Annotated in this window: 52 protein-coding genes and 5 pseudogenes (1 of these 57 running past the window's edge); 11 read left to right on the top strand and 46 right to left on the bottom strand. The window is 48.6% G+C overall.

The window, feature by feature from the left end:
- The 35 genes and pseudogenes from U5R06_02805 to U5R06_02635 all read right to left on the bottom strand — a co-directional run.
- On the bottom strand, window positions 1-489 hold the beginning of the coding sequence (locus tag U5R06_02805) for a sulfatase (GenBank protein MDZ7721766.1). 843 nt of this gene lie to the left of the window's left edge; only the first 489 of its 1,332 coding nucleotides appear in the window; it begins with the start codon at window positions 487-489; its stop codon lies off the left edge, out of view.
- 100 nt (window positions 490-589) lie between these two features.
- Window positions 590-3,307: a TonB-dependent receptor gene (locus U5R06_02800; protein ID MDZ7721765.1), complete on the bottom strand. Its 2,718-nt coding sequence runs from the start codon at window positions 3,305-3,307 to the stop codon at window positions 590-592.
- A gap of 215 nt (window positions 3,308-3,522) precedes the next feature.
- Window positions 3,523-5,325: a T9SS type A sorting domain-containing protein gene (locus U5R06_02795; GenBank protein MDZ7721764.1), complete on the bottom strand. Its 1,803-nt coding sequence runs from the start codon at window positions 5,323-5,325 to the stop codon at window positions 3,523-3,525.
- A 35-nt stretch (window positions 5,326-5,360) separates the two neighbouring features.
- Window positions 5,361-6,368, bottom strand: a complete 1,008-nt coding sequence (locus tag U5R06_02790) for a LacI family DNA-binding transcriptional regulator (GenBank protein MDZ7721763.1) — start codon at window positions 6,366-6,368, stop codon at window positions 5,361-5,363.
- A 253-nt stretch (window positions 6,369-6,621) separates the two neighbouring features.
- Window positions 6,622-8,361 (bottom strand): NADH-dependent [FeFe] hydrogenase, group A6, encoded by a 1,740-nt coding sequence (locus U5R06_02785; protein MDZ7721762.1) that lies wholly within the window; start codon window positions 8,359-8,361, stop codon window positions 6,622-6,624.
- A gap of 59 nt (window positions 8,362-8,420) precedes the next feature.
- Window positions 8,421-8,546 (bottom strand): NADH-ubiquinone oxidoreductase-F iron-sulfur binding region domain-containing protein, encoded by a 126-nt coding sequence (locus tag U5R06_02780; protein MDZ7721761.1) that lies wholly within the window; start codon window positions 8,544-8,546, stop codon window positions 8,421-8,423.
- A 67-nt stretch (window positions 8,547-8,613) separates the two neighbouring features.
- Window positions 8,614-9,585: pseudogene (locus U5R06_02775) on the bottom strand (NADH-ubiquinone oxidoreductase-F iron-sulfur binding region domain-containing protein).
- 430 nt (window positions 9,586-10,015) lie between these two features.
- Window positions 10,016-10,492: an NADH-quinone oxidoreductase subunit NuoE gene (nuoE, locus tag U5R06_02770; GenBank protein MDZ7721760.1), complete on the bottom strand. Its 477-nt coding sequence runs from the start codon at window positions 10,490-10,492 to the stop codon at window positions 10,016-10,018.
- 47 nt (window positions 10,493-10,539) lie between these two features.
- The gene (locus U5R06_02765; GenBank protein ID MDZ7721759.1) at window positions 10,540-10,902 is read right to left on the bottom strand and encodes a (2Fe-2S) ferredoxin domain-containing protein; all 363 of its coding nucleotides are present in this window, start codon (window positions 10,900-10,902) and stop codon (window positions 10,540-10,542) included.
- 72 nt (window positions 10,903-10,974) lie between these two features.
- The gene (locus U5R06_02760; protein ID MDZ7721758.1) at window positions 10,975-11,523 is read right to left on the bottom strand and encodes an ATP-binding protein; all 549 of its coding nucleotides are present in this window, start codon (window positions 11,521-11,523) and stop codon (window positions 10,975-10,977) included.
- Window positions 11,523-12,275 (bottom strand): PHP domain-containing protein, encoded by a 753-nt coding sequence (locus tag U5R06_02755; protein MDZ7721757.1) that lies wholly within the window; start codon window positions 12,273-12,275, stop codon window positions 11,523-11,525. Before U5R06_02755 ends, U5R06_02760 begins: the two co-directional genes overlap by 1 nt.
- Window positions 12,275-12,616 carry a DRTGG domain-containing protein gene (locus U5R06_02750; GenBank protein MDZ7721756.1) on the bottom strand — a complete coding sequence of 114 codons (342 nt, stop codon included), beginning with the start codon at window positions 12,614-12,616 and terminating at the stop codon, window positions 12,275-12,277. Before U5R06_02750 ends, U5R06_02755 begins: the two co-directional genes overlap by 1 nt.
- A 49-nt stretch (window positions 12,617-12,665) precedes the next feature.
- The gene (locus U5R06_02745; GenBank protein MDZ7721755.1) at window positions 12,666-14,147 is read right to left on the bottom strand and encodes a response regulator; all 1,482 of its coding nucleotides are present in this window, start codon (window positions 14,145-14,147) and stop codon (window positions 12,666-12,668) included.
- On the bottom strand, window positions 14,144-14,536 hold the full coding sequence (locus U5R06_02740) for a response regulator (protein MDZ7721754.1): 393 nt from the start codon (window positions 14,534-14,536) through the stop codon (window positions 14,144-14,146). The genes U5R06_02745 and U5R06_02740 overlap by 4 nt, the downstream gene beginning before the upstream one ends.
- Window positions 14,537-14,554: 18 nt before the next feature.
- Window positions 14,555-14,941, bottom strand: a complete 387-nt coding sequence (locus U5R06_02735; protein ID MDZ7721753.1) for a response regulator — start codon at window positions 14,939-14,941, stop codon at window positions 14,555-14,557.
- Window positions 14,934-16,964 (bottom strand): [Fe-Fe] hydrogenase large subunit C-terminal domain-containing protein, encoded by a 2,031-nt coding sequence (locus U5R06_02730; protein MDZ7721752.1) that lies wholly within the window; start codon window positions 16,962-16,964, stop codon window positions 14,934-14,936. Before U5R06_02730 ends, U5R06_02735 begins: the two co-directional genes overlap by 8 nt.
- A 9-nt stretch (window positions 16,965-16,973) precedes the next feature.
- Window positions 16,974-18,685 (bottom strand): annotated as a pseudogene (locus U5R06_02725) (NADH-dependent [FeFe] hydrogenase, group A6).
- A 14-nt stretch (window positions 18,686-18,699) separates the two neighbouring features.
- Entirely contained in the window at window positions 18,700-20,700 is a 2,001-nt protein-coding gene (locus U5R06_02720) for an NADH-quinone oxidoreductase subunit NuoF (protein ID MDZ7721751.1), read from the bottom strand.
- A gap of 9 nt (window positions 20,701-20,709) precedes the next feature.
- A complete protein-coding gene (gene nuoE / locus U5R06_02715) occupies window positions 20,710-21,165 on the bottom strand; it encodes an NADH-quinone oxidoreductase subunit NuoE (GenBank protein MDZ7721750.1) in 456 nt (151 codons plus the stop codon).
- 260 nt (window positions 21,166-21,425) lie between these two features.
- Window positions 21,426-23,345 carry an ABC-F family ATP-binding cassette domain-containing protein gene (locus U5R06_02710; protein ID MDZ7721749.1) on the bottom strand — a complete coding sequence of 640 codons (1,920 nt, stop codon included), beginning with the start codon at window positions 23,343-23,345 and terminating at the stop codon, window positions 21,426-21,428.
- A 38-nt stretch (window positions 23,346-23,383) separates the two neighbouring features.
- Entirely contained in the window at window positions 23,384-24,037 is a 654-nt protein-coding gene (locus tag U5R06_02705; GenBank protein MDZ7721748.1) for an NUDIX hydrolase, read from the bottom strand.
- On the bottom strand, window positions 24,018-24,896 hold the full coding sequence (sucD, locus tag U5R06_02700; protein ID MDZ7721747.1) for a succinate--CoA ligase subunit alpha: 879 nt from the start codon (window positions 24,894-24,896) through the stop codon (window positions 24,018-24,020). The genes U5R06_02705 and sucD overlap by 20 nt, the downstream gene beginning before the upstream one ends.
- Window positions 24,893-25,183: a hypothetical protein gene (locus U5R06_02695; GenBank protein MDZ7721746.1), complete on the bottom strand. Its 291-nt coding sequence runs from the start codon at window positions 25,181-25,183 to the stop codon at window positions 24,893-24,895. Before U5R06_02695 ends, sucD begins: the two co-directional genes overlap by 4 nt.
- Window positions 25,131-26,069, bottom strand: a complete 939-nt coding sequence (locus U5R06_02690; GenBank protein ID MDZ7721745.1) for an ATP-grasp domain-containing protein — start codon at window positions 26,067-26,069, stop codon at window positions 25,131-25,133. The genes U5R06_02695 and U5R06_02690 overlap by 53 nt, the downstream gene beginning before the upstream one ends.
- 37 nt (window positions 26,070-26,106) lie before the next feature.
- Window positions 26,107-26,241, bottom strand: coding sequence for a helix-turn-helix domain-containing protein (locus U5R06_02685; protein MDZ7721744.1), 135 nt, complete (start codon window positions 26,239-26,241; stop codon window positions 26,107-26,109).
- Between the two features lie 7 nt (window positions 26,242-26,248).
- Window positions 26,249-27,468, bottom strand: a pseudogene (locus tag U5R06_02680) (sigma-54 dependent transcriptional regulator).
- A 23-nt stretch (window positions 27,469-27,491) separates the two neighbouring features.
- A complete protein-coding gene (locus U5R06_02675; GenBank protein ID MDZ7721743.1) occupies window positions 27,492-28,262 on the bottom strand; it encodes a TIGR00266 family protein in 771 nt (256 codons plus the stop codon).
- 758 nt (window positions 28,263-29,020) lie between these two features.
- On the bottom strand, window positions 29,021-29,461 hold the full coding sequence (locus U5R06_02670) for a hypothetical protein (protein MDZ7721742.1): 441 nt from the start codon (window positions 29,459-29,461) through the stop codon (window positions 29,021-29,023).
- A 593-nt stretch (window positions 29,462-30,054) separates the two neighbouring features.
- A complete protein-coding gene (locus U5R06_02665; GenBank protein MDZ7721741.1) occupies window positions 30,055-30,831 on the bottom strand; it encodes a hypothetical protein in 777 nt (258 codons plus the stop codon).
- Window positions 30,819-31,808: a T9SS type A sorting domain-containing protein gene (locus U5R06_02660; GenBank protein ID MDZ7721740.1), complete on the bottom strand. Its 990-nt coding sequence runs from the start codon at window positions 31,806-31,808 to the stop codon at window positions 30,819-30,821. Before U5R06_02660 ends, U5R06_02665 begins: the two co-directional genes overlap by 13 nt.
- Before the next feature lie 724 nt (window positions 31,809-32,532).
- Entirely contained in the window at window positions 32,533-33,330 is a 798-nt protein-coding gene (locus tag U5R06_02655; GenBank protein MDZ7721739.1) for a hypothetical protein, read from the bottom strand.
- Between the two features lie 23 nt (window positions 33,331-33,353).
- The gene (locus U5R06_02650; protein ID MDZ7721738.1) at window positions 33,354-34,049 is read right to left on the bottom strand and encodes a hypothetical protein; all 696 of its coding nucleotides are present in this window, start codon (window positions 34,047-34,049) and stop codon (window positions 33,354-33,356) included.
- A gap of 11 nt (window positions 34,050-34,060) precedes the next feature.
- Complete coding sequence (locus U5R06_02645) at window positions 34,061-35,647, bottom strand: hypothetical protein (protein MDZ7721737.1); 1,587 nt, start codon at window positions 35,645-35,647, stop codon at window positions 34,061-34,063.
- Window positions 35,648-35,651: 4 nt separating this feature from the next.
- A complete protein-coding gene (locus U5R06_02640) occupies window positions 35,652-36,335 on the bottom strand; it encodes a hypothetical protein (protein MDZ7721736.1) in 684 nt (227 codons plus the stop codon).
- A 173-nt stretch (window positions 36,336-36,508) separates the two neighbouring features.
- Window positions 36,509-39,037 carry a sigma 54-interacting transcriptional regulator gene (locus tag U5R06_02635; GenBank protein MDZ7721735.1) on the bottom strand — a complete coding sequence of 843 codons (2,529 nt, stop codon included), beginning with the start codon at window positions 39,035-39,037 and terminating at the stop codon, window positions 36,509-36,511.
- A gap of 217 nt (window positions 39,038-39,254) precedes the next feature.
- On the opposite strand from U5R06_02635, the gene U5R06_02630 reads away from it, so the two are divergent.
- From U5R06_02630 to U5R06_02615, 4 genes are all read left to right on the top strand, one after another.
- Window positions 39,255-39,596 carry a hypothetical protein gene (locus U5R06_02630; protein ID MDZ7721734.1) on the top strand — a complete coding sequence of 114 codons (342 nt, stop codon included), beginning with the start codon at window positions 39,255-39,257 and terminating at the stop codon, window positions 39,594-39,596.
- A 181-nt stretch (window positions 39,597-39,777) separates the two neighbouring features.
- Entirely contained in the window at window positions 39,778-40,245 is a 468-nt protein-coding gene (locus U5R06_02625) for a hypothetical protein (GenBank protein MDZ7721733.1), read from the top strand.
- Window positions 40,242-42,386, top strand: a complete 2,145-nt coding sequence (locus tag U5R06_02620; protein MDZ7721732.1) for a TonB-dependent receptor — start codon at window positions 40,242-40,244, stop codon at window positions 42,384-42,386. The genes U5R06_02625 and U5R06_02620 overlap by 4 nt, the downstream gene beginning before the upstream one ends.
- Before the next feature lie 13 nt (window positions 42,387-42,399).
- A complete protein-coding gene (locus U5R06_02615; protein MDZ7721731.1) occupies window positions 42,400-44,040 on the top strand; it encodes a T9SS type A sorting domain-containing protein in 1,641 nt (546 codons plus the stop codon).
- 48 nt (window positions 44,041-44,088) lie between these two features.
- Here U5R06_02615 and U5R06_02610 read toward each other — a convergent pair whose 3' ends face one another.
- Genes U5R06_02610 through U5R06_02580 form a run of 7 tightly spaced genes read right to left on the bottom strand, consistent with a single transcriptional unit; the run spans window position 44,089 to window position 50,707 of the window.
- Window positions 44,089-45,294 carry an MFS transporter gene (locus U5R06_02610; GenBank protein ID MDZ7721730.1) on the bottom strand — a complete coding sequence of 402 codons (1,206 nt, stop codon included), beginning with the start codon at window positions 45,292-45,294 and terminating at the stop codon, window positions 44,089-44,091.
- A gap of 8 nt (window positions 45,295-45,302) precedes the next feature.
- The gene (locus U5R06_02605) at window positions 45,303-46,130 is read right to left on the bottom strand and encodes a phosphatidate cytidylyltransferase (GenBank protein ID MDZ7721729.1); all 828 of its coding nucleotides are present in this window, start codon (window positions 46,128-46,130) and stop codon (window positions 45,303-45,305) included.
- A 14-nt stretch (window positions 46,131-46,144) separates the two neighbouring features.
- Window positions 46,145-46,558, bottom strand: coding sequence for a septal ring lytic transglycosylase RlpA family protein (locus tag U5R06_02600; GenBank protein MDZ7721728.1), 414 nt, complete (start codon window positions 46,556-46,558; stop codon window positions 46,145-46,147).
- A 14-nt stretch (window positions 46,559-46,572) separates the two neighbouring features.
- Window positions 46,573-47,163 (bottom strand): nitronate monooxygenase, encoded by a 591-nt coding sequence (locus U5R06_02595; protein MDZ7721727.1) that lies wholly within the window; start codon window positions 47,161-47,163, stop codon window positions 46,573-46,575.
- Window positions 47,135-47,485, bottom strand: coding sequence for a hypothetical protein (locus U5R06_02590; protein MDZ7721726.1), 351 nt, complete (start codon window positions 47,483-47,485; stop codon window positions 47,135-47,137). The genes U5R06_02595 and U5R06_02590 overlap by 29 nt, the downstream gene beginning before the upstream one ends.
- Window positions 47,478-48,260, bottom strand: coding sequence for a dihydroorotate dehydrogenase electron transfer subunit (locus tag U5R06_02585; GenBank protein ID MDZ7721725.1), 783 nt, complete (start codon window positions 48,258-48,260; stop codon window positions 47,478-47,480). The genes U5R06_02590 and U5R06_02585 overlap by 8 nt, the downstream gene beginning before the upstream one ends.
- A gap of 5 nt (window positions 48,261-48,265) precedes the next feature.
- Entirely contained in the window at window positions 48,266-50,707 is a 2,442-nt protein-coding gene (locus U5R06_02580) for a tetratricopeptide repeat protein (protein MDZ7721724.1), read from the bottom strand.
- A gap of 759 nt (window positions 50,708-51,466) precedes the next feature.
- On the opposite strand from U5R06_02580, the gene U5R06_02575 reads away from it, so the two are divergent.
- The 7 genes and pseudogenes from U5R06_02575 to U5R06_02545 all read left to right on the top strand — a co-directional run bounded on the left by U5R06_02575 (window position 51,467) and on the right by U5R06_02545 (window position 54,729).
- Window positions 51,467-51,619 carry a hypothetical protein gene (locus U5R06_02575; GenBank protein ID MDZ7721723.1) on the top strand — a complete coding sequence of 51 codons (153 nt, stop codon included), beginning with the start codon at window positions 51,467-51,469 and terminating at the stop codon, window positions 51,617-51,619.
- A gap of 109 nt (window positions 51,620-51,728) precedes the next feature.
- Complete coding sequence (locus U5R06_02570) at window positions 51,729-52,178, top strand: response regulator (GenBank protein MDZ7721722.1); 450 nt, start codon at window positions 51,729-51,731, stop codon at window positions 52,176-52,178.
- A 156-nt stretch (window positions 52,179-52,334) separates the two neighbouring features.
- Window positions 52,335-52,779 (top strand): annotated as a pseudogene (locus tag U5R06_02565) (response regulator).
- Window positions 52,766-53,170 carry a response regulator gene (locus U5R06_02560; GenBank protein MDZ7721721.1) on the top strand — a complete coding sequence of 135 codons (405 nt, stop codon included), beginning with the start codon at window positions 52,766-52,768 and terminating at the stop codon, window positions 53,168-53,170. The pseudogene U5R06_02565 and the gene U5R06_02560 overlap by 14 nt, the downstream one beginning before the upstream one ends.
- A 24-nt stretch (window positions 53,171-53,194) precedes the next feature.
- Complete coding sequence (locus U5R06_02555) at window positions 53,195-53,431, top strand: hypothetical protein (protein ID MDZ7721720.1); 237 nt, start codon at window positions 53,195-53,197, stop codon at window positions 53,429-53,431.
- 142 nt (window positions 53,432-53,573) lie between these two features.
- Window positions 53,574-54,020: a histidine kinase dimerization/phospho-acceptor domain-containing protein gene (locus U5R06_02550; protein MDZ7721719.1), complete on the top strand. Its 447-nt coding sequence runs from the start codon at window positions 53,574-53,576 to the stop codon at window positions 54,018-54,020.
- Window positions 53,980-54,729, top strand: a complete 750-nt coding sequence (locus U5R06_02545; GenBank protein ID MDZ7721718.1) for an ATP-binding protein — start codon at window positions 53,980-53,982, stop codon at window positions 54,727-54,729. The genes U5R06_02550 and U5R06_02545 overlap by 41 nt, the downstream gene beginning before the upstream one ends.
- A 44-nt stretch (window positions 54,730-54,773) precedes the next feature.
- On the opposite strand, the gene U5R06_02540 is transcribed toward U5R06_02545, so the two are convergent.
- From U5R06_02540 to U5R06_02525, 4 genes and pseudogenes are all read right to left on the bottom strand, one after another.
- Window positions 54,774-54,947 carry a hypothetical protein gene (locus U5R06_02540; protein MDZ7721717.1) on the bottom strand — a complete coding sequence of 58 codons (174 nt, stop codon included), beginning with the start codon at window positions 54,945-54,947 and terminating at the stop codon, window positions 54,774-54,776.
- The gene (locus U5R06_02535; protein MDZ7721716.1) at window positions 54,919-55,419 is read right to left on the bottom strand and encodes a hypothetical protein; all 501 of its coding nucleotides are present in this window, start codon (window positions 55,417-55,419) and stop codon (window positions 54,919-54,921) included. Before U5R06_02535 ends, U5R06_02540 begins: the two co-directional genes overlap by 29 nt.
- 27 nt (window positions 55,420-55,446) lie before the next feature.
- A pseudogene (selD, locus tag U5R06_02530) lies at window positions 55,447-56,525 on the bottom strand (selenide, water dikinase SelD).
- On the bottom strand, window positions 56,491-57,552 hold the full coding sequence (locus U5R06_02525) for a cysteine desulfurase family protein (protein MDZ7721715.1): 1,062 nt from the start codon (window positions 57,550-57,552) through the stop codon (window positions 56,491-56,493). Before U5R06_02525 ends, selD begins: the two are co-directional and overlap by 35 nt.
- Window positions 57,553-57,671: the final 119 nt, after the last annotated feature.

Below are 57,671 nucleotides of genomic sequence, written 5' to 3'. Positions count from 1 at the left end.
CTGGTACTCTTTATCTTTGCTGAGATGCCATTTACCGAAATGGCCGGTATGGTATCCATGTTCTTTAAACAGTTCTGCGACAGTCTTTTCTTCAAGCGGCAATCCGACAGTCAACAGATACTCGGGCACTTTGGGCCTGGACAAGCGCGCATACGGATAAGGACTTCCGGGTATGTAATCGGTCATATGTAATCGCGCGGGATTTTTCCCGGTCATCAGGCTAACCCGGGTCGGCGAACAGACCGGCCCCGCAGAGTAAGCATCTGTAAACCACATCCCGGCCGCGGCAATTTTATCGATGTTGGGTGTTTCATAAAACCCGAATCCGTGATAATTCACCTGATTCCAGGCCAAATCATCAGCCACGACAAGTACAACATTCCATTTTTTTTCAGATTTATGCGTACAACTCAAAGAGCCGGTCAGGGACAAACCCGTAACACACAATCCTGTTTTTCCAATATTTTTGATAAATTCTCTTCGTTGCATATAAAGTCCTGTTTTTTAGATATAAAATAAATCCTCCCAAGAACCGGGGCGTAATGAGCCTTTGCCCGTAATTGGGAGGATTTATATGGGAACTATAGAGTCATTTTAATACCAGAGCGTACGGAGATGCCATAATACGCATTTTCTCTGGACGAGAAGGTATATGGTAATACACACGCTTAACTGCATTTGTCAAATTGACGGCATCGATATAGAATTCAAAGCCGGGTATAAACTCATAGGATCCTGAAAAATCAACCTGGAGCCGTTCGTCGTTCCAGCGGTCGAATTCTTTATCCGTTTCAACCTCAACCAGCACTTCCGAAGTATAATTAAAACTCAAACGGGCGGTCAAGTCGCCTCTTTCGAAACTTAATCCTACATTACCGACATCACCCGCCTGGCCGGGAAGCACATCACGGTCTGCATAGGTGAGATCAACATCAGCCTGGGTATAGGTATAGTTGGCATAGACGCCGAATCCATTCCAAAAGCCCGGCAAAAAGGTTAATTGCTGCATCCATCCGATTTCAACACCATACAAGTCCGCTGTTCCGCCGTTAACCTGCATTATTTCGTCATAACCGTCATAGTTGCCGCCTTCAATTCGAGTCGCCGCTGGATAAATGACCTTGTCCAGACTTTTATAGAACAACCCTACATTGATAGCGCCGACACTTTGAAAATAATGACCCAGCATTAAATCCATGTTTTTTGATTCAGTCGGCTCAAGCTCCGGATTCCCGGCAACGATCTCATTATCATCCGGAATAATCCATCGGTACGGAGCCAAATCAAAATAATTGGGTCTGGCAATACCCTGAGTATAGGCAAGTCTGACATTTGTCATAGGAGATATATTGTACCGAAAGTGCACAGCGGGGAAAAAGTTGACATAATCATTTTCCTGGGAAACGGGTTTGTCATTCACAATCGCTCCGTCATCATCCAGTTGAAGCTCGATTCCATCATACGTCGTTTGCGTTAATTCGCTTCTCACACCGGCCAAAACCATCAATTCATTAAAGTGAATCGTGGTCATTAAATAACCGGCATAGATGCTTTCGGAACCCTCATATTGACCGCCAAAACCATCCTCGCTATCATTCACCGGTTCCTTGCGGAAGCCATTGTCGGGATCGAGATTGTTCTGTAAAAACTCGCTCGCTTTATCACCATCCATTATGGGACCCAATGTGTAATTGTCAAGTAATAAATCATCTATCGTTTCTCCGGTCGTCCCAAACATGCCGAGATCATAATCACCGCGCCATCTATAATTATAACGACGACTGTTTCGATCTTTTTGGTCAATCGTTAATTTACCACCGGCTTTAAACTCTGCCGGAAAAGCACCCAGATAATAGGGATATTTTACGTTAACAGCGCTGTTAAAATTATCATTCGAAGCAAATCTATCTTTATATTGTTGTTTATCTTCATTCCAGTTTTCAGGATTGAAAAAATAGCTTTGCTCATGGTTGGTGATGTTAACACCCGGAAAATCTACGTCCGACAGGTCCAATGCATAATCGATATTTTTTATCTGCCATTCGGATTTTATGTGTCCGTTATCACCGGTATATTCTTCACCATGACTATAGGATAGTGTATAATCCAGGTTCAAAAGTCCGAATTTATTTTGACCGCCTGCGGTAAAGGCATACAGATCCTGTATTTCATTCCGGCTGTTCAATTCAAAAGCCACGCGACCACCGCTTATTGTCGTCGCATTCAGATAATCTCCCTTGTCAAAACGATAACGGACCTGATTTCTATCCATATCATCGGTCCGCTTGTTGTACATGGCGTTAATAAAATATCTGTGGTCTTTGGAGGGCCTGAATTCGATCCCGGCATTTAAACCGATATGGTCTCGATTTGTCTCATAATTAAAAATCTTTAAATCAGTCAACGCTTCAGCAATTTCGTTCCCGTTTATATCTTCAACATCTTCCCAATCAAATTCATTGGAATGCGCTGTAATGGAATTTCTGTACCAGCTGGCGCCGACCGTGACACCGATTGTTTTATCTTTATTCAAAAAGGTGCTATAGTTTAGTGAAGCGCGATAAAGCGGATCGTTTCCCAATTTTTGATAGCCGCTGCCCAGATTCACATTAAGGCGGGGCTCCTGGTAATCAAACGCACTGCGTGTCACCAGATTGACCGTACCGCCGATTGCACTACCATCCATATCAGGCGTACTGGCTTTTGTGACATCTATAGATGCCAATTGATTCGCATTGACCACATTAAGCCCGATAAATCTGTCTTGTTCACGGGGCGTGGCAATTTTTTGTCCATTTACGGTAACATTGGTAAGACGAGGCTCTGTTCCGCGCAGCATAACAAACGCTCCTTCACCCAGGCTGCGTTCAACTGCTATGCCGGGAATCCGCTGTAAAACTTCAGCCGTGTTCATATCCGGGAATTTTTCCATTTCTTCTTTCGACACGACATTTTTAATGTTGGCCGCATTTTTCTGCTGATTCAATGCTTTAACCTGCCCCTGTCTTAAACCTTCTACGACAAACGCATCTAATTCAAGCGCAGTAAAATTCATGGGGACATCGATGTTTACTTTGGCATCAGATGGTTTTAATTCGACCTCGCTTGAAAACTCTTCGTATCCGATGTAGGTAACCTTTAAGGTATAGTCTCCAAAAGGCACATTTTCGATTGTAAAATATCCGTTCGCATCACTGGCAGCGCCGATCTGTGTACCCTCCAGGTAAATGTTTGCCCCGGGTAAATACTCTCCGCTTTCCGCATCTATAACTCTGCCTTCAATGCTTCCGCTTCGTTGGGCATACACGCTGCGGTTGCAGAACGATCCCCGTAAAGAGGATGATGAACACTTGCACTAACAGGAAATAAGACTTCATGGTTGAGCCTCCGTTTGGTTGATAAACTGTACTCTTTTTTTTATGTACTGCCTGTAAAACAACCGCTTCCAACACACCTCCTTTAAGTTTTTAGACCGCTGCTTTCGATTCCTATGGTAAAATCATTAATTTCATGTTACGACCTTTATTCAAGTAAAATCATTTTTTTTGTACAGACACTCTCGCCGGCTTTTAATTGATAAAAATAAACACCACTGGATAAATGATTTGCCGTAAATTGTATTTCATAAACACCCGGATTTTTTCTGGTATCGAGTAGCGTTGCTCTGATATGACCTAAAATATCAATTAATTTTATAGAGACATGCTGTTCAAGTTTGCCCTGGGGAACTGTAAATTTTATTCGCGTCGAGGCATTAAATGGATTCGGATAATTCTGATATAATACAAAGTTATCGGGACGCGTCTTTGAACCTTGCTCTTTATCTATTGAAGAGACAACGCCGTCATTATTGAATTTACTCAGATAAATATCTCTGGATTTACTGTAACTGCGGGTGTTCCCCAAATTGACATAGCCATCGTCATTGGTTTTTAATATTTTACCCAACCCATCAGATAAATATCCGCCAAATTGTTTAGACCATATATGATTGCCGTTCTTGTCGAGTTTGACCATAAAAGCATCCGTATATTGTTGCTCCGTTGTAATCCGGGTGACCGTATTTCCGACGGCAATAAAATTGCCGGCGGGTGTTTCCGCAATACCCCCGAATTGATCGTTATTAACATCTCCAAATGTCTCTTCCCACAACAGACGACCCGAATCATCCAACCTGACGACATACCCATCCCGGCCTCCCGCTCCCATGCTGGCAGTATAACCGCAGACAACAAAACCGCCGTCACGAGTCTCCCGAACCGATGATCCGACATCATACGCCGAGCCGCCGAACGATTTTTCCCAGATCGAATCTCCTTTGTCATCTATCTTTATAAAATAAACCTGAAAATCATCATCTTTGGTAAGAAAGCCGACGATGGCAAAATTTCCATCTGACAACTGTATTATATCATCGCCGCCAGTGCCGTTTTCTCCTCCATATGTGGTCGTCCATTGCTCTGACCCCTCTGCGTCTGTTTTGACCAGAAACATATTCTTACCAATCCCCGATCGAGGAGTCGTTTGTCCCAGCAGAAAATAGCCTCCGTCATCAGTAGCGATTATTCTCGATCCCGACTCTTCATTGACAGACCCGTACGTTTTTTTCCACTGATATTCTCCATCTGAATTGTATCGCAGCAACAGGATATCAAAACCGCCGACTCCAAAGTTTTCTGTATGACCCAGAACAAGATAACCGCCATCCTCTGTTTGCACCACATCAGCGCCCGAGTCAACTCCTTTCTCATCGCCATAAATTGCAGTCCATTCCACCTTACCCGCAGCATCTGTCTTGATCAAATAAACACTCCTATAGTCTTCATCAAACGGCGTTGTGCTTCCGACAATGATAAAACCGCCGTCCCTTGTTTGATTGATATTGCTTCCATTATCATCTTCATTCGTCCCCAATATCCTCTCAAACAGCTGAAGGCCACCTGACTTTTGAATACCGTATCCGGACAACGTATCCGAAAACGTACCGGCGCTGCTTTCAACCTTGAAAATCGCTGTGTTTTCAACAGGGCTGTCAGGCTGGTACTTTATCGATATTGCTTTTTTCTCAATAGGTCCCAGGGTGAAATTTCCGGGATTTTCTATTAGGGTAAAAAGCGATTCATCTGTACCGTCAATGGAAACAGAACTCACTTTTATTGGATCTGCTGTAATGTTATAAAGAAGCATTTGTCGTTCTGATGAACTGCCGACTGGAATTTTCCCCATATATAATGGAGAGGGCGATAAAAGGAGTTCCTGAGCATTTAGAGAAAAAGCCACTCCAATTAAAATAAAAAACAAAATTTTGTTGGCAAACTTGTACATTGTTACCTCCTGTTTGTTATGACACAAGTCGTGATTTAGCAAGAATCACGTATCATCAATTCAGTATTCAACATCATTTTAATCGACGGCTTTTCTGGTTCAATAATTTTTTGATACAATAAATCAGCCGCTCTTTTGCCAATTTCGTATCCGGGTTGCTTCACGGCGGTCAGTGGCGGATTCAATGAAATAGACCACGGCATATCATCAAATCCAATTATGGCCACATCGTCCGGAATAGCCAGATTCATGGCATGTATGGTTTCCAAAGCGCCCAGAGTAATAAGATTATTGCCTGTAAAAAAAGCAGTCGGTCTTTCCTCGAGCTGAAGCAGTTCCCGGACAATGACTTTGCCGCTGTCATGCTTCGAATCACCAAATCTGACCAACTCGTTCTCGACCGGTATATTATGTCTCTGAAGAGCCTTCACATAGCCGTCTTTACGCTGTTGACTTGTGGGGATAGAGGGCAGACCGCCTACATAAGCTATTCGTTTATAACCCTGCTCAATTAAAAAACTCACCGCTTCAAATGCCCCTCTTTCATTATCAACCAAAACAATATCCACATCCTGATACTCGGCCAATCCCCTGTCAACACAAACAATGGGGTAATTTTTTCCCAAAAGATCCATAACATCCTGATCATATTCATCAAAAGGCGCTAAAATCATCCCGTCAACAGATTCTGATACCATAATGTCCAGATACATGCGCTCTTTTTCCTTGTTTTGCGCAAAGTTGCACATCAACAAGGCATAATTTCTACTGTAAGCATAATCTTCAACCCCTCTGACAACATCCACATAAAAAGGATTTTGAATATCCGGAACCAACAGACCGATGATCTTTCGATGTCCATCTTTAATGCGCAATCGTTGCGCCACCCTGTTCGGACGATAATTAAGCGCTTTGATCACTTTATTAATTCTGTTCAGAGTTTTCGGATCAACCTTTTCAGGATAGTTGAGCGCTCGAGAAACCGTTGCTATAGACACATTGGCTTTTTCAGCAACCTGTTTTAGGCTTGGATTCTTTTGCATTTAATGTAAACGTTTTCATTATGCTAATTTATTGTATTTATTAGGTTTATTTTACTGCTTAATGCTTTTTAATGATAACGTTATTATAATACTGAATAATTTTTTAAAAGTCAAGCTTTTTTTAAAAAAAAGTGCGGTCTAATAGTCTACAGGCAGGTTGTGCGTTTTATCAAGCAACAAAAACATTGATGATCGGACGTTTTCAATACACCCCTTCAAAAAAGCCCCGGGCGTCAACCCGGGGCTCTGTTTGTTAAGCAGGTACGTCTTTGTAGACCTGTTTTTCCGTATAATGCGTGTGCAGCAGTTCATGAGATTTATGTCCGTTCGGTTCACCCAGGAACTCTTTATAGAGTTTGATCACCGCCGGATTTTCATGTGATTTGCGGATTTCGAGACTTTCATCCGCCGCATAGATGGCATCCACACGTTTCTGACGGATGTCCATGGACGTCGGGATCGGCTGACCGCCGCCGCCGATACATCCGCCCGGACAGGCCATGATCTCGATAAAGTGGTAATCCGCTTCACCGGACACGATCTTGTCCATGAGCTGGCGCGCATTGGCCAGTCCGTTGGCGACCGCGCCCTTGACGATGGTGCCGTTTAGATTGATTTCCGCTTCACGAACGCCTTGCATGCCGCGTACGGCTTTGATATTGACATCTTCGATCTTGGATTCGGTCACCACTTCATACACGGTACGCAGGGCCGCTTCCATCACACCGCCGGTGTTGCCGAAAATCACAGCGGCGCCGGTTGATACACCCAGAGGTTCATCATATTCGCCGGGCTGCAAATCCGGTAGATTGATACCCACCTGTTTCATCATAAACGCCGCTTCGCGCGTGGTCAGTACCGCATCCACATCCTGGAATCCGCTGTCGTTCATCTCAGGACGTCCGGCTTCGACTTTTTTCGCGGTGCAGGGCATGACCGAAACACTGTAAATATTTTCCGGTTTGATACCCATTTTATCCGCGTAATAGGTTTTTGCCAAAGCGCCGAACATCTGCTGCGGCGATTTACAGGAGGACACGTGCGGCAGCAGACTGGGATAGAAATGCTCGATAAAATTAATCCATCCCGGCGAACAGCTGGTCAAGAGCGGCAAAGTACCGCCGTTTTTGATGCGACCCAGCAGCTCATGACCTTCTTCCATAATGGTCAGATCCGCGGTAAAGTTGGTATCAAACACCTTGTCCACACCCAGCATGCGCAGACCGGTCACCATTTTATCCGTGACCAGTGACCCCGGTTCCATACCGAACTCTTCGCCAATGGCAGCGCGGACAGCCGGAGCCGTCTGGATGACCACATGTTTTTCCGGATCATCAATCGCATCCCAGACACGCTGGATATGCGGATTTTCGTACAAGGCGCCGACCGGACAGCGGTCGATACATTGACCACAGGACACACACGCCACATCGGCGATGCCTTTGCCGAACGGTGTATCCACCCAGGTATCATAGCCGCGGCCTTCCAGGCCGATCGCGCTGACGCTCTGCACCAGTTCACAGGTCTGGATACAACGGCGGCACAGGATACATTTGGCCGGATCGCGAACAATCGCTTCACTGGAATGATCGGCTACACCGGGACGCTCCGAGTATTCAAAACGGGTTTCGCGAATACCCAGCTGTTCCGCCATGCTCTGGAGTTCGCAATCCTGATTGCGCACACATTCGGTGCACAACATGGGGTGACGCGACAGAATCAGTTCCAGCGCCATTTTACGGGAATCGCGCACCTGTTTGGTGCGTGTTTTGATGTTCATACCGTCCTGACACTTCCAGGAACACGCGGTTCTCAACAGCCGGTCGCCTTCAATTTCGACCACACACAGGCGGCAGGCGGAGACCGGAGGAAGATCAGGATGATAGCACAATCGTGGAATTTGTATTTTTGCTTTTTCTGCAGCATCCATGACTGTTGTCCCCTGGGGAACACTCAGCTGAATGCCGTCTATGGTTACGGTGACGTTTGCCACAGGACACCTCCGTTTATTCATGATTATCACAGTTCCAGTTCAACATTGCTTCACAGACCTCAGGCAGCTTCAATTTCAGACGCTGCGGTTTGGACAACCGCCAGAAAATCTTTCCTGAAATGGTTCAGACATCCCAGCACGGGAATGGGAGCGGCCTGACCCAGGCCGCAGAACGCGCCTTTCATCATGGTCTGTGCCAAATTCTTGCATCAATTCAATATCTTTAACGGTTCCCTGACCGTCCAGGATTTTATCCAGCAGCTGCAGCAGTCGACCGTTGCCTTCACGGCACAGTGTACATTTGCCGCAGGATTCATGGTTGAAAAATTCAACAAAATTGCGAACCAGATCAACCACATCCTGAGACTCATCAACCACCAGCAGAGCGCCCGAACCCAGACCGGCTCCGACACTGCGCAGATTTTCAACCGTCATGGGCATGTCCAGGTGTTCTTCCGTCAGAATACCACCGGTGGTGCCGCCCATCTGAGCCAGTTTAAAGCCCTTGCCGTTGGGAATGCCATGTCCGATATCGTAAATGATTTCACGAAGCGTGATGCCCATGGGCACTTCGATCAATCCGGGATTGTTGATATTGCCGACCATGGTAAACACCTTGGTGCCGCGGCTTTTCTCGGTTCCCATTTTCTTGAACCAGTCCGGACCATTGCGCAGAATCGGCGGAATATTGGCCAGAGTTTCCACATTATTGACGATTGTGGGTTTACCCCACAGACCTTCTGACGGCGGAAACGGCGGTTTATCACGCGGTTCACCGCGTTTGCCTTCGATCGATTCAATCAAAGCGGTTTCCTCACCGCAGATATAGGCGCCTGCGCCTTCACGCACCTCAATATCAAAAGAAAAATCCGAATCGAACAGGTTTTCGCCCAACAATCCGTTTTCACGCGCCTGTTCAATGGCGCGGTTGATGCGTTCAATGGACATTTTATATTCACCGCGAATGTAAATATAGCCCATGGATGCGCCGACCGCGTATCCGGACAGTGCCATACCCTCTAAAATGAGGTGCGGATCGCCTTCCAGGATCAACCGGTCTTTAAATGTGCCGGGTTCGCCTTCATCGGCGTTACAGACAATATATTTGGGCGTGTTTTTTTCAGCTGCGGCAAAACTCCATTTCAATCCAGTGGGAAAAAACGCGCCGCCGCGTCCCAGCAGTTCACTGTTTTTCACGGTTTCCAGCACCTCACCGGGTTTCATCTCGGTCAATGCACGTCCCAGCGCTTCATAACCGTCATTCGCGATATATTCCTGAATGCTTTCCGGATCAATATTGCCGGCGTTCTTCAACACAACGCGTATCTGTTTGCCAAAGCGCGGGGCTTCGCCCTGTTCGCCTTCTTTGTATTCGGGTACGTCGGTATAGCGCAGACGTTCGACAATGCGCCCTTTGATAATGTGCTCGGAAATAATCTCGGATACATCTTCCACCTTGACACCGGCATAGTAAACCGCATCCGGAAACACAACCAGAACCACGCCCTTGTTGTAAATTCCCAGACTGCCGGTTTCAACAACCTTGACCTCATTGCCGAGATTTGCCATTTCAAGCTCACGCACGAGAGCCTCCTTGACGGCACGGGCACCCTGGGCTATCGTGTGAGCGTCCATTGCGATGAGTATATGTGATCTATGCATTCGACAGCCCTTTCATTTTATAATCTTTCAAAATTGACACTGCTTTTTCCGGAGTCAGATTACCATATACCTCGTCATTGATCATCATGACGGGAGCAACCGCACACAATCCGAGACAGCTGGTAAATTCCAGAGTAAATGTCTTGTCCAGTGAGGTCTCATTGACCTGCACACCGAGATAATTCTGGATTGCATCCAGAACATCTTTTGAACCTTTGACATGACAGGGGGCATTGTTGCAGCAGCGAACGATATATTTGCCCTTTTCTTCTGTGGTGAAGAGACTGTAAAATGTCGCAACACCATAGATATTGCTCAGAGGGATATCGGTTCTCTGTGCGACCCGCGTCAGAATATCCTCAGAGAGAAATCCGTATTCTTTCTGAACATCCTTGAGAATGTAAATGAGTGGTGTTTTCATATCGTTATAATTTTTCACGATCGCATCCACTCGATCCAAGTTCTGCATTGATAACCTCCTTGTTTAACGCGTATACACGTCTTGATTTGTTCTTCTTAATCCTGTTTAAACACCAGATCAGAGAGCACGTTACCCTCTATGATATGCTGCGCCACAATATCACGGGCGCTCTGGGGCGTCACTTTGCCGTAGGAAATGACAGTTTTATCCGGCTGAGTCACCTGTACCAGCGGTTCCTGATCACAGTATCCCTGGCAGCCCGTCTGCGTGACCACCGCGTCTTCAACACCTCGTTTACTGATTTCGTCCAGCAGCGCGCTCATCACATCCCGGGCGCCTGCTGCAATACCGCATGTGCCCATGCCGACACAGACACGGTACTTTGCTGTTTTTTCACGAGCGGCCATTTCTTTTTTGGCTTGTTCTTTGACCGCGCGAAGATCTGCAAGTGTTTTCACTTCTGGACCTCCTTGTCTTTGGTTTCCATTCTAAAATCCCGGATTCACCCGGGAACCTGTTATTCTCTCATTTTATGCTTTCGAATTAATGTCTTTCAACCGGCTTTTGATATGTTCCAAAGACGGATGAATCATATCGTAAAGCGTTTTATCCTGTTCCGCCGCCCGCGCCAGTATCCAGTAAGAATCAAACCAGAGCCGTCCATAGTCTGTTGTGTGGATGTACATAAAATGCACATCCAGATTGCTGATCACCAGATTGACAATCGTCCCGCCCACATCACCCAGAGGCGGTCGATTGAGGCAATGCAGTCGCAAATAGGTACTGACCTCCGTACCCTGACCGAGTTCTGATCGAATATCAAGGTCTCCGCGCGCCTGCCGCGCCAGCTGGTGCAACAGTGACAGGCCCATGCCCACCGGACGCGTGGTGCGCGATGTGACAAACGGATCCATCACCTGCCGGACAAATTCCTGACTCATGCCGCGGCCGTTGTCCCGAATCCGAAAAGTCAGACGATTTTCCACCTTGTCTTCATCAATATGCAGAATCACACGGTTTGCCTCCGCTTCGATGGAATTGGTGATGATATCCAGTATGTTCAGCGACAGTTCGCGCATCAGTTCACCTTGTCCAGTGATGCCATTCGTCCGTCCACCTGACGCAGGGCCTTGCGTATCTCGCTGAACGACTTTTCTTTTAGCTTGAAATACGTAAACTTTTGGCCAATCTGATCAATATCATGCGCATCCGAAGAGCGGATCACCGAATACTTGCCGTTCTTTAATATACTGAAAGATTTGCACGCCTTTTCATACGAATGCGCGATCTCCATTGCGTAAATCGGAAGATTATTCGGCATAAAACTCAGCACCCGCAAGATGCTGTGAGACCGCCGGTCCACATGCGCCGGAATCATAATGCCGTTAAACTCTGCAATATAATCCGCAATCTGATCCAGATTCAGATTCACCGGCAGCGATAAAAGCCGATCGCTTTCACCGAGTACATTTTCATTCGCATCACAAAGAATCTGCTCGCCGAACATACTTGAATCATATTTGCCTTCAGCCACTGCCGCATAGATGATACGCTGAAACGCAAGCACATCACCCAGGGTTTCAAACAGACAGACAATATGCGCCTCGTCGCGGCTGTACACTTCCATACCGGGAAGCACCAGCAAATCGGTCGATTCCGCGGCTTTGATGACGGCCGTGATATTTTCAGCGGAATTATGATCGGTGATCGCGATGATATCCAGTCCCTGTTCAAGGCTCTTACGGACAATATCTTTCGGTCCCATGCTGAGTTCAGCACAGGCCGAAAGCACCGTATGGATATGCAAATCCGCTTTGTACCAACTGAGCATTATTGACCTCGTATACCCAGCTCGTACAATCGACCGGCGATATCGAATGCCGTCAAATTGCTTCGAAACACCGGTATATTTTTCTCTTCCGCTTTTTTAATCGACGCCTCTTCCAGAGACATGTTTTCCGGCAGGATCACCCCGGCCAGTCCCTTGAAGAAGACCAGGGCCAGGATATTTTCATGGGTTTGATTGGTGATCCAGATCGCTGCTTTAGGCGCCCTGGACATCACATCACTGAGAATATCAGACAAATAGCCATATTCCACTTGTTTGTCCAGATTCGATTCACCGCTGATTATGTCCAGACCGAGAGCCTGAGCAATCTCTGACAGCTTCATACAGATGTCCTCCGTTGGTTGACCTCTGTCGCGGCAGTGTTATGCCGCTCTAGTATTCAGTTTCCAGTGGCAAAAAGACGGTAAAGGTTGTTCCTTTTTCAAATTCACTTTCGACAATGATTTTTCCGGCGTTGGCGTCTATAATACGTTTGACAATAGACAAACCCAGTCCGGTACCGGTGATTTTTCGTGTAAACTTGTTTTTAGCCCGATAAAATTCTTCAAACAGCCGGTCCTTTTCATCAGGCTGCAAACCGATTCCGGTATCACTGACACTGACTTTGGCATAGTGTCCGTCTTTACCTGCTTTGATCGATATTGTACCGTTTTCTTTATTATATTTGACGGCATTGCTGATCAGATTGTTAAAAACGCGTTCTATTTCTTCGCGATCGCATTTCACCATGAAATCTTTCTGCAGACGAATATCAAGTTGTAAATTTTTCTGCTTTATTTCTTTTGTAAACAGTTCAATTTTATCTTTAAGCAAACCGGCCAGATCGACTTGTTCAATTTCACGTCTGACTTTGCCGGCTTCCATTCTGGAAATATTCAAAAGATCATTGATCATGGAAATAAGAGCTTCGAGGCGGTCGTGGGAGCGCTCCAGGTAGGTCTGATAGCTGTCAAGATTGTCTCCGAGGGAACGATCAATGATCAAATCAAGGTATCCCTGAACGGCAGCCAGGGGCGCCTTGAGTTCATGGGCTGCCATATTCACAAACTGGGATTTCAAAATGTCCAGTTTTTTGAGTTCCGAAATATCGCGTAAAACCGATACCACACCGATGAGTTCATGATCCGTATCAACAATGGGCGTCGTGTTGGCCATCAGCACCAGTTCAGCCGGCGGTTTGATGGTGATTTCCTGTTTGATGGCGCGAAAATCATCCTGCTGCGCCATGACCTCCTTGATCTGGTCATGCAGTTCTCCCGGCACAATATCCCAAACCTGTTCACCGGTCTGAAAATCATTGGGCACATTGAGCATCTTTAAAAAACTCGAGTTGTGAAACACCACCTGGCCGTCCACATTGATCACCACCACCCCGTCATCCAAAGCATTGACGATACTGCGGACCCGCGATTGTTCATGCTGCAGTTCCAAAAGACGTTTTTCGCGCTCTTCACGCAGCTGACGCGCTTCCAGCACGTACCAGCGTTTTTCGAGCGCCCGGTTGACCAGATTCTGCAGCTCTTCCGGATCAAACGGTTTGGGAATATATTGATAAGCGCCGAGCTGAGTGGTTTCAATGGCGGTTTCAATGGACGCATAAGCGGTCAGGATCACACAAATCGCTTCAGGATAGGCCAGCTTGATCTCACGCAGCACCTGGGTGCCTTCAATATCCGGAATTTTCAGATCAATGAAATACAGGTCATATTCTTTTGAAATGCCTTTTTCAATCCCTTCACTGCCACTCTCGGCCGTATCCACATTCAGGCCTTTCAGGCCCAGCAGTCTCTGAATCCCTTCCCGCATACCGCGTTCATCATCCACAACCAATATGTCGGCGTTTTTAATTTTCATTTAAAGATTTTTTCATTCAGATATTGCACCAGATCGCGGGGCGCAACCGGTTTTTCCAGATAATCATCCGCGCGGATCCATTTTTTCTCCTCCGCCGTATCCGTGGAAAAGCGAATACCGGTTTCGTGACCGGCTGAGGTCATGATAATCACCGGCGTGTCTGCACCTTTTTGCGTTTTTTTCAGCTTTTGGCAAAGCACAAACCCGGAATCAAACTGCTCCATGGCCAGATCAACAAAAACCACATCCGGTTTAAATGCTTCAAATGCCTCCAGGCCTTCTTTGCTGTCATAGGCGCCTTTTACCTGATAACCGGCCTGCTCCAGAACCGGTGTATATTGTTCAATCAGATCGACATCATCATCTACCAAAAGTACTTTATCGTTCATTCTGTTTCCCTATCCTGTTTATTCCGACAAAAATTCTCTGACTTTTGCTAATAAATCCTGAGGCGACAATGGTTTCTCTAAAAAGCAATCGACAGGATTCCATTGTTCGTCCGCACCCACCGTCAGATCAAATCCATGTTCCTTGTTTACGGATGTGAGCATGATGATGGGAATGTGTTTATACTGTTCATCCTGTTTCAGAGTCCGCGCCACTTCAAATCCTTCCCCCACCTGATCCATCATAACATCCAGAACGATCAAGTTCGGCGCGGATTCTTTGACGCGCTCCACCCCTTCGGTTCCATTGTATGCGGTATCTACCGTATACCCTTTGGTTTCCAAAAAGGTTTTATTCATTTCCACAAAATCGACGTCGTCATCGATCAGTAAAATATGGTTAGTCATCTTGCTCCTTTTTGGTTATGGTTTGATTAGAAGCGAGGGGAATATCAACAATAAAGGTAGATCCTTTATCAACCTCGCTTTTAACACGAATATTGCCTTTATGCATTTTTAATATACCATAGGCGATCGCCAGACCCAGGCCGGTTCCCTTGCCGATCTGTTTTGTGGTGAAAAAGGGGGTAAACACCTTGCTCTGATTGTCTTTGGAGATTCCAACACCGGTGTCCGTGAATGTGATGCGCATCTTGTTGGTGTCATCATCCAAAAATGCCTTGATGGTCAGGTCTCCTCCCTCCGGCATAGCTTCAGCCGCATTCATGGTGATATTCAAAAACACCTGATACAGCTGATCCTCATCAACATAAATCTCGGGCAGATCATCAGCAAATTCCGTATGAATTCGGACATGCTTAAACTCGGGCTGTTCTTTGACCACCTCAATCATTTTCAAAATAATATCCGGTACATGATTCTGTTTGAGTGTAAGCTGTCCCTGTCGTGAAAAATCAAGCAGACCGGATACAATGTTCTGACAGCGTTTGGCTTCCTCGATAATAAAGCTCAGATCTTTTGCATCGTCCTCAGCCTGATCCATTCGCTGTTTGACCAGATGCGCGTACAGCAGGATTGAACCGAGCGGATTATTGACTTCATGCGCGACTCCGGCCGCCAGCTGTCCGATTGACGCCAGTTTTTCATGTTGAATCAACTGCTCCTGCGTGGTCGCAAGCTTGTCCAGAGAGGCCTGCAGTTTATTTTTCATATGTTCCATCTTGTCGATAAGAAATGGCAGACACATATCCGCTTCGGCCAGTCCCTGATAAACCGCAACCGCGTGTTCGCGGCATGAAGAATAGCCGCAGGCGCCGCAGTTCAGCTCGTCGGATTTTTCATGTTTATCAATGCGCGCCAGAATTTCAGAAATCTCTTCTTCCGTCGGCTCGGGGTTATTGACCGATTCTGCTTTAAAAGAACGATATAGATTTACGTGGGACAAACAGTCTTCGATTGTTTCCCGCCAGGCCGGATAATCGGCCTGGTTGCGCCGGTTCTCGGTATAGCGCACAATGTTGCGCTTGCTGTCAAAATAATTTTCACTTTTATTGGAAAACGGACCGCTGATACAGCCTTCACAAAACAGCACATCAATAAGCTTGGCGTCGATTTCCTTTTTCTTCACCAGATCCAGCAAATTGAGAACCCGGTTTTTGCCCTCGGTTAACACAATATCATCATTCATCAGATCCGTAGGCAGTCCGGCGCTGCGCAGAAAACCGCCTGACACCGGATACAGGCGTCCCAGATACGCATGCGGCGGATCCAGAGGCCGGGGGGCAACAGCATCAAAATCAATTTGATAATACTGAAACAGATCGTTCAGCTCGGCAAAGGTCAGCACCATATCCACGGAATCACTGACCTGTTCATCCTGTATTTCAACTTTTTTAGCCGTGCAGGGTCCGATGAAAACCACCCGTTTGTCCTGACCATATAAATAATTCACTGCGCGTCCCATGGCCACCATCGGCGATACAATGCGGGCAATATGCGGTACCAGCTCCGGTATATATTTCTGAACATAGGAAAAAATCGCCGGACACGACGATGCAATCACCGGCAGCATTGTTTCGATATCCGGATCATCAGGGGCTTTTAGCAGATGCAAATACGCCTTGTTGACCAGATCCGCGCCGAATGCCACTTCAACGACTTTATCAAACCCGCAGGCGCGCAGGGCGCCGACGAGCTGTTGGGTATCCAGATCCGGATAAACAGCCGGAAACGACGGCGCCAGCATGGCAATCACGCTGTCCGATTTTAGGTAATGCATGACCTCCCGGGTGCCGTTCAGCACTTCTTTGGCACCCTGAGAGCACACATTTACACAATGTCCGCATCCCAGGCATCGGTTCTCGATCACTTTGGCCTGACCGTGTTCAACCTTGATCGCCTTGGCCGGACATTCCCGGACGCAGGAATAGCAGCGCCGGCATTTTTCTTCTATGGTCCAGACAACAGCCATAATATGATATTAGACACTTTCCGTGCGTTTGACGTAATGTGTGTGCAGCAGTTCGTGGGCTTTGTGGCTGTTCGGTTTTTCCAGAAATTCCTGATACAGTCTTTGCACTGATTCATTCTGGTGCGAACAGCGTTTCGGCAGCCCGCGGTCGATCTTGTAAATGGACTGCATACGTTTTTCAGTTTTTTCCGCATCCGAGGGCAGTGGCTGACCGCCGCCGTTGATACAGCCGCCCGGACAGGCCATCACTTCAATGAATTGATACGGCGATTTGCCGTCGCGGATATCATCGAGCAGAGATTTGATCTGGCTGAGACTGTTGACCGCAGCAACCCTGAGTTCGGTGCCGTCGATCTTAATCTCAGCCTCCTTCACGCCTTCCAGACCGCGGATGGGTTTGAATTCAATATCAGCGCATTCCGTACCCGTCAGGCTGTAATGGGCGGTTCGCAGCGCCGCTTCCATCACACCGCCGGTGGCGCCGAAAATAATAGCCGCGCCAGTGGATTCGCCCAGCGGATCATCGAAATGATCATCTTCTATTCTGGTAAAATCGATTCCTGCTGTTTTTATCATCTGCGCCAGCTCGCGCGTGGTCAGTACCGCATCTACATCCTGATGCTCATCTCCCAGTTCCGGACGCTGCGCTTCATATTTTTTGGCAGTACAGGGCATAATAGATACTACAAAAATCTTTTCCGGATCGATTCCCTTTTCTCCGCCCAGTAGGATTTGATCAGCGCACCCTGCATCTGATGCGGGGATTTACAGCTCGACACATGCTCCAGCAGTTCGGGATAAAAATGTTCTATATATTTTATCCATCCGGGACTGCATGAGGTCAGCATGGGGATGGTGCCGTTATTTTGCAGACGCGACACCAGTTCCGTGGCTTCTTCCATGATGGTCAGATCGGCGCTGAAATTGGTATCAAACACCACATCCATGCCAATGCGGCGCAGCGCGCTCACCGCTTTGCCGGTCACCACGGTACCGGGTTCCAGTCCAAACTCTTCACCCAGAGCCACACGTACCGCCGGAGCGATCTGTGAAACCACCAGCGTGTCCGGATCATTGAGCGCTTCCCAAACTTTTTTCACATGGCTTTTTTCGCGCAGCGCGCCTACGGGACAATTGACCACACACTGACCGCAGAACACACAAGCCACGGTATTCAGACTGTGATTGAACGCCGGCATCACCGTACTCTGAAATCCGCGGTTGGCGATATCAATGGCGCCGACACCCTGAACCTCATGACAAACGCGCACACAGCGGCCGCACAAAATACATTTTTCCGGATCGCGTTCAATCGACGGAGACGCCACATCCAGTTTGGCTTTGCGGCGCTCACCGATGTAGCGCTTGCTGCGTACACCATAAGCCTCGGCAAGCGTCTGCAATTCACAGTTGCCGTTGCGGACACAGTTCAGACAATCCTGAGGATGATTGGCAATCAATAATTCAATAATGGTTTTTCGCGCCCGGCGCACTTGGGCAGAGTTGGTTTCCACGTTCATGCCTTCGCAAACCGGGAACGCACAGGAAGGCGCCATCCGGCCGCCGTCAACTTGTACTATACAGATTCGGCAGGAACCGGTCGGAGAAAGGCCTTTTAAATAACAAAGAGTGGGGATATTGATACCTTCCCGCTCAGCCACTTTTAATATGGTTTCTCCGGGATTGGCCCAGCATTCTTTTCCATTTATCGTTATTCTCATTGTATTCCTCTGTTTTATTCCACGACTATAGCATCAAACTTGCAATTGGCGCGGCATTGGTCGCAACGGATACATTTCTCATCAATGATATAATGAGCTTTTTTGCGCTCTCCGAGTATTGCGTTTTCCGGACATTTGCGCGCGCACAACGTACAGCCGGTACATTTGTCGGTATCAATTCTATAGGTCAGCAATTGACGGCAGCTGCCGGCCGGACATTTTCGGTCGTACAAGTGAGACTCGTACTCTTCCCGGAAATATTTAAGGGTACTCAATACCGGGTTGGCTGCGGTTTGACCCAATCCGCATAACGAGGTATTTTTGATCACATCTGCCAGACGTTCCAGGTAAACCATTCCCTGAAAGCGCAACAGCGATTCTTCCACCGTTTTTTCGCTGCGGTGACTCTCGGTCAGACGTTCCAGGATTTCCAAAAGCCGTTTGGTGCCTTCCCGGCAGGGTATACACTTGCCGCAGCTCTCGGACTGGATGAATGTCATAAAATATTTGGCCAGATCCACCATACAGGTGGACTCGTCCATGACCACCAGACCACCGGAGCCCATCATGGCGCCGATGCTTTTCAGTGACTCGTAATCGACCGGAGTATCGATCACCGAATCCGGCAATGCGCCGCCGGACGGACCGCCGATCTGTACGGCTTTGAACGGCTTGTCATCCTGAATGCCGCCGCCGATATCGAAAATAATTTCACGCAGGGTCACACCCATAGGCACTTCAACCAGTCCGACATTTTTGACCGTGCCGGAGAGGGCAAACACTTTGGTCCCCTTGGAGCCTTCGGTGCCGATATCCGAGTACCATTTGCTGCCGTTTCGGATCAGCACCGGTACATTGGCATAGGTTTCCACGTTATTGATGATGGTAGGACAGCCGAACAGGCCTTCATCAGACGGATAAGGGGGACGCGGCCGGGGCATACCCCGCTTGCCTTCAATTGAATGCAGCAGCGCTGTTTCTTCGCCGCACACAAAGGCGCCCGCGCCTTTTTTGATCTTGAGTTCAAAGTTGAACCCGCTGCCCAGTATATTCTTTCCAAGCAGTCCATAGGCTTTGGCATCCTGGATGGTTTTTTCCAGCCGGCGAATGGCCAGCGGATACTCAGCACGACAGTAAATATATCCCACACTGGCGCCGATCGCATAGGCAGCCAGGATCATGCCCTCAACCACCTTGTGCGGATCGCCTTCCAGCACCGCTCGGTCCATGAACGCGCCGGGATCGCCTTCGTCTGCATTACAAACCACATATTTCTGCTCACCGGGTGAATTGTAGGCGAGTTGCCATTTTTTACCGGTGGGAAAACCGCCGCCGCCGCGGCCGCGCAAACCGCCGTCCAGGACTTGCTGGATGACGCCGGGCGCGTCCAGCTGCCACAGCGCTTTGGATAATCCCTGATAACCGCCGCGCGCCAAATATTGATCGATTTCTTCCGGATCGATTATGCCGCAGTTTTCCAGTACGTTTTTCTGCTGTTTTTTGAAAAACGGGGTTTCTTTCATTTCAAGAACATGATCCCAGCCCTTTTGCTCGCCGCCGACATTGTGAAACGCCAGCAGCTTGTCGGTCACAGGCCGGTGGTTGAGCAGTGTTTCTTCAACAATAGTCGGAACATCTTTAGGCTGCACCTCACAATAGGTTAGCCGGTGCGAACCCGGAAGTTTTACATCGACAATCACTTCCCTGGCACAATATCCGACACATCCGGTCTGCACCAAATCGATTTTTTGATTGAGGGCATCGATCTGCTGCTTAAAGGCATCATAAACTTTGGCGGCGCCGTTGGCAAGTCCGCAGGTTCCCATGCCGATCAACACAACAGGATGTTGATGATGGTTTAACAAAATCTCGTTTTTAAAGGCATCGAGTCGTTTGTCGCTGGCGTCGGACTGATGACATTTTTGTCCGTTGTTGACACAATCTATAAAAAATTGACAGGGATTTTCCGTACTATGCCAGCAATTGGTGAAAATCTCCTGATATGAATTCTGCAATGGCACGTTTTACTCCTCAGACTTTAGATCATTGAGTATTTTCTTGACTTTCTTATTATCCAGTTTTCCGTAAAATTCATCATTAATCGCAATCACCGGCGCAATACTACAGGCGCCGATACAAGCTACGGTTTCGATGGAAAATTTCAAATCCTTGGTGGTTTCACCGGCTTTGATGCCGAGTTCATTCTCAAGTGTGGTCAGTAAATCACCCGAACCTTTAACATGACAAGCGGTTCCGCGGCAAACACGGATCACATACTTGCCCAGAGGCTGCAGTCTGAACTGATTATAAAAAGTCGCCACACCGTATATGCGCGACAGGGGAACGTCACAGTAACCGGCCACTTTGGCCAGATCAGGTTCCGACAGATAACCGTAACTTTCCTGTATATCCTGAAGCAGCGGGATCAGTGCGGACGCATCTTTCTCGGGATAGCGTCGCAATAATACGTCTGTGTCCATTGATTCCTCTCTTTATCCGACAGTGTTCTTAAATTGAGATCATTCGAGTTTACTAAAGAACATAATGTAATAATTTATTTAATAAATCACCAAAACTTTTTTATCGATTCAACACAACTTTGCGAACCACAAGTTTTATTTATATGTTTTATTTGATTTTAAATCAATATTAATTTTTTATAAAGATTTTTTTCTCGATTCTGAATAGAGAAATATTTAACGATATAACCTTTGAATTGTTTCGCGGTTTGATGAAAAAATCAGCGGATTTGATCGAGTAGCTGCTCCAGTTCTTCCTGACTGGATTCCCAGGTCAGCATACGTTCTTCGATTTGCTCGCGGACCGCGTCATATTCTTTCTGCAGTTCCGCAACCCGGCCCCCGTCCTGAAACAGTCCGGTATCGGAAAATTGCTGTTCAATTTCGGCTTTGCGCGCTTCAAGCTGCTCAATCTCCTGTTCACAGTCCTGTATGGCGTTCTGCAGACGCCCCCGGTCCTTGCTGATGGACTGCAGCAACTGTGCGCGCCGGCGCCGCTCCTCCCTGGCGCGATTGGGCGCTGCGGTTTTTATCTCCTGTTCCTGCTGCCGGCGGTCCATATAATCACTGTAATTGCCCTCATAACTCCTGAGCACTCCGCCCTGCATCTCTAAAACACGCGTAACGATCTTGTCCAGAAAATACCGGTCGTGCGAAATCAGTAAAAGCGTTCCTTCGTATTCAGACAGGGCATGTTCCAGCGCTTCCTTGGATTTCATATCCAGATGGTTGGTGGGCTCATCCATGATCAGAAAATTAACCGGCGAGAGCAGAATCTTTGCCAGAGAAACCCGTGCCTTTTCCCCGCCGGATAGAACCTTGACCGGTTTGTCCACATCATCCCCGGAAAATCCGAACAATCCCAAGACATCACGCACGCGCGGAATATGTTCATCCGCGACACTTGCATTCACCTGATCGATAATAGTCGAATCAAGATCCAGCGCTTCCGTGTGGTGTTGTGCAAAATATCCGGGTTGCACCCGCTTTCCCAGCCGGCAGTCTCCTGTTTGCGGTTGCAGCTCATTGACGATACAACGCGTCAGCGTGGTTTTGCCGGCGCCATTCGCCCCCACCAGCGCCACCTTGTCGCCGCGGTACAAATCCAGATTCACATGCTTCAGAACCCAGTCGGCGTCATATTTAAAGTGCACATTCTGCATGTGCAGCACATGCTTGTAGCTCTGCTGATGCACCTGAATCCGAAACGAAATCGACTGGCTTTGCTGAATGTCCGATACATCTTCCAGTTCCTTTAGTTTTTCCAGCTGCTTGATGCGGCTCTGTACCTGCGATGCCTTTGTGGCTTTATAGCGAAAGCGTTCAATAAACTGTTCCTGTTTCTGTATCTGTTTTTTCTGCTGCTCCTGTGCGGCAATCAGTTGTTCAATTTGCTGTTCTTTTTGCTTTTCATAATCGTGATAATTGCCCGAATAATGCCGCAGTTTTCCCTTTACCAGTTCACAGATATCCGTGGCCAGCTTGTCGATGAAAAACCGGTCATGCGACACCAGCACGATCGTGCCTTTGAACGACGCCAGGAACGCTTCCAGCCATTCCAGAGAGGGCAGATCAAGATGATTGGTGGGCTCATCCAGCAGCAGCAGATCGGGTTCATAGAGCAGCAGTCTCGCCAGATAAGCGCGCATGCGCCATCCGCCGCTGAACTGGCTCAGCGGATACCCGTGAGAATCGGTTTCAAATCCCAGTCCGGCCAGGATGCTCTTGGCGCGGCTGTCCAGGGTATAGCCGCCCAGATTTTCATACTGATGTTCCAGGCCACCCAGTTGCTCCACGGCTTTACTGTTTTCCGGATCAGACTCGACTGTCAGCCGTTTGTCATGAATCTGCTCTTCCAGATCAACCAGATCCGGCCGACCGACGCGCACAAACTCGATCAGTGTTTTATCCCCCGAAACCATATTATCCTGCGGCAGATATCCGATCTTGTACTCGTTCGATTTTGTTATCGTCCCCGCCTCTGGAGTCAATTCTCCACAAAGTACACGCAGCAGCGTGGTCTTGCCGCAGCCGTTCGGTCCGATGAGTGCAAATCGTTTTCCGGCGGGCAAGGTCCAGGACAGCGAGCGGAACAGCGTTCGCTCACCAATAGAATGGCTGATATCTTTTATATGTATCATCGTTGTTTTTGATCACTTGTCAATTTCAGGTGTATGGTTTAATCAGGAAACTGCAGCAGACCGTCCGAGGCCAGTTCAAGCAGAATAAAATGGCACACAGAGCGCATGCGTCCCCAGTCCCGCCACCCCGCAGTGGGCAGGGAATGCAGAGTCTGGATCACAGAGTCCAGAAAAGACAGGGGCTTGTAGATAAACTCTGTGATTTCTTCACTTGTATCGTGGATGACCGGTTCGGTGCGGTCCGGGATCACATGATAAAGAAATGACAGAAAAGATAAACAATCCTGTTCATGACGAAACTCGTAAAGCACAACCGCCGGCGCAGAATACCGCAGCATTTTGAATCCGGTTTCTTCATACAGTTCTCGCGGCAGGGCCCGGTCCGCGGGTTCACCCGGATGAATGCCGCCCGTCGGGATACGAAACGTCCCTTTGGGATAAAACGATTTGGTGTGCAGCAAAATCTGTTCGTCGGGATCGGTAACCGCCATGGCAATTTCGCCCCGCAGCCCTCTTTCCATGATTTTTTGCTGCCAGCGTTGAAACTGACTCTTTTCGAATTTCAGTACACAATAATAATAACGGGCGTGTTCGGGGAATTCTTGCGGATCATGCAAATGCCGATGCCGTGCCGATTTTAGGGCCTGATCCCGCGTGATGCGCTGATACGGCCTATTGTTTTGAAAGGACATGTTCCACCATGGTTCCGATCTCTGAGGGATTTTCCACCAAATGTACGCCGGCGCGCGCCAGTGAAGCCATCTTGTCCGATGCGGTGCCTTTGCCGCCGCTGATAATGGCTCCGGCGTGCCCCATTCTGCGTCCGGGCGGGGCGGTGCGTCCGGCAATAAAACTGATCACCGGTTTGCTCATATGATCGGCAATGTACGCAGCCGCTTTTTCTTCCGCAGCGCCGCCGATTTCACCGATCAACACCACCGCGTTCGTATCTTCATCCGCTTCAAACAAACGCAGCAGATCGATAAACGTGGTGCCGATCACCGGATCGCCTCCGATGCCCACGACTGTGCTCTGTCCAATTCCGATCTGTGTCATCTGGTAAACGGCTTCATAGGTCAACGTTCCGGAGCGTGATATCACGCCTACATTGCCCTTTTTATGAATAAATCCGGGCATAATTCCGATTTTGCATTCATCCGGAGTGATAATGCCGGGACAATTCGGTCCGATCAGGCGGACACCGTGCTTTTTTGTATAATCGGTCACCTTGAGCATATCCAGCACCGGAATGCCTTCGGTAATACAGACGATCAGCTGGATGCCGGCGTGCGCCGCTTCCATCACCGCATCCGCTGCAAACGGCGCGGGCACAAAAATGACGGAGGCGTTGGCCCGGTAAGTTTGGACGGATTCTTCGACCGTATCACATATCGGCACTTCATCTTTAAAGGTGGTCTGTCCCTTACCGGGCGTCACACCCGCCACAACGGATGTGCCGTACTGGATCATTTGCGGGGTATGAAATGAACCCTCCTGCCCGGTGATACCCTGAACCACAACACGGGTCTGATGATCGATTAAAATACTCACGATTGTTCTCCTGCCAGAATATCCATAACAAGTTCAGATGCTTTTTCCATCGAGGGAGCCATTGAAAAGGGGACCGGCGACTGTTTGATAATTTTGGCGGCTTCCTGCGCATTGGTTCCGGACAAGCGGATCACAAACGGCAGATACACACCGATCTTGCCGGCTGCCTGGATGATACCCTCCGCCACCCGGTCACAGCGGACAATGCCGCCAAAGATATTGACAAACACCACTTTAACATTGGAATCGGATAACAGGATGCGGAATCCGTTTTCGATGGTTTTCACCGAAGCGCCGCCGCCGACATCGAGAAAATTGGCAGGCGAAGCGCCCGCCAGTTTGATCAGATTCCATAGTGGCCATAGCCAGTCCGGCGCCGTTGACCATGCAGCCCACATGGCCGTCCAGTTTGACATAGTTCAGGTTAAATTCATAAGCTTTGCGTTCCAAAGGCGCCAGATCAAGCGCGGGATCATATGCTTCAGTTAACTGCGTCTGCCGGTACAACGCATTGTCATCAATGTTCATCTTGACGTCCAGCGCCAGCAGGCGTTCGTCCTGTGTCACCACCAGCGGATTAATTTCCAAAAGCGAGCAATCCAGAGAAACAAATGTCTTGTATAAATTTAAAAAAAGCTGAACCGCCTGTTGATGCACGTTGTCTTTTAATCCCAGTTTGAACGCCAGTCGGCGCGCCTGAAAAACCTGCAGTCCCAGGGCGGTGTCGATATGCTCTTTGAATATTTTTTCCGGGGACCGATAGGCGACCTGTTCAATCTCGACGCCACCTTCGCTGCAGACCATAAACACCAGTTTTCGGGCATCCCGGTCCAGGGCAATGCCCGCATAATATTCGGAACGAATGGCGGCCGCCGGTTCAATCCAGGCCTCGCGGACCCGCAGGCCGGCTTTGCCGGTCTGCGGGGTCACCAAATTGGACCCGAGCATGGATTCCGCGATGCTTTGACATTCTTTTTCCGTTTTGGCAATTTTAATACCGCCGCCCTTGCCGCGGCCGCCGGCATGCACCTGCGCTTTGACGGCCACCGGCTTGCCGCCGAGCTCAACAAATATCTCTCCAGCCCGTTCTGCGCTATCCGTCACTCTGCCCGGCGGAACAGCGATCCGGCGCGCATGTAAAAGCTGCTTGGCCTGATATTCATATAATTTCATTCTGCCTCCGGCCTGTTACAAGCCGCATCGTTTGCGGTTATCGATTAATTTTGAGCTTTTCACATTTGCTGTACAATGTGCCGCGACTGACATCCAGCATCTCGGCCGCGTATTTCATATTGTTGTTGGCGCGTTTCAGGACGAGCTCGATCAGTTTTTTCTCCGCCTCCATGAGTTTATCAGGAAGCCAGACGAAGAGAAATGGTGGTTTCACCTTCTTCGTCCTGGATATTGCCCGGCAGATCCGCTTCCGTAATAATGGCGGCCTTGCAGTAGACCACCGCGCGCTCAATGGCATTCTCGAGTTCACGCACATTACCCGGCCAGGTATAAGATTCCAGCATCTTTAGCGTCGATTTGGAAATTCGACTGATGCGTTTGTTCATTTGCGTCGAGTATTTACCCAAAAAGTGATTCGCCAGCAATGAAATATCACCTTTGCGCTCACGCAGCGGCGTCATGTGCATATTAATGACGTTCAATCGGTAATAAAGATCTTCGCGAAACTCTCCGCGTTTCACCAACTCTTCCAGATTGCGGTTGGTGGCCGCCAACACCCGCACATCCACTTTAATAGTCTCATTGCCGCCCAGCCGTTCGAATTCTTTTTGCTCCAGCAGCGCAATAACTTGATCTGAGTCGATAACGGAATATCTCCGATCTCGTCCAGAAACAGCGTCCCGGTATCCGCCAGTTCAAAACGGCCGATCCGGCGTGAAATCGCCGACGTAAACGAACCTTTTTCATGCCCGAACAGCTCGCTCTCTATCACATTATCGGACAGCGCCGCGCAGTTGACCTTGACCAGCGGTTTGCCGCGCCGGTTGCTCCGATAGTGCAGGGCATTGGCCACCAGTTCCTTGCCGGTGCCGCTTTCTCCGGTAATCAGGACCGAGGAATCTGACGGCGCCACATAATGGATTTGATCGTACACCTGTTTGATCTGCTCACTGTTGCCGATGAAATTCTTGAACCCGAACAACTTGTCCAGCTGTTCTTCCAGGTATTTCTTCTCCTCCAGAATCTCCATAGATTCCAGAACCCGGTCGATAAGCACGGATATTTTGGCCATGTCCACCGGTTTGGTGACATAATCATAGGCGCCTTTTTTCATGGCCTCCACCGCGCTGTTGACCGATCCGGCGCCCGTAAAAATTATGACCTCTACATCCGGGCGATGCTCCAGCATGCGTTCCATGAGTTCGATGCCGTTCATTTTCGGCATCTTGTAATCGAGAAACACAATATGAGGTGTTTTCTCTTTAAAAATATCCAGCGCTTCCTCACTGTCCGTGGTGGACAGAATAGTCAGGTCATTGCGCGATGACAACAGCTGACGAAGCATTGCCAGTACATACTCTTCATCGTCAACAATCAGGATACTGCGTTTTTTAGCCATACCAACCCCTCTCTCTTTACCGATTAAAACTTTTTGTCGCCGCCGAGCAAGCCGCCCAGAATATCGCCGCCGACCCCGGCTGCTCCTCTTTTTTCACCGATGCTGCGTCCGATCGCCGTGCGGATGCGGTCCGCCAGACGCGAAAACGGCAGACTCTGCAGAAACACCGTTCCCGGTCCGGTCAAGTTAACCAGAAACACGCCTTCGCCGCCGAACAACGCGTTGGTAAAACCGCCGATAAACTTGATATCATAATCCACACTGGGCTCAAACGCCACCAGACAGCCGGTATCCACCCATAAGGATTCACCGGCTTGCAGTTTTTTCTGAATCACGGATCCGCCGGCATGAACAAACGCCAGACCGTCGCCGGTCAGCCGCTGCAGAATAAAACCTTCGCCGCCGAACAGGCCCGCGCCCAATCGTTTCGTAAACGCCACTTCAATGTCCACGCCCTGGGCGGCGCACAAAAATGCGTCCTTTTGGCAGAGAAAATTGCCGCCGATCTTGCCCAGATCCACCGGAATGATCTTGCCGGGATACGGCGCGCCAAACGCCACCTTGCCCTGACCATTACCGTCCTGTAAAAACGTGGTAATAAAAAAACTTTCTCCCGTAATCAGTCGCTTAAAGCCTTTGAATACCCCGCCTCCGGCGCCGGTCTGCATGCGAATATTGGACTCCATATACATCATGGCCCCGGCTTCGGCGCGTACTCCCTCTCCGGAATCCAGAGCGATCTCGACCAGCTGCATATCATCGCCCATAATCCGATAATCAATCACATCCGCCATAGGCTCCTCCTGTATGTTATTGTTGTAATGTACACTTTTTTAAATCGATTGTCAATAGTCATGTGTCGTATATTGAACAGGTAAAGTCAAAGGTCGGTATGTCAAAACACTACAATAATTGAACCTCTCCGAGGTTCCGATATTAATTCATCACGGACACCTCTGTCCCTCCCGTTTGTCGCACAGCAGGGGTGCTGTACAAGAAAAACTCTGCCCGCCTCTGCACGGCAGCATCGTGGATGCTGGGCGCCATACTTGTCCTCGTCGTAAAATTCCAAAATTGTGCGACGAATAACAGCGGCATAATAAAGCAGCGAACAAAACGAACGACACGAACTGAAATTATAAAAATCCACTATCAGAATTGTTGGCGCTTTTGGAATGCCGATCTTTAACATTCAGCATGTATTGGTGAATGATTTGAGCTGCATTTTTCATTTTTATAAGGAACTGATAAATTAACTATCTTGGGTTTATTTATTTGTTCGTCTTGTTCGTATCGTTCGTTGCTGATTTTACAGGTTTTGCGATATTACGGCAAGCTAAAACACTTGAAATAAACTTTTCAATAATACGATTTCAGCACACAGCGGCAAATGTTAATCCGGGACACGACAGTTTGTAGCTTTGCATTTTTTATCCCCTGTCAGGGTATTTTACCTTATTTTTATCTTTGCAAGCTTAGGTGCCGCAAGACAACGAAGGCATTACCTTATTACCTTATTTTTAATAACGTTACCGGTACTTTTCAGAAAGATTTATTTGAAAAACGCAAACAACAACCCCAACATCGCCCCGATTTGACCGATCCAGAAAATAAACATCCAGCGGATCATATTACGTTCTACATGAGCGATATTGACATTGACTTTGCCAATCTCTTCCGTCATGCGTTCATTAACTTTGCCAATCTCTTCTGTCATGCGCTCATTGACTTTGGAACTTTCTGTGGTGATACGTTCGTTGACCTTGGATATTTCCACTGTGATTCGGTTATCAAGACGTTGTTCTGTTTCTTTTATGGCCGCATTGATTTGGCCATGTTCTTCACTCAAACGACGCTCAAATTTTTCTTCCAAAAACTCCAACATCTCGTGTTTCCGCTGTTCAACACTTTGATTCACAAGACGAAGCAAACTTTCCGATGCGTCTTCGCCCAATTTTTCACGCAATGGTTTTTCTACAGTCAAAGCAGGCATTTCACCCTCCATTTTGATTTTAAAACATACATCAATTTAAGGATATTTCACATAAATGCAAGAAAAAAACAAAGGGTTTTGTGTCGACTGCGCATCCGGCTACACTTGGGACTCTGCCACTAGCACCTGCGAACCTCAAGCAACCTGCACCCCTGACTGCACAAACAAAGAATGTGGAGATGACGGTTGCGGAGGAAGCTGCGGGAGTTGTAATGGAATATGTGACAGTGGCACCTGCACCGTAGCATGCATCCAATCCGGCGACTCTGGCTGTCCTTCCACCTCTTGTTGCACAGGACTTTCCTGCACAGAAGGTTATTGCTGTACAACAGGCACAAAGTACTGGGCAAACCCTGGTCAATCAACAGGATTAAATAGTCAAAATCAAGCATGTTGCCCTGTAAGTGGAGGATTAAAATCTTGGGTTGATATCACAACCTATTAATTATTTTTCACTTTTTTTAAAATAATATAAAATATCTTGTTATCAAATTCTGGCATTTCATATTAATTTTATGGAAACACTAAGGCTTAACAAAGCAATCAGAAGATACTGAAAAAAAACAAAATAATTCTCAAAAATCACTATCAAATCATTGATAATCACGAATTGTTTTATGAATAGTATTTATCCTATAATCCTTTGGTAAAAACAAACTAATCCTATATAGATTTTCATCTATATCTTGAATTCTTCCATCTAAAGGTTTATCTGTCGGATAATCAGATCCTTGATAATAATCACTATACTTCCACATCTTAGGAATCTTATTTATATCAATACTTTGTGGAATGATATCCCCAATATCAAAAATATTAGGTATTTCTTTATTTGTTGTAATCTCAACAAAAATAGGATGCATACCTTTCAAAAATTCTATCTTAGCGCCTTTCAAAATAGTATAATCATTTGGGTCATGCACAAAACTTACAGCACCAGCATATGCTGCCCTATCTTTAAACTCCACACTCGCCCAAGCATTCGTACTATCATCAGTAATAAATGCCTTATAATGACCCTTATACAAAGTATTAAACGTATCCTCAATAGCAGACGTTATAATATTTCTATACCTCTCCTCAGGAAAATCTCCTTTGATATAAAACCCAAGCTCTCCACCAAACTCAGAAGAAGGCTTTTTAAGACCATACATATCATCACGACGCAAAGCAACATAATTAAAAAAATCAATAGGCAAAACATCATCAATAGAATAATTATCCAGATTCATATCACTTGAAGCATCAACAATCTTATTCCTCTGCCAAAATCCATCAGCATCAACAAACAAAGTATCATCAACACCAGAAGAAAAATTAAGCTCATACCTTCCAGCAGAATCTGCAACCAGTACCATCAGGATAAGCAAGACTCAGCTCCAACATCCTTTCTGTTATCATAATCCAAAGTATCAGGAGACACAAAAAAGAACTTTTTGCCGTTTTGTTCTACTCTCACACCAGCAGAATATCTGCCACTTGCGACCCTATCATCAGCATCAGTTACATCTGCATCAAACTCTAAAGTATCAGGAAGTATAGTCTGCACTGACTTTGAAACTATCTTATCCTCATCCCTGTACACCTCAAAAGAAACATCAGCATCCCTTGTTCCTTGTAAAAAAGCATCAAGATTAATTTTTGTAGAATCTGCATCAAAAGACAACACACCATAAAAAACATCAGGGTGCGGCTGCAAAAGAATCTTAACATGATCGCCGGGATTCACATCGGTTGTATCGGGAAAATAAGGATCAGCGGTTGTGATGATCCGGGGGCCGCTCCGGCAGGCTTTTGCCAGGCGTTTGCCGGCACGGCCGGGAAGCAGAGACGGCGCCATGACACGGCCGTTGAGCGCATGGCCGCTTTTGGAAATGCGTTTGACAATCGAGCGGTGATGCTGTTGAAAGCGGACAAAATAGACGCCGCTGGGCTGGTTGGACAGATTCAGGGAAAAAGACCGGGATCGCGTCTGATCGCTGATCACGGTTCTGCCGAGAATATCATAGACCGTCACCTGCACCGGCTCTGAGCGGTTGAATTCAAATCGAAACGCTCCGGCTGAGGGATTCGGGTACACGCGAGACACATTGAAGGGGATCGCCGGGTTTTCAATGTCCTGAACATGGGTGAGATCAAACCGGAAAGAGCCGTCCGCGTTCACCGGTGTGGTCTGGCTGGTTTCGCCGTCCTGGTAAATCACCGTAGCGGCCGGGACGGGATCTCGGCTCAATTCGTTCAGGACGGTGCCGTCGAGGGACCGGGCCGCAGTCGTGCCGGTCAGCACGGCCGCGGTGATGAGTGTAAAGAGCGTCCGGAGCTTGAAGGCGTGTTTGTTATCTGTCATGAAACACCTGTGATTGTTGTGTGTTTGGTTGTCAGCGGGGTCTGGATATCCCCTTGCTTATAATTTAAACAAATTGCGGGGAAAGGCAAGGAAAAGTCGGACGCAGGGAAAAGAGAGCAATTGTGTTGGGGTGTCGGGGTTTGCGGTTCGGGGGTGACCGGTGACACGAACCAGACCCGGCGTGTCCGGGCTGCATTTCGTTAGGGGCTGGCGGAACGATGGAGGCAACCTCGTCGTACAATTCCAAATTGTGCGACGCGAGTGAGAGCGGCACACTCCTGAAAAAAGGCTCGTTCCTGCCCCTCCCATTTGTCGCACAGCAGGCAAGCTGTACGACAAAGAGCATAGCGGGCTATGCGGCAGCATCGCGGATGCCGGGCGCCAAAATTCGCCCGCATCGTACGGCTCCCGGACGTGCGATGAGTGGTCGCGGCACAATAAAATAAAAGGCACCAGGCCAGGCCCTGCCCCTTTCATTTGTCGCACAACAAAAACAGGTGTACGACAAATAACGGATTCTGGCGGAAACCTAACTCCCAATCTGCATCCTGCACGGCAGCATCGCGGGTGCCGGGCGCCAAACTGGCTCTCGTCGACTATTTTTCAATTGTGCGACGAATGATCGCGCCAGACAAACACCCGAACACCCGGGTGTTCCATATTGCAGTATACGCTCTTGCGCTTTTATCACACCGATATCATAAACCGTATCACTTTCCAAACTCTAATATCCACTCACCATGATATTGCCGTTGGTGGTCTTTAACCAAACATTACCGCTGCCCTCTCCCAGGACACCGCGGACCTCGCGATCGCTGCCGACGCAGTCCGTTAAATCCAGATTGCTGAGCTGAATCAGGCCATTGTTGACCCTGGCGTAAAACCGGGCGGACATCGTGCGGGGCAAAAGTAGATTGATCAGCCCGTTTGTGGTCTCGGCATCCAGGTCTCCATCCGGCGGCAGAATGACCACGCCGCTGATTTGTCCGTTCGTCACCCGCAAATCTGCACTGCAGATCAACTGATCAAGCAGAACATTGCCGTTGGTCACTTTAACATTGACAAAATTTGCCAGTGAATCCAGACTGCACTCACCGTTCAGCAGGTCCACCCCGACCCGCCATGCCCGGGGAACACGGATGGTATATTCAAAACTGACATCGCGTCCACGAGTCTCTGTCGGCTGCCGAGACGCAACCAGCACATCTTGTCCCTGTTTTTCAACATGGACAGACAGTTCGTTCAGAAAGGATTCGGCATCGGTCTGACTGTTTGATTTCACAATTTTTTTACCCTCAATAACCGCCTTTTTCATATCCGTCTGTCCGATCACCTCTACACGACCGTTCATCGAATTCAGGAGCAATCTGTCCGTTCCGTCTGCCGACACGGTGAATCGAAACGGCGATTCAGCGCGATAATCATTATTTTGAATTCTGCTGTTCTCAATGATATGATCACACTGCAGCAAAAGAAAAGCTAAAAGTATAAAAATAATATTATAAAATCTATATCGAGTCATGTTCATTCTCCTCAAATTCAAAGTTACCGCGACAACCGGTCAATGGCCTGACGCGCTTTATCTTCCCATTCTTTACTCCGCTGACACGACTGACTTTGGGCAATGGCTTTTTGATAGTGATCGATCGCCTGCCCCGGTTCATCCAATTGGTCGAATGAGCGCGCCAGGGTATACGACACGGTACCGCAGTCCTGAATGTCCGAATACCGGTTCAATATTTTGTGGCATTTAATCACGGAATTGGGATACAAAGCCTGATCGAGCATGGCGCGGGCGGCGTTGAGTTCCAGACGCCATTTTTCCAGGTCCACGGTCTGACCCAGATGCACGGATTTTTCTTCTCCATGGACCGCAGATACGTTCGGATTCTGCAGTTTCGTCGAATCTCCGGTCTTGATGTTCTGTACTTTTTGAGACATCACATAGAGAAACATCTCCCGCCGGCTGATAGAGCGCAATTCACTGATATCCAATATCGAATTTGAACCCAGAGTAAATGACAAACCGTCACTGCGTTCGAGTACCACACGGCCTTCGCCGGTCAGTATCGTATCCATCAGGTCCAGTTCCTCACCTTGTCGAGCCGATTCCCAGGTTTCCGACATGCCGCGGCGAACCCGCACATCTCCTTTCAGGTTTTCAATGGTCACCGCCGGATACGCCAGTCTGACCAGGGCGCCTGGCAGGAACAGGATCAGCAAATATTTATATAAACGCATAATAGTCCTCTTTAATGATGATCGATGATTGTGACCCACCCGTCTGACAGGCCGTTTCGAACCAGTCCCTCCTGCAGATAACTGGTGGCAGCCGATGTCCAGGCCTGCTCAAATCCTTCGCCGAGCAGCGTGGGTTCAACAGGAATCCAGACACGCTTTTGCCCGGACGGTATGCTGCGCACGATAATGCGCTTCTCATTCGATGAAACCCGGCCGCCCTGTTCAGGTGTCAACCTGGTATTAAACATCAGATAAACGTGCGCCAATTCTTTTTCCGGGTCTTTCACTTGGACAAAGGCGGTTTGCAGTCCCAGGCTCTCGAGCAGCGAGGCATACAGCACAACCAGATCATCACAATCGCCGCTGCGCAGTTCAAGCGTTTCTTCGGGGAACTGTACCCGGTCATCCTGATAAAACGGGATATTCGGATCCGGTACATATTTTATGTTCAACTGACCGAGTGTGTTGAAAACCGCCCTTGCCCGGGCCAGGGCAGCGCAGGACTCTTGATCCGCATCAATGCTCATGGATGCATTGCGGGCCAGATTCCGGACAGGTTCATTTTCAGGGGTGAGAAAATAATCCAGTTTGTCCATTTCGCCGTCCCAGGCATTGCGGCTGTGCACCACAATCTGGGCATTGATCTCGGTGGTGTGCGTGGACGCGGCGCGCACTTTGACGTCCAGATCAAGCATGACCTGTTCGCGCTCGCGTACCTGCATCAGGTCCTGACTGAAAAAGGCAGTAACCGGGATATCCCGCGTTTCACCGCCTTGCAGGCGAATAAAACCGCTTTGCTTGGGCCGGACCGAATACTTTTCCAGCGTGCAGGTCACGTTCACTTCGATGGGTGAATTGATTAAATTTTTAACGGTCACCAGCGCCAGCGGATACGTATTGTAAAACTTGTAATAGGCCGGATAGATATCCTGAACCACCAGTTTTGTATCTTGAATCTCAAAAATCTGCTGCTTTTGCCCCCACATCACGCAGGCGCCGACCCCCAGCTGCAGTCCACTGTAATTTTTTTCAGGATACTGGATGGAATGATACTTGACATCGGCATTCACAGCAAGCCAATTGGTCAACACATAATACAACCCGCCGCCGGCATACCATCCATATTCCATCATGGACGCTACCTCTTCCTGACCCGCCAGACTTTGAGCCTGGCTGGTTTGCACCGAAACCGCCCAGTACGGACCGCCGCCGCCTGATAGATAAGGCTGCATGGCACCGGGAAGCCGGGTCGAAAAAATATCATAGCGCAAACCGGCAAGCAGGGAAATCAGGGATTCGACATCCACCTCGGAGTCGATCATGTTTTCATGCTTGACGCGCACACCGCCCACCGCACCGGTACTCATTTCAAGAAACAAGTTTCGTGTGGCTCGTGAAAAGAAAAACACCGAGCCGCCGGCGCCGCTGATGTCAACATCGACGCTTCCGGTCATATTATCCACCAGCACATGCGTGCGGCGGCCGGTAATGTTCCAATAGTTCATCTGCACACCCAGACCATTAGATCGTGAAATACCCTGCGCCGCACTTGTACCGACCACTGCGCAACAGAACAAAATTTGGATTGGTTTCATCATGTCATTATTCGATGTGTATGTTTATTTTCCGGTCATGATCGCGATAACCCGTCCGGCCCCAGGTGAAAATAATGCCCATGCCGTACTCGTAACCGCTGTATTCGTGTTTTTTGTTAAAATCAATAAAGTGATACTTGACATCAAAATTAAAGCCCATCCAGTCCGTGAACATAAAATTGATACCGCCGCCGGCATAGCCGCCCAGACGGGCTTTGGTTCGGACATCCACCTGTTCTTCCGGTATCATATAATCATCACGAACATAGACATCACTGAACCAATAAGGGCCCATACCTGCAGCGGCGTACGGCTGCAGCGCCGACCGGCTGTCAAAAGGCAGCAGATCGGTTCGGAATCCCAGCAGCAGCGGAGTCACGGCATTGACATCCACTTCTTCCCCCCAGCCGTATTGCTGATGCGATTCCAGTTTTCCAACCGCACCCAGTGTCAATTCGAGAAACATGTTTTCATTGAGACGTGAAAACATGAACAGATAACCGCCGCCTCCGCCCAGATCATATTCAGCCTGATATCCGGGACGGTTGCTAATGCTCACCGAGTTTGCCGAATTGTCCATATTCCAAAACGTGCCGCGAAAACCGATACCCGCTGTCCGGTCCATTCCGGTACACGGGTTTACGAAATACAACAGTGCAAGTAACATTAAAAAAGCTGTGCGTTTCATCATTGATCTCCTTCATGATTTGAGAATGAGTTTTTACAACTTCATTCCCGGCTTACGCAACAGCCGTACCAAACTTTTTAATCGAACATTACGTTCTATTTATATAGAGTTTACAATTTTTCTTTGCAAAACGGAATATGCGGGAATTCTGCTTAAATGCGGGAAATTCCCGCTTTTTAATCCAGTGTTTCAATAATGTGTTCAAGGTAAACATGGTAGGCTTTGGGCAAACCTTTAAACGCAGGGCTGTAATCTCCGGTTGACCGGGAAAGCCTACCCAAATAATCATTGATTTTACGCTCAACGCGCTCTTGAGCCGCCCGGTTGCCGTCAGAAAGTTTAAAGGCTGCCTGCTCTACATTCATATCACAGTCCACCAGGGTTTTAAAACACCAGCCGCGAAAGTATTCTGTGATTGTACTGCGGTCTTTGTTCAGCGTTTCCGCCGTTTCCTTGATTGAAGCATGCGAAAACTCCAGACTGCGCAGCATTTCCAGGATTTGTTCATCCAGACTCGCAAAGGAAATATCAGCGGGTTTTGTATCAGTGTGCAGGTCCTGCAAGTCGGTTTCCCGAATCAGAGCCCGCTTTTCACTCTGTGCCAGAATGGCGGCCCGGCGCATGGCATTTTCAAGCTCGCGCACATTTCCGGGCCAGCGGTAGGTTGTCAACTTTTCACGCGCCCGTTCGGTAAATCCTTTGATCGAATCATGGCCATATTTCTGCAGGAAATGCCGGGCCAGCGCCGGAATATCTTCAGGCCGCTCCCGCAGAGCGGGCAGATGAATGGGAAATCCGTTCAGCCTGTAAAACAGGTCCTGTCGAAATTCCCCCGACTTGATCAGCTCGGTCATATTGCGGCCGGAGGCAGCAATGATCCGGACATTTACAGAAACAGTCTGTTCACTGCCCAGACGTTCAAACACACCTTCCTGCAATACACGCAGCAGCTTTGCCTGAAACGAGGCCGTGGTCTCTGTGACTTCATCGAGAAACAGCGTGCCGCCGTCGGCCCGTTCAAATCGACCGCGTCGCCGTTGTACGGCCCCGGTAAACGCGCCTTTTTCGTGACCGAACAGCTCACTTTCGAGCAGTGTTTCCGAAAGAGCGCCGCAGTTCACCGCGACAAATGCTTTTTTCGCGCGCGGACTGGCTTGATGAATGGTTTGAGCAATCACTTCCTTACCGCTGCCGGTTTCTCCGGTGATGAATACCGGAATCGTTTCGTTCTTTATTTTATCGATTGTGGCAATAATGGAATTCATATTGCTGTGCGGTGCTCGGATAATATGCGGATACAGCGAATGCTTCGGTATCTCTTCAGCGGGCGCCTGTTTCAGATCTTTTAGCTCACACTGCAAACGCTCAATCTCGCATTTCCGGCTCTCGAGCTGTTCTTTGGTATCCCGGTTGGTTTGTTTCAGATCCTTTTTCTGCAAATCAAGCTGTTGCTGCAACGCCTGTTCGTTTTGCAGAGCCCGGTTCAAATATTTCTGCTTTTCGCGAATAGCAGCGCGTAAAGATTCAGAGTGTCTGAAAAAACGCGAACCGGTCTGCCGGGCATTGTAAATCAGGAAAACGGGAAAAAGCAGAGACACAACAGCCGCAGGCGGTACGACCGGCAGCACCCAATCCCATAACACAAAGCCGGTCAGCACCAGGGCAAAATAGAAAAAAAAGACCAGACCAATCAGCATCATTCGACGCACGCTGTTGCGAACAAGAACAAGCAGAACCGCAGACAGACAGACGGTGATGATCCAGACCAACCAGGCAGGGCTGAAATGCAGGTAATGTCTGCCTAAAATGGTATCCAGTGCTGCAATCTGGGTAAAGACAGCCGGTGCGGCCGGATTCAATGGGGTTACCTTAAAAGGCGCGGCGCCCGGAGCGGTCACGCCAATGATGACACATTTGTTTTGAAACGGCAGCGAATCCGGGTGGGCTTGAAAGGTCTTCATGACCTGTATAAAGCTCTGAGCAGGTATATGCTCGGCGGCTCCTGTATGATTCAGCCACAGGCGTGCGTGTTTATCCGTCGGAATACGGAGCTGTTTATCTTTTAATGTCAACACCACATCGCCGGAGAACCGATACTCGAGATCGGGATTAATCATCAATCGCGTTAGCTGCAGGGCAAATGACGGGTATACAGAATCCTGATGCGCCACCAGCAGCGGAACTCTATGTATCACAGACTGGGATGATAAATTACTGAATCCGGACTGCGCATATCGCTGGAATCCGGGAACGGCGGTTCTGAGGTCCTGAGCAAGCAAGAGTCCAGGTCCGTTCTGTGTTAGGTGTTTAAAATTCATGGCCAGACAGACATTATCGGTTTCCTGCAGAATTTCACTCAGTGCTTGATCGAATTCCGGGTAACGGCGATGCGGTGAATCCAGCAGTATATCAAATCCCACGGCACGCGCCCCCGCCTGCTTTAGAATATAAATCATATAGGCATAATAATCGCGTGTGATGGGCCAGCCGCCCAGCTGTTCTATGCTTTCGGAATCGATATAAAGCAGCACGATATCCCGGGACACATTCCGACCGCCGCGGATTTTAAACATGACATCCAGAATAGATTCAAAACCCCAATCATGCGCTGAAAATACAAAGATCAACACAGCAGCAAGTATTGCAAATGCAAAGACTGTAATCAGTTTTAGTCGCAAGTCCTTTTTCAACAGACAGTTTATCACAGATCATCCTGAGTATTAGTGGGTAATGGATTACAAATGTACAAACATATACAAAGAGAGGCAAGATGAAATCAACAGACTCGTAAAATAAAGAGAAACAGACGGGTGCGAGATATGATAACACAGTTCCAGCAAAAGCGGAATAAATGCACAGGTCTGCACGGTTACATGTAGCATTCAAACCAATCCTGGCTATTTCGATACACACCGGACAGATATGAGCAACTTTAGTGTTTCGGATTTAACCACAAAAGGAGATCACGATAAAAAAACGTGTACTGTTTACGGCAATCATTTTCTTTGCTCTGGCAATCCCTTGCGCCTGGTCATGAAAAGTAAAGCCGAGGTCTCTGCCTCCATGATGGGCTATGAGTACAGTGAAACCATTGATGACTCGGACGAAGCACTGGGGGTCAATGTTGGCGGTGGTCTCTTGTTCGGAAGCTCCAGCCGCTCATTTACAGTGTACCCGCTTTACAATATTTTGTTTACAGAACACGAAAATACAGAATATTTTACGTTGAATGTGGGTATCAGTTTTTTATTAAATTGTTTCTGAATCCGGCGTGACCTCAAAAGCGGGTCCAAATGGATCCGCTTTTTTTACAGGCTGTTTGCTGTACAACGCAGTTTCATTGTTTTGTTTTTTGGACTGATTTGCGTATACTATACCGATTTTTAATTAACAGGAACTTTTGTTCTGTTAATACTGTTTCATGACAACATTCAACGGAGACAAATTGCACAAGCTCATCGTTATTTTACTATTTCCCTTATTGCTGTCCTGTGAACTTGATCATGGACTGGGATTGATCAAAACCAGGATAACCGGGCATGTGATTCTCCCTGACCTGGAGAATCGTCCTGAATACCTGGAATCTGTGCGGGTCATCGCCACCACCAAAAACCTGGCCGATCTGCAGCAGGGCGAACTTTCGCTGAGCGACGTGATTTTTTCAAATTCACCGGTCAATCTCAGTCAGCAAACTCCGTCCTACGACCTCCCGGCGCCGGCAGGAGAATACAAACTCATAGCCGCGGTGTGGAAAAAACGCGGCGAGGCCTGGGACTATACCCGATTTCTGGGATTTCACGGGTTCAATCCGGATTCTTTTACCTTTGATTTTGAGCCGGTGGTTTTGACAAAAAACGATCCCATAGCTGAAAACATTGATATTTACTGCGATTGGAGTTTTGTATCCCCATGAAAGCCACACTGCTGATCCTTGGCCTGTGTTTGACCCTTTTGCCGATTGTACCGGTTTTTGCTGCAACAGCGACAATTACCGGTATAGTTCGGGATGCGACAACCTCAGAACCCCTGCAGGGCGTGAATGTGTTCATCGAAAACACATTCATCGGCGCCAGCACGGATGTGGACGGGCGCTATTCAATAACGCAGATTTCTCCGGGCGCCTACCAGCTGCGCGCCGGCTATATCGGATACAAATCATCGACACAATCGGTTCAAGTGCAGTCCGGGCAAGCCTTGCGGATTCATTTTTCCCTGACACCAACGGCACTGCAGACGCAGCAGGTCATCGTGACCGGCTCGCGTCAGCCGGAACCCCTCGAATCGGCGGCATCCAGCATCAACGTGCTCAGCAAAGAATCCATTCGCCGGCGCAATCACTTTCGGATGGACGAAGCGCTGCAGACGGTTCCAGGCGTCACCATTGTTGGAGAAAATGTCAATATACGCGGGGGCTCCGGATACAACCGCCTGGGCGGCAGCCGTACACTCGTGCTGCTGGATAATGTACCCATCCTGACCAGTGATCTGGGCAGCGCCAACTGGAACATTCTGCCGGTCACCGAGGTCGATCATATGGAAGTGCTGAAAGGCGCAGCCTCCTCCCTGTACGGCTCCGGCGCTTTGAGCGGCGTGGTCAATATTTTAACCCGACAGCCGTCGGAAAACCAGAGTATTTCCTTTCGCCATACCTCGGGTATTTATGATGAACCTTACGTGCCCGAATGGGACTGGACCGACAAGATTCTGCATTTCCATCGCACGGATGTGAGTTACTCCGATACGTACGGACCGGTGGGTGTGCGTCTTGCGGTATCCCATCATCAATCCACCGGCGACCGCGAGAACGGCTCTTTTCAGCGCTGGTATATGACCGGCAAAGCCGTGGCGCAATTATCCGGTCAGTCCACCCTCACCCTGTTTTCTGCATTCAGTACCGAAGAACGGGACTTGTTTCTGCAGTGGATGGAACAGGATCAGGCCCTGCGCGTCCCGCGTTCTGATCGCGGGGACCGCATCAGTCTGAACGGATTTGTCGGTTATGCCGTGTACAACAAACTGTTCTCTCCGGTTCTGGCCACCAAAGCGCGTCTCTCGTTCAACCAGCAGCTGGTCGGACTGCCGTTCAATATCACCAGTGCGTTCACCCCGGCCATCGGCCTGAGCGGCGAATGGCAAATGAACTGGAAACCCGCGGACCAGCACAGTCTGTTATTCGGCATTGATTACAAATACGACACTGTCGAATCGAAATATTACGGCAGACGTCAGGCAAACGGGCTTTCACCCTATCTTCAGGAAATCTGGAACATCACCAACCTGCTGCAATTGAACGCCGGGCTGCGCTATGATACCTATATTCTGGTCGGGGATTCGGTTGAAACTCAGCTGAGTCCGCGCATCGGGTTCAGTTATCAGCCCGTCGCAGGCACGGTCCTGCACGGGTCCGCCGGACGCGGTTTCCGCGCCGCCACCGTGGTGGAACGGTTTATCGACGCCGGGTCCAAAGATTTTCGCGCCCGGCCCAATCCGGGACTCGATCCGGAACGCAGCACATTGCTGGATCTGGGTGTCCGGCAGACGCTGGGTGATATCGCTTATCTGGAATTAACCGGCTTTATCAATACCTATTCCAACCTTATTGAACCGACTCTGTCAACAGATTTGACTGCACGCTTTATCAATACCCCCCAGGCGCGCATCCACGGTCTGGAAGCCCTGTGGCAGAGCCAATTCTGGCAGAACAGGTTCTCACTCACCGCCTCTGCAACGTTAATGGACCCGGAAGAAATCAAGAGCGGCAAAACGCTGTACTATCGGCCGCGTTTTACCGCCTTTGTCTCACCGGCATTTCAGTGGAAAAACATTCATGTTCACGCCGATTACCGCACTATGAGCAGACTTGACCGCGTGGCGGTCTATCCCCTGGATGAACGAGTCCCCACAAAAGTGCTTGATCTGACATTTGAATATCAATGGAACTCGTATCGATTTCAGTTTCTCATTAAAAACGCATTGAATTACAATTATACGGTTTCCGAACGGGTTTTGGGCGAGATCCGGCATTTTGCCTTGTCCGTTTGGGGCCGTTTTTAGCAGGATGCCCGACATGAACAAATTATTGTTTTACCTGTTGACAGTCGCCGTTCCTCTGAGCGCACAGCAAAACAGCATGACACGGCAGTATGTTCCGATCATCATCTCTAAATCTCAGAACACGCCGCTGCAGAATCTCGAAATAGACAACTGGACTGCGTATCGCTATGATGCGGCGTCCGCGGAATGGTCCCCTGTGCCGCTGCAATTTGATGATAAAGACGACAAAGACCGATACAATAAAAATGATCAGGACCGCCGCATTGATGACAATGATGAACTTGTGGTCATGCCGGAGGATCTCGGCGATAAAGCCGGTCGCGCTGCATGGCTGTCCGGGGTAGCGGACCAGGACCGCATCGAACTTGCCTTTTCAGACCCTCTGAATGCCGCAGATTCAGGATGGATTTATCTATTCCCCGGAAGCGTCGAAAATCCGACGTCTTATTTCAGCTACGCACCGGCCCCGCCGGAAACACCGGCTGCGGATACGGTAAAAACCGCCGCCTATCATGTGGGACACAACGGACAGGGATGGCTGGATTTTATTTCTCTGGCCAATGATTTTAACACAAACCTGATCGACCGGCTGAAAATACGCCTGGGGGGTGAAAATACCACACTGGGTGTTTCTCCGTATGTGCTGCATGAGAACTATATCCAGAGCGGTGAACCGCCCGTTGAGTTTATTCCGGGACGTGTGCGCGCCTTTCAAAAGGTCAAATCTGAAATCGATTTAAGCGTGTTCAATTTCCCGATCATCGGCAATGTGTCCTCGCCTTATTATTTTCAATATTTTCCTTATTCTTTCGCGACCAGCGCGGAGACCGAGCTGGAGCCGGGTATGCTGGCCTTGTTCGGGCTCAACCTCATTCGTCAGTCCCTGGACCTGTCTCCTGCCGCTTGGGGTATGACCTTTTACTCGGCCGCCAATTCGGAGGGACTGCGGATTGACGGCAGTCCGGATCAGGTCGATGCAAGCCTGCCCGAAGCGCAGACCTACAACTGGATCATGAGCAGCGGCCCTCAGGGGACGATCATCGTGATGTTTGATCTGCCGGAGATTTCACTGGCGGACACAGAGCTTTATTATCAGGACGATAAGACAGCAGTTATGGCAAAGGACAGCACGCAGGATACCGGCGACGGAGAAGCCTGGGGCGATATGGGCATCTGGGTGCGCGCTACAGGTGACGCGATCAAACTGAACGCCAATCTGAACATATCATTTATCGGTTACCTGATCCCGGAAACGGATCAGAACAGCGGTTTTGCCGAACAAATTGTGGAATGGCAGACCCATCCAGTGACCCTGACCGCCAGACGGCAGACCTTTTCCACGAGCCGCGTCGCGGAGCGCTCAAACAAACCGGATCAGCACAGGGTTATCTCAATGGTCCCGAACCCCTATACAACAGGTAAGAGCGGCCGCATCGTTTTAGATCTTCCGGACCGGGAGGATATCACAGTTTCTATCATGAATATTCTCGGACAGCATGTCAAATCCTGGGAGATACAGAATTCAGCAGCGCAAACCCAATTGATCTGGAACGGACTCGACGAACGGCGTCAGCCGGTTGTTCCCGGAGTTTATATCGTGCATGTCACAACTGAAACGGGACGCTTTACGCAAAAATTCGCGGTTGTCAGATAGAAAAAAATGTATAACATGCCGAATTGATTGTGAAAACGAGGGCGTGAATCAGGACGAATTGGTGAGTACCCGGTGTTTGTTCAGAAAAACAAGCACAATACTCCCGCTGGTCAGTATAATCAGAGCCGCAGTGAACAAGGCATAGCTGAGGCTGAAACGGTCTTTGATCAGCCCGATCACCGGTCCGGCCAGCGCAAATATCATACGTCCGGTCATATTACTCACCGAAATTACAGTGGCGCGTTTGTCCGAAGAAACCATCTGATTGATATAGCTTTTCATCACCGGGCGATTGATACCGCGAACAAAATAAAAAATAAACAGCACCGGTATTGCCCAGAGCGTTTGGAACAATCCGGCCAGAATAAATCCGATGGTCATCAGGGGAATTTGCAGCAGCAGAATACGCCGGCGTCCCAATTTTCGTTCAATACGATAAGCGTACATAGAAAAAATACCAACGGAAAAATTGAGCGCCGCCCACACGACCCCAAACAGGGACAGGGGCAACCCGCTTTCTTTTAGATAGGGCTGGATGAACCAGACCATAGTCAGGGTCGAAGCGCCGGTGACAGACGCATAGAATATCAGCCATTTGAGCACCTTATTCTCATGCAGAGAAAACCGGACAATCTGCAAAATACTATTCCAGTTTCCCTGCGACGCATCCCAGCGGTGCCGCTCAGGCTCTACCAGAGTTAACGCCAGAGGAATGGTCATCAGCATGAATGCGGTCTCGAGGTAAAACGGGGTACGCAAACTGACAGCGGCCAGCATTCCGCCGATAATGGATGCCGCAGTCTCTGAAAAATTGCAGATCGAGGAACACCGCCCCTCAATCTTTGGATACTCGGCTTCCCGTCCCAGCTGCGCCAAAGTATCATACACCAGGGCAGAATCGGTACCGGAGATAAAACTCGCTCCCAGACCCAAAACCAATTCGGCTGCCAGAAACCCCCAAAATCCGAATGAAAAGCTGTATATCAGAAATCCGCAACTGCCGAGTATACACCCTAAAACAACAGTGAGTTTCCGGCCCATCACATCAGAAAAATAGCCGGAAGGGATCTCGAATAATACAATGGCAATGGAAAACAGAGACTGCAGAATCATGACCTGAGTCTGATCCAGACCATTGTCATAAAAGAAAATAACCAGAATGGGAATGATGAACATCATCCAGCGCAAACTGAGCAGCACATAAATTTTGGGCAGATTTGCGCTGACGCTCTTGCTCAGCAATACAGAACGCATTGTATTCTTTATCCGAATACAATAAACTTGAGAAAGAGATAGACCACCGGAGTGGAGATCAGCAGACTGTCAAACCGGTCCATGATACCGCCGTGTTCCGGAAGCAGAGAGGAAGAATCCTTGACACCGGCATCACGTTTGAACATGGATTCGAACAGATCGCCGTATTGGCCGAATGTTCCGACAATCCCGCCGATGATCAACGAGTGAACCAGCAAAAGCCCGTCGATAAACCAGACATGACAGAGCCAGGCTGTGAGTACGCTGAACACAAATCCAAACACAGAGCCTTCAACCGTTTTATTGGGACTGATCCGGGGCATGAGTTTATGCTTGCCCAGAATAGAGCCGAGCACGTAGGCAGCGGTGTCGCAGACCCAGGTCGACAGGATAATCATGATCAGCCACTGTCCCGCTTCAACATAGTCGACCCCGATCCGGAACGGCATCTGCCGAATCAGGATAAAACTTCCGAATAAAAACGCAAACAATATACTGTTAAACAACGACACTGGAGTGTTTAACAGCGGTGATCCTTTTTCTCGGTAGAGCTGTGTGAACAGAATAACGATCGTACCCGCAATGACGACCGGCACGACCAGCGCAGGCTGATAATACAAAACCGTTACGACTGAAAGAGCCAGAATTTCACTGGAAATCAGTTCACCCCAGGCGCCTTTATAACCGGCAAGCCGATTGAATTCCCACACACTCAAGGCTACAACAGCGAGCAGAAAGCTTAGGAGGTAAAATTTTCCAAACCACATCACAGCGATAATCAACGGGCCGAAAATCACAGCGACCAACAGCCTGATGAGAAAAGATTGTTTGTTCACAGCATCTCCCGGTTTTATTTGGCAGGTTTGACGATTTCAAGTTTAACTTTTGTTGTGCCTTGCTTGATAAAATCCAGATATTTTGCCGCAGCCAAAGAGACATCGATAATCCGTCCTTTGATAAAAGGTCCGCGATCTACAATTTCGAGATCCATCCGTTTCCCGTTGCCGAGATTGGTAACCCGGACCACGGTTCCGAACGGCAAATTCCGATGTGCTGCAACCCGTTCATGCATATTATAGATCCGGCCGCTGGCGGTACGTCGGCCATGAAACTTGTGAGCATAATAAGAAGCGATACCTTCCTGCTTCCAGCTTTTATCGTATTTCACAATGGCCATCGCCTGGCGGGTCGGCGCAGGCGAAACCTGAACATGCGAAGCCGGCGCCCATGCGCCGCAACTGACAACAAAGCAGCCCAGAACCACAGCAAATCTTTTTTTCAGGTTTGCAAAGAGCCGATAATGTCCGCAATGGCATTTACGTTTTGATTTTCGCAATAGTCGATCAATCCCTTTTTGATCTTGATGGTGATATCGGGTTCGGCAAAATTGGCGGTTCCGATCTGAACGGCTGAAGCGCCGGTAATGAGAAATTCCAGAGCATCCTGAGCGCTGCTGATGCCGCCAATGGCAATAACCGGAATGCTTAAATGCTGAACCAGCTCATAGACTTTGGCCAGAGCCATCGGTTTAATCGCCGGTCCGGAATAGCCGCCGATCACGCGATTGAGTTTCGGCCGTTTTGTTTTGATATTCACAGCCATTCCAAGAAAAGTATTGACGGCAGAAACCGCGTCAGCCCCGCCCGACTGTACAGCCAGTCCGATTTCATGAATATGGGTGACATTCGGAGTCAGTTTGGCGATCACCGGACGCCGGGTTTGTTCCACCACACAGCGAGTCAGGCGTTCGGCGACAATCGGATCGGAACTAAAGCTCAATCCCCCTTCTTTAACATTCGGGCAGGAATAATTCAGCTCGTATGCTGCAATGCCGGGCACCTCATTCAAGCGTTCTACAGCAGCGTACAAACCCGTCTTCCGTTTTGCCGGCAATATTGACAATGACCGGTGTTTTCAATTGCTGCAAAAACGGCATTTTTTCGCTGATAAAACGCTCAACCCCGTCGTTGGGCAATCCGATTGAATTCAGCATGCCGGCGCTGTATTCCACAATTCGCCGGGGCGGATTCCCCGGACGCGCATCCGGTGTGACGGTTTTGGTCACAATTCCGCCCAGTTCGTTCAAATCCATAAACTCTTTAAATTCTTCAGCATATCCAAACGTGCCACTGGCGGTCAGTACGGGATTGCTGAGCTGCAACGGGCCTATTCTAACACTCAAATCAGTCATTGGGCATCTCGATATCCTGGATATTAAACACCGGACCGTCCTTGCAGGCCAGTGCATATTCTTTGCCGTTCTGAGGGTGCTTTAGGCGAACCACACAACCCATACAGGCGCCGAATCCGCAGCCCATAACCGTTTCTACGGAAACCTGGGCCGGAACGGCATATTCCGCAGCCAGTTGAGCGGTACGCCGCAACATGCCTGATGGACCGCAGGCGTAGATCATTCTGCCGTCCTGTGAGTTTTGCAGTTCTGATTCCAACAGATCGGTCACCACCCCTTTTGCACCCGCGCTTCCGTCATCCGTGGAAACATTCCACTTGACCTCAGGAGCGGTCTTGATCCGGTATAACGATTCGATGTTGGCAGCGCCGTAAAAAATTGTGATCTCGGTATCCCGGGGCAATGTTTGAACCAAAAAAGCAAACGGAGCAATCCCCAGCCCGCCGGCGACGATCATGGCTTCTCTGAGGTCCTGTGGCACCTCAAAATGATTCCCCAGGGGACCCAGGCAGTCGAGCTCATCATTCTTTTTGGCGCGTCCCAGAATGCGTGTTCCCTGTCCGACGATATTGAATAACAGATCAAAGGTTCCCTGTTCCGAATCCACATTATGGATACTGAACGGCCTGCGCCAAAACACATCCGGACAATGAGGCACTCTGACCTCGACAAACTGCCCCGGCATCGCCCGGTTTGCAAGTTCGGGATAATACAAACGCATCAACAGGTTATGGGGTGCAATCTGTTCATTGGACAGGACGCGGGCTTTGAACATAGTTTTCAAAAGATATCCTCAACGCAGTTTTTCGGGTATTTTTTCAAGGATTTCTTCGGCGCCGCTGTCGAATCCGGCGCCGGCGTTTTCGATTCAGTAGCAGAGTCCGGTGTGGTGGATGTTGTATCTATATCAGATTCAGTCTGAGCGGCTGAATCCGGCAGCACCGGGGTCTGGGCGACACTGTCAGATTCCGCAGCGTCCTCGTTTCCAAGCAATGCGTTGACCGCACGCACAGAATCCTGCTGCTGCGGGGTAAGCGAATCTCCGGGCTGAGCCATCAGAGAATCTCCTCGGGCCACTGCCAGTGAATCCTGTTGCGCCACCGAGAGTGAATCGCCGGTTTGCACAGTGAGTGAATCTTTCGCCAGCGCGGCCAGTGAATCCGATTTTGCCGCCTGAATAGAATCCTGTTTTTGTTTTTTCAGAAACTGCTCCACAGCAGCAAGACGATCTTTTACGTTTCCGGTATATTGAGAATCGGGATGTTTCTCAATCAGTTCCTGGTACAAACTCATCGCCCGCTCATTATTGAACAGGGTGTTTTCGTAATGCCAGGCTTTGGCATAGAGCGCTTTTTCCGCATAAGCAGATTTTGGGTAATGGCTCATAAGCGAATCCCACACCGCAAACGCGCTATCCACTTTGGAGTCGTAAACCAGCTGTTCACCGCGTTTAAACAGGACATGTGCGGAATCCACTTTTTCAGACTCGAGTTCAATACCGAGCTTTCGGCGCGCCCCCTCGGCGTGCTCAGTATCCGGATATTCCTCAACAATATGCTCAAGAAGATTTTGCGCACGGCTTGTGTCTTCCAAGCTGGTATTATACAGATAAGCCAAACTATAGAGCGCCCGAACCGTCAGTGAGGTATCCATCGAATCGGTCACCACGCGAGTGTAATACTTGATTGCCGAGTCCGGTTTTTCAAAGCTGAAATACAACACCTCGGCCAGGGAGAGATATTTACTCGCCAGAGTGCGTTTTTTCTCTTCTTCCTTTTGGCGTTCCTGCTCAGCCAGTGCAGCGCTGTCCAGCTCTACCGGTGCGGTTTCAAGGCTGTCTGCGGCCAGAGAATCGGCCCCGGCGGCATTCAAGCGTGCCTGCTCGGCTTTTGCCATGCGCCGGCGTTCCCGTTCTTCTTCGCTCAGATCGGTCAAAGATTCGGGGGGCGGACGGTCCCGTCCCGAATAATTCACCCACATCCCGTCAGGACTCAGGTCAATGGGGCCGTCATCCTCGCGGCGTTCAGAGTCACCTTCTGCTGTTGAATCCTGCTCTACTTTACGGCCTTTAAGTTTTGCAATCTCGTTGCGCAAATCCAAAAGCATCCTGATATTATCCGAGCGCTCTTTGGCTTGAGGCGCAATCAGAGAACTGGAAAACTCGCTTCGGACCATATCATAATGCTCTTTGGCATGTGAATAGTCCTGATTGATAAACTCTTCGATCTGTCCCAATGCATAATACGCGCGCGCGGATGCATCTGTACGCTGGTGTAAATCGATGATCTCATTGTACCATTTTATTGCTTCTTCCAGATCGCCCATTTCACGGTAGACATGCGCCAGCTCCAGTTTAGTACGCGGAATTCGCTTTTCTTCATACTCGCGGGACAAGAGCTCCTGAAAAATATCTTCCGCCTTTTCATAATCTTCAAGATAAACAAAAGTCCGACCCAGCTTGAACATGGACTGCAGCTGGAAATCCTCATTGGGCGCCTCTTTCATGGCATCCCTGAACAGTTTGGGCGCCTTTTCGTATTCTTCTTGCTGAATATAACATTCTCCCAGCCTGTAATAGGCCAGGGTTCGATACAATTTATTTTCTGTGGATCTTATCGAATGTTGATAATTTTCTGCAGCCTGTTCATAATTTTCCTGATCATAATACAATCCGCCCAATTCGTAGCGGGCGGCATCACGGGTTTCTTTGGGAAGATCCTTGTCGGAAGCCAAAAGCAACAGACGTTCTTTGGCTTTTTGATATTCTTCCAGACCCATAAAAGATTTTGCGTACAACAACCGGGCTTCCGGGATCAGTTCACTTTCAGGATAGATATTGAATATTTCATCAAATTTACGCTGTGCTTTTTTGTATTCCTGCCGGTAAAAAAAACATTTGCCCAGCATCATCAGCGCATCATCCACGTAACGGCTGTCCGGATAAAGTTCAAGAACCCGGGATGAACGCTCGATCGCCTTTTGATAGCTCTGCATCTCCTGCCGGGAGGGTTTATTTCGAACATCCCGGCCGGTTTGCCCCTGTTTGCGCAATTGAGCCCGCTCTTCCGCAGACAATTCAACAATGGAAACTTTTTCGCGTTCCTGACGTGCCTTTTCAGCTTCTTTATAGAACTGTTTCGCATTATAAAACGTATTATAGTACGCACATTGCGAGAAAAGCACCATCAACAAAATAGGGAATATAATTTTAAGGAATTTCATAATGTACAATTTTTGGACATGTTTTTGTCTTTAAATGGATTGACGTCTAAAAAGTTCCAAAAACAAGGTAAAAAGACCATAGCAAAGAATCAACACATTTTACTGTTATTGCTGTTATTTATCGGTGCAAAAAAACAGTCCGGGCTATCGCTTTATAACAGCAGGACTTTTCAACATCGAAAAATCATTGATTTGAAAAAGTTAGTTTGTACCCTGACAGATGAGAAGTAGAGTCGACATTGATGTAGGCCGACGAGATCGTCGGCCATCTGCCTGAGCGCACAAAATAGACGTGCACCGCAGCATTGAATTTCAGCGCATGCTGCCGTAACGATTTATCCTTCGGAGCTGTTTGAGAGTTTTGAATCACGGATCAGATTTTGGTTTTTTTTAAAACGTGCGGTACGGGTTCCGGATAATTAGAATGTGAACGGATTGGCAAAGCGGCCAATCGAGTGTGGCAGAGTTTTTGTGGTACAGCTCCAATGCTGTGCGACAAATGCAAGGGGCAGGACACAGCCTTTTCAGGAGAGCGCCGGCCTCGTCGCACAATTGGGGAATTGTACGACGAGGCCGGCATATGCAGTGCATCATCTGAAATATTGCCGCGCCGTGGCCTGCGAATGATTTGCTGCCGCCAGACGCTGGACCATTTAGGATCGGCATTTTAACGTTCCGACCTTACGACTTTACTTTTTTCTTGTATTTACCTGAAATATCATTAAATTACGTTATGTTTATCATGAAAAGGAAGGTACAATGGCAAAAATAGTAACCGTAGAAGAACCATTACGAGAAAAACTGGGAGCCAAAGCATCCGAGAGCCTGATTCATTTGATCAACAAAAATCAGGAAGAGCAAAAGCACGAAATGTTGGAGTTTGTGAAGAAGAAATATAATTGCTTTTTCTAAAACATTTTCAATATAATAATAAAAGTATATATATTATTTTAAACATTTAATCTTTCATGCCCAAAAGCAGTTCCAACCCGATGAATCTATTCTTAACAGGAGATCATACATGTCCGATGGCGATTTTGCAAAGTGTATTGAAATATTACTGATTGAAGACAATCCAGGCGATGTAGGTTTAACAGAAGCAGCCCTTGAAGAAAATAAAATGCGAAACCAGTTGCATGTGGCCAAAGATGGTGAAGAAGCCATGCAATTTCTGTTTAAACAGGATAAATTCAGTGACGCTCCCCGTCCGGATTTGATCATATTGGATCTGAATATGCCCAAAAAAGATGGACGTGATGTGTTGAAGGAAATAAAAACAAATCCTGATTTAAAAAAAATACCCGTCGTTATTCTGACATCATCCAAAGCTGAAAAAGATATTATTAAAAGCTATAACCTGCACGCCAATTGTTATATTAAAAAGCCTCTCGACTTTGAACAATTCATTCAAGTCGTACAATCAATTGAACACTTTTGGATGAGCATCGTCGTATTGCCCGAGAGCGAATAAGCCGACATCGAGGATCAGACCGTGCTTTGGTTCATGTTCAGGCCGTAAACAAAAAACAGGTTTACATCTCATTTTAGGAATTTTATGAAACAAATACGCCCGGTTCAATCGTTATAGTAGCAGGTACTGATCATGAAAGATGCGACCTACGATTAAATTTCCCATTCTCATTGCATCGAAGACAATCCGGGTGACGAATTACCTGATTCCAAAAAGCCTTTAATGAATGGAAACACATACCTCTTGTCCATGTTGTCCGCAACGGTGAAGACGCCCTCGATTTTCTTTATCACAGAAATCAATTTACCAACGCCCCGCGACCGTTACTCATCCTTCTGGATCTGAATCTGCCCAAACGAAACGGCTGGGATTTGCTCGAGGATATTAAAAACGACCCGGAGCTCAAGACCATCCCGGTCATTGTGTTTGCCACATCCGCGAATCGTGGAGACATTCAATAGAGCATACAGCCTGCACGCAAATTGTTATATCAACAAACCCATCGATATTGATCATTATTTCGCGAGTCATTCGATCGATTGAATTGTTTTGGAAAGACACGGTGATTTTACCAAACGAGGACGAGCATGACGCATCATAACATACTTATCGTAGAAGACAATCCGGGGGATGTGGAGCTGATTATTGAAATGCTGGACGAATTGCCGTCAATGGACCTGGATATTGAACGGGTGTCCCGGTTATCCGAGGCTCTGGAGACAATGTCAAAGCAGCATTTTGATATCGTTCTTATGGATTTGGGACTTCCGGACAGTTCAGGTCTGGATACTCTTCGAAAGCTCTTGCGTCGACGACCCAATGCCGCGGTTGTGGTCATCACCGGTCTGGCGGACAATGAAACCGGTCTCGAATCTCTGAAAAGCGGCGCCCAGGATTATCTCGTCAAAGGATCAATTGACAGTGATTTGCTCAACCGAACTATTTCTCACGCCATCGAACGCAAACAGGCCGAAATTAGCGTTAAAAAATGAACAAAAGACCATTATACACTACTGATGAATAGAGCATTCCGAATCTTGATCTATTTCAAGGATATAAAGTTCAGATACACCCGTATCAATGCAGCTATGGGCACAAAACTGCAGCTTTCCTCACCCGGAGACGCAGTCGAAAAAACAGACTTTGATTTGTTTCCCGAATTCCAGGCGGAAAAGAAGCGAGCGCAAAAGACGAGCAGAAAATTGTTGAAACCGGAAACGCTCTCATCAACAAACCTGGAAAGTTCAGCGTGAACCACGAGGAGCATTATTTTCTGACCACCAAGGCGCCAATCAAAAAAATAACAACGGTGAGATAACCGGCATCGTAGGGATATCACGGGATATTACCCGTTACCAAAAAGCCGAGGAAGAAAAAGATCGCCTTCAGGAAGAGGTGCACCAACTGGAAAAATTAAAAACCATCGGGACGCTGGCAGGCGGAATTGCCCACGAGTTCAACAATCTTTTAACTCCCATTTTGGGATATACCGATATGGCGCTGGACAGTCTTGATCCTGATAACGCACTCTATCCTGATCTCCAGCAAGTCTATAAAGCTGCAGAACGGGCAAAAGACCTGGTGCAGCAGATGCTGACATTCAGCCGCAGTGAGGATAAAGATAAAAAGCCGCTTGAATTGCAGTTGATCACAAAAGAAGCGCTGAAATTGCTAAAAGGCTCCATTCCGCCGAATGTGGACTTTAAACAGAACATTGACGTCAACTGCGCCCCGGTGCTGGCCAATCCTTCACAGATCCAGAAACTGGTGCTCAAATCTGTGTACCAATGCGGTTCAGGCCATGCAGGATCATGGCGGGACACTGGGTATAACTTTATCTGAACAAACCGTGACCCTGGAACAGGCAAAGATTTACCCTGATCTCTCAACACAAACTTTTGTGGTGCTTAAAGTCAGCGATACCGGCCCGGGAATGGACTCGTCGACCGTTAAACGGATTTTTGAGCCGTTTTTTACCACAAAAGCGCCCGGCGGCGGCACCGGTATGGGACTCGCTGTGGCGCACAGCATTGTGAAAAGCCTTAACGGAGAAATCATCGTAGACAGTAAACCCGGCCGGGGAACTTTTTTTGAGGTTTATTTTCCCCCGGCCTCCCGGCACAAAGAGCAGTCGTCCGAGTCTCACTCTCAGCATTTTCCAGATCACAGATCTGTAAGAATCATGGTGATAGATGATCAGCCCTCTGTGGCGGATATGGTGGGAAAAATGCTGCAGAAACTCAATTATGAAACAGATGTCTTTTACGACAGCGAAACAGCCGTAAAAACGCTTCAAGATCACCCGGATCAGTATCAAGTGATTCTGACGGATTACAGCATGCCGGGGAAAACCGGACTGGACGTGGCAAAAGAGGTCAATGCCATCAAACGCATCCCTGTTTTTCTCATGACCGGCTATGGCGATGAAATTACGCGAGATTTGGAAAACTATCCGAATATTTACGACACATTGAAAAAACCGATAAAAATCGGCAAACTTGCAGAAACCGTAATCGTGGCGTCCAACCCGGGCGGAACCGAAAAAAAGTAATAAAAACAGGCTCTCTATCCCGGTTCACACAAATCAAAAAGGATTCAGTCGTTGCCGTTTGTGAGGGTCTGTAATTTCGAGATGATATCCTTGATACGGTCAGGTGACAAAATTTCCAGTTCACCCCATATCACACCTTCGCGCATAATGGTCGTGCTGCACTGCCGGACAAAAACTTTGTATTCGTCATCATCCAGCGCTTTGTTGATTTCCCACAACAGGTCTGCTGCTTTGTGAAATTCCTGTTTTTTTCCCCAGGGTCAGAAACACAAACTGGCTTTCCAAAAGCCCCATCACCGCTTCGCGGATTTTCTTTTGTGTGAGTGACAAAACGGCCAGATTAAACCGGGTTTCCGCCATACCGCTGATATCCTTGACCTGCTCTCGCGCCTGCATGGATTGAATATAATATTGATAGGCCTGCTCATCATCCTGTTTTAGCTGGTATATTGATCCCAAATCATTGAGGACCTTGCCCTGGCCTTTGTAATTCTTCATACTTTGATACAGCTCCAATGCCCGCCGGGCGTATTCCAACGCATGATCGGTTTTGTCCAGATTTTTATATTCCCCGCTCATGCGAGTGAGTGCATCCGCCTGTAATGTCCGATCCTCATTCTGCTGCGCTGTTTCCAATTCATTCTCTAAACGGTTCAAAGCAGATTGGTTGCCATTATTCTGCTGGGGCATGCAAACCTCCGGTTACACATAAAAATCCTAAATTATTTTAATCCGGCCGCTTCCTTTGCCTGTAACAATTCCAACGTGCCAGGCGCGCCCCTTTTCATTCAAGGCCTGCAGCAGCGAGTGTTCCTGTTCCGGCACCGCGAACAGCAATCCACCTGAGGTTTGTGCGTCAGCCAAAAGCAATTTCAGTGCCGGAGAAACAGACGAGTTCCAGTCGATATGGGCCTCTACATAATCCAGATTCGAACGCGTCCCGCCCGGCACTATGCCGGCCTCGCATAGTTCGAGCGCTTGCGGCAGCAATGGAATTTTATCAGCAAACAGCTCCGCATCCGCCGCACTGGCCTTTAACATTTCCAGACTGTGTCCCAGCAGCCCAAACCCGGTGACATCTGTACAGGCATTGACATGAAAATCAGAGGCGATTTGTGCAGCCTGTTGATTCAATTCGGTCATCGCTTGAATGGCGGCCCGCGCGCTTTGTGTATCGGCAATTCCGCGCTTCATAGCTGTGGTTAATATCCCGGTGCCGATGGGTTTTGTCAAAATGAGCATATCTCCCGGATGAGCGCCGCTGTTCATCAAAATACGATCCGGATGCACGATGCCGCTGACCACCAGGCCGTACTTGGGTTCAGTATCATCTACGGTATGTCCTCCGACAATGGGGATGCCGGCTTGTTCCGCCTTGTCTGACGCGCCCCGCAGTATATCGTTCAACACGCTCATGGGCAGACGGCCGGACGGGAATCCCACCACATTCAGGGCAAAGAGGCGGACGGGCTCCCAGTGGCATAGATATCACTTAGAGCATTGGCCGCAGCAATTTGCCCGAATTCATAGGGATCATCCACAATCGGGGTAAAAAAATCTACGCTCTGCACCCACGCCGTATCCGCATCCAGCCGGTATACCGCTGCATCATCCGCCGCATCCAATCCCACCAAAACATCCGGATGCAGAACCGGAGGCATGGACTGCAGTACAGATTCCAGAGCCTGCGGCCGCAGTTTACAGGCGCAGCCGAGTCCATGCGTATAACGCGTCAGTCGAACTTTTTCCGGTCGAGAGTCATCAGTGACAGTCTCCTGCCCCTGAAGCGCTTTCACCGTACCTGTCCATTTCCTGGATCGCCGTGTTTACCTGATCGCGCGTGGTCATTCGCCCGACCGACAGCCGGATGGTGCCCATTGCCCATTCTGTCGGAACCCCCATAGCTTTTAGAACCGGCGAAACGGCCACCTCATCGGCATGACAGGCAGCGCCGGCAGAAGCAGCTATGGAATTTAGCTGATCCAGAACCGTATTGGCCTCTACGTTCAGGAAACTGACATTCAGGGTATTGGCAAGCCGAAACTCCGGGTGTCCGTTGACGCGCATATTCGCAATGCGCTCCTGCAGTCCGGTTTGCAGCAGATCTCGCCATTCGCGCAAGCGCTCCGACTCGGGCTCACCGTCTTCCTGTATCAATTCGCAGGCGCGACCGAGTCCGACAATTTCGGGAACATTTTCCGTACCGGCGCGCAGATTATGTTCATGATCCGCGCCGTGAATTTGCTTCTGCAGCCGGGTGCCGCGCTTGATATACAAAGCGCCCACGCCCTTGGGCGCGTAACACTTGTGTCCGGCAAGCGACAGCAAATCGATCTTTAATTCAGAAACCCGGACCGGTATTTTCCCCACGGACTGAGCGGCATCGGTATGCATAACGATATCATGTTGATGTGCCATGTCAGCAATATCAGCAATCGGCTGAATCGTGCCCACCTCATTGTTGGCATGCATAATCGATATCGTCGTGCCCGGCCGGATTGCTGTTTCGACATCATGGGGATCCACACGTCCGTATTCATCCACAGGGACATAGGTTACCTCGTATCCCTCGTTCTGCAGATACCGGCAGACCTGCATCACCGCCGGATGTTCGATTGCCGAGGTGATGATATGTTTTCCCCGTGACTGCAGCGACCAGGCAATGCCTTTGATGGTCAGATTATTGGATTCGCTCCCCCCGCTGGTAAATACAATTTCATCCGCATCGCAATTTAGCAGCGCCGCTACCTGTTTTCGGGCGGTTTCGACCGCTTTGCGCGCCTGAATACCATACCAATGCGAGCTGGACGGATTGCCGAACAAAGAATCCGAGAGAACGGCAGCATCGCCTCTTTGACCCGGGGATCGACCGGCGTCGTTGCGTTATAATCCAGATAAACAGAGGGCATTTCACTTGCGTTTTTCAACATAACTCTACTGGA

Source organism: candidate division KSB1 bacterium (assembly GCA_034521575.1).
GTDB lineage: Bacteria > Zhuqueibacterota > Zhuqueibacteria > Residuimicrobiales > Krinioviventaceae > JAXHMJ01.
The sequence above is the reverse complement of the archived record's forward strand: the minus strand, read 5'-3'. Positions and strand labels throughout refer to the sequence as shown.

Coding starts and splice junctions, on each gene's coding strand:
- U5R06_02795 (MDZ7721764.1), bottom strand. CDS start 5,325: ATGTACAAGTTTGCCAACAAAATTTTGTTTTTTATTTTAATTGGAGTG.
- U5R06_02790 (MDZ7721763.1), bottom strand. CDS start 6,368: ATGCAAAAGAATCCAAGCCTAAAACAGGTTGCTGAAAAAGCCAATGTG.
- U5R06_02780 (MDZ7721761.1), bottom strand. CDS start 8,546: ATGAAAGGCGCGTTCTGCGGCCTGGGTCAGGCCGCTCCCATTCCCGTG.
- nuoE (MDZ7721760.1), bottom strand. CDS start 10,492: ATGCAGAACTTGGATCGAGTGGATGCGATCGTGAAAAATTATAACGAT.
- U5R06_02760 (MDZ7721758.1), bottom strand. CDS start 11,523: ATGCGCGAACTGTCGCTGAACATACTGGATATCATCACCAATTCCATC.
- U5R06_02755 (MDZ7721757.1), bottom strand. CDS start 12,275: ATGCTCAGTTGGTACAAAGCGGATTTGCATATCCATACGGTGCTTTCG.
- U5R06_02750 (MDZ7721756.1), bottom strand. CDS start 12,616: ATGAAGCTGTCAGAGATTGCTCAGGCTCTCGGTCTGGACATAATCAGC.
- U5R06_02745 (MDZ7721755.1), bottom strand. CDS start 14,147: ATGAAAATTAAAAACGCCGACATATTGGTTGTGGATGATGAACGCGGT.
- U5R06_02740 (MDZ7721754.1), bottom strand. CDS start 14,536: ATGAACGATAAAGTACTTTTGGTAGATGATGATGTCGATCTGATTGAA.
- U5R06_02735 (MDZ7721753.1), bottom strand. CDS start 14,941: ATGACTAACCATATTTTACTGATCGATGACGACGTCGATTTTGTGGAA.
- U5R06_02730 (MDZ7721752.1), bottom strand. CDS start 16,964: ATGGCTGTTGTCTGGACCATAGAAGAAAAATGCCGGCGCTGCTATTCC.
- nuoE (MDZ7721750.1), bottom strand. CDS start 21,165: ATGGACACAGACGTATTATTGCGACGCTATCCCGAGAAAGATGCGTCC.
- U5R06_02710 (MDZ7721749.1), bottom strand. CDS start 23,345: ATGATACATATAAAAGATATCAGCCATTCTATTGGTGAGCGAACGCTG.
- U5R06_02705 (MDZ7721748.1), bottom strand. CDS start 24,037: ATGTCCTTTCAAAACAATAGGCCGTATCAGCGCATCACGCGGGATCAG.
- U5R06_02690 (MDZ7721745.1), bottom strand. CDS start 26,069: ATGAAATTATATGAATATCAGGCCAAGCAGCTTTTACATGCGCGCCGG.
- U5R06_02685 (MDZ7721744.1), bottom strand. CDS start 26,241: ATGGAGGCGGAGAAAAAACTGATCGAGCTCGTCCTGAAACGCGCCAAC.
- U5R06_02675 (MDZ7721743.1), bottom strand. CDS start 28,262: ATGGCGGATGTGATTGATTATCGGATTATGGGCGATGATATGCAGCTG.
- U5R06_02670 (MDZ7721742.1), bottom strand. CDS start 29,461: ATGCCTGCTTTGACTGTAGAAAAACCATTGCGTGAAAAATTGGGCGAA.
- U5R06_02660 (MDZ7721740.1), bottom strand. CDS start 31,808: ATGACAGATAACAAACACGCCTTCAAGCTCCGGACGCTCTTTACACTC.
- U5R06_02655 (MDZ7721739.1), bottom strand. CDS start 33,330: ATGACTCGATATAGATTTTATAATATTATTTTTATACTTTTAGCTTTT.
- U5R06_02650 (MDZ7721738.1), bottom strand. CDS start 34,049: ATGCGTTTATATAAATATTTGCTGATCCTGTTCCTGCCAGGCGCCCTG.
- U5R06_02645 (MDZ7721737.1), bottom strand. CDS start 35,647: ATGATGAAACCAATCCAAATTTTGTTCTGTTGCGCAGTGGTCGGTACA.
- U5R06_02640 (MDZ7721736.1), bottom strand. CDS start 36,335: ATGATGAAACGCACAGCTTTTTTAATGTTACTTGCACTGTTGTATTTC.
- U5R06_02630 (MDZ7721734.1), top strand. CDS start 39,255: ATGAGCAACTTTAGTGTTTCGGATTTAACCACAAAAGGAGATCACGAT.
- U5R06_02620 (MDZ7721732.1), top strand. CDS start 40,242: ATGAAAGCCACACTGCTGATCCTTGGCCTGTGTTTGACCCTTTTGCCG.
- U5R06_02615 (MDZ7721731.1), top strand. CDS start 42,400: ATGAACAAATTATTGTTTTACCTGTTGACAGTCGCCGTTCCTCTGAGC.
- U5R06_02610 (MDZ7721730.1), bottom strand. CDS start 45,294: ATGCGTTCTGTATTGCTGAGCAAGAGCGTCAGCGCAAATCTGCCCAAA.
- U5R06_02590 (MDZ7721726.1), bottom strand. CDS start 47,485: ATGACTGATTTGAGTGTTAGAATAGGCCCGTTGCAGCTCAGCAATCCC.
- U5R06_02585 (MDZ7721725.1), bottom strand. CDS start 48,260: ATGTTCAAAGCCCGCGTCCTGTCCAATGAACAGATTGCACCCCATAAC.
- U5R06_02580 (MDZ7721724.1), bottom strand. CDS start 50,707: ATGAAATTCCTTAAAATTATATTCCCTATTTTGTTGATGGTGCTTTTC.
- U5R06_02575 (MDZ7721723.1), top strand. CDS start 51,467: ATGGCAAAAATAGTAACCGTAGAAGAACCATTACGAGAAAAACTGGGA.
- U5R06_02570 (MDZ7721722.1), top strand. CDS start 51,729: ATGTCCGATGGCGATTTTGCAAAGTGTATTGAAATATTACTGATTGAA.
- U5R06_02560 (MDZ7721721.1), top strand. CDS start 52,766: ATGACGCATCATAACATACTTATCGTAGAAGACAATCCGGGGGATGTG.
- U5R06_02555 (MDZ7721720.1), top strand. CDS start 53,195: ATGAATAGAGCATTCCGAATCTTGATCTATTTCAAGGATATAAAGTTC.
- U5R06_02545 (MDZ7721718.1), top strand. CDS start 53,980: ATGCAGGATCATGGCGGGACACTGGGTATAACTTTATCTGAACAAACC.
- U5R06_02535 (MDZ7721716.1), bottom strand. CDS start 55,419: ATGCCCCAGCAGAATAATGGCAACCAATCTGCTTTGAACCGTTTAGAG.